A 54,178-nucleotide genomic window follows, 5' to 3' on the forward strand; every position below is an offset into this window, starting at 1 on the left:
CGAACAGTGCCGTGGACAGGATGTGCAGCATGTAAAACCAGCCGCGGGTCTGCCCGATGTACTCCACGATGAAGTCCGCCGGGTTGTGGGTGTTGAACCACGCCTCGTTCTCGAACGGGTAGTGCACCTGGCCGTAGGGCATGGAGCCGGAGTCGAACCAGACGTCCAGGACGTCCTCAACGCGGCGCATCACCGACTGGCCCTCTTCGGGGGTGCGGGGATCGTCCGGGTTGGGCCTGGTGAGCTCGTCGATGAACGGCCGGTGCAGGTCCACCTCGCCGTCCTTGTTCAGCGGCAGCCGGCCGAAGTCGGCTTCGATCTCCGCCAGGGAGCCGTAGACGTCGGTGCGCGGGTACTCCGGATCGCTGGACTGCCAGACGGGGATGGGGCTGCCCCAGAAACGGTTCCGGCTGATGGACCAGTCCCGGGCGTTTTCCAGCCACTTGCCAAACTGGCCGTCCTTGACGTTGCCGGGGATCCAGTTGATCTCCTGGTTCAGTTCGGACATCCGGTCCTTGAACTTGGTGACCTCCACGTACCAGGAAGACACCGCGCGATAGATCAGCGGGTTGCGGCAGCGCCAGCAGTGCGGGTAGCTGTGCTCGTAGCTGGCCTGGCGGACCAGCCGCCCCTGGGCGCGGAGCACCTGGGTGATGGGCTTGTTGGCGTCGAAGACCTGGAGGCCCACGATGTCGTGGAGGGCGCCGTGCTTGAACAGCGGCAGGAACTTTGCGCCCTCGTCCACGGAGAGCACCACGGGGATGCCGGCTTCCTCGCACACCTTCTGGTCGTCTTCACCGTAGGCGGGCGCCTGGTGCACGATGCCCGTACCGTCCGTGGTGGTCACGTAGTCGGCCACCACGAAGCGCCAGGCGTTTTCCATGCCGTACTTTTCGTTGTCGGCAAAGTCGTCCCAGAGCCGCTGGTACTCCAGGCCTTCAAGCTCCGCGCCGGTGTGGGTGGACATGACGGCGGCTTCCGCGTCCTCGAAGCTGTCGTAGCCCAGGTCCTTGGCGTAGCTGCCCAGCAAATCCGCTGCGAGCAGGAAGCTGCCCGTGACCGGGGCGTCAGCGGAGGCTGCCTTGATGCCGTTGGGTCCGGCGGGCAGCACAACGTAAGTGATGGAAGGCCCGACGGCGAGCGCGGCGTTGGTGGGCAGGGTCCAGGGGGTGGTGGTCCAGGCCAGGGCCTGCACTCCGGCGAGTTCCTTTGACAGCTCCGACGCGCCCGCGCGGATGGGGAACGTGACGGTGACGGTCTGGTCCTGGCGGTTCTTGTACACATCGTCGTCCATGCGCAGCTCATGGTTGGACAGCGGCGTTTCGTCCTTCCAGCAGTAGGGCAGGACGCGATAGCCGTTGTACGTCAGGCCTTTGTCGTGCAGCTGCTTGAAGGCCCAGAGGACCGACTCCATGTACTCGACATTGAGCGTCTTGTAGTCGTTGTCGAAGTCCACCCAGCGCGCCTGGCGGGTGACATAGCTACGCCATTCATCGGCGTACTTCATGACCGATGCCCGGCAGGCGTCGTTGAACTTGTCGATGCCCATGGCTTCGATCTGGGTCTTGTCCGTCATGCCCAGCTGCTTCATGGCTTCAAGCTCGGCAGGCAGGCCGTGGGTGTCCCAGCCAAAGCGGCGTTCCACGCGCTTGCCGCGCTGAGTCTGGTAGCGGCCCACCAGGTCCTTGGCGTAGCCCGTAAGGAGGTGGCCGTAGTGCGGCAGGCCGTTGGCGAAGGGCGGGCCGTCGTAGAACACGAATTCGTTGCTGCCCGGCTCGCCGCCGGGAACGTCGGCACTGCGCTGGTCGATGCTGGCCTGGAAGGTGCCGTCCTGGTCCCAGTACTTCAGGATGTGCTCTTCGATCTCCGGAAACTTCACGGAGGCGGAAACGCCGCGCGTGCCACTGGCGGAGGCTGAGGCCTTGGGGTAAAAAGTCATTCTCGACATCCCGGGTTGAGCTTGGCGAACTGCGGGCTTGCGCCTTTCGTTCCGATCAGGATGCGAGGACGGCTGCCGTGCTGTCCCAAAACTGCACGCCCACCGCGGTACCACCTCACTTACCGGCGCTGCCGGTTCCCTTGGGGAACCGCCCTGCACCGGCCACTCATTTACTGCTGTAACGGGCTTACCCGTCCGGTTCTACTGGCGCCGCGCGCCCTTGTACGGGGCGCCCGTGCGTTCTTCCGGAAGCTCACCGGTGATTGCCGGGTCATAGCCACACCAGAGTCTACTATCGCCGCAGCGCCAGTGCCATTCAGGGGACGGTTGCTGGGGGCTGACGCTTCCCGCGCTCAATGCCTAGACTCAGCTCATGACAGCTCCCGGGCGTTCGGCGGCAGCCAGGCGCCTGGCTGCCGTGGGCAGATGGCTGTTCTTCCCCGTTGTACTGCCGGTGGCAGTGGTCTCAGCCCTGCGCGGGCTGCCCGCCGACCTGCCCGTACTGGGGGTCCAGCTCGTGGCGTTCACACCCTGGCTCGCAGTGCCCGCCGCCGCGGCACTGCTGCTTTCCTTCCTGGGACGGCGCCGCTGGCAGCAGGTGCTGGCCGCCGCCCTGGCCGCGTGCCAGGCGTTCTGGCTCTTCCCACTGGACGTCCGGGAGCCCGCTGCCGAAGCTGCCGGCAAACAGATCACGCTTGTCGCCATGAGCATCAATGCGGAGTTGGGCGGCGCAGACGCCGAGGGCATCGTGCGACTGGTCCGCGACCGGCATGTGGACCTGCTGGCGGTCGAGGAGTACACGCCGGAACTGTCCCGACGGCTCGCGGCCGCCGGGCTTGACGGCCTCCTACCCCACCGTGACGCCCATCCCAGGGCCGGCGCAGGCGGGACGGCCATCTACACGTCGTTCAGCATGAAGGAGACCGGAGTGCTCCCCGGTACGCAGTTCACCATGCCAGTGGTCCGCCTGGACCTCGGCGACGGAAGCGGCACCGGCCTTCGCGTTGTGGCCGTCCATACCCTGGCCCCCGTGGGGGACGGCCTCGGCCAATGGCGGCGTGACCTGGCCACGGTGGCCAGGTCGGACAACGGTTCAGGCCCCCTGCTGCTGGCGGGTGACTTCAACGCGACGTACGACCACCGGGAGTTCCGGGCGCTGCTGGCCGGAACCGGCGGCAACCGCGCCCTGGTGGACGTGGCCGCCTCGCTGGGCGACCGGCTGGTGCCCACGTGGCCCATGCGCGATTACCGACTGCCGGGGATTGCGCTTGACCATCTGGTGGCCAGTCCCGACATCAAGGGCTCCGAATACACCGTCCAAAGGGTGGATGGGACGGACCACGCCGCAGTTATAGCAACGCTCCATGTCCAGGTGCCCTAGCTTTTCCTGATCAGCTTGTGGGTGCCGGCCTGCGCCACTGGCCGGATGACGATCTGGTCCAGGTTGACGTGGTGCGGGAGTGTGACGGCGTAACGGACCACGTCGGCCACATCCTCCGCAGTCAGTGGCTTCTCAACGCCCTGGTACACCTTGCCGGCCGCCTGTGCGTCCCCCAGGCGGTTGAGCGCGAACTCCTCCGTCTGCACCAGTCCCGGCGCCACCTCGATGACGCGGACGTTGTGATCGGCTTCCTCAAGCCGGAGGGCGTTGGTCAGGGCGTGCTGGCCGAACTTGGCTGCGTTGTAGCCTCCGCCGCCTTCGTACGCTTCCAGGCCCGCCGTTGAGGTCAGGTTCAGCACGGTGCCCTCGCCGGTGGCGCGCAGCATGGGCAGGAAGGCGCGGGTGAGCTTCATGGTGCCCAGGACGTTGACGCGGTACATCCATTCCCAGTCCTCCGTGGTGGCGTCCCCCACTTTGTCAGCTCCCCGGGCGCCGCCGGCGATGTTGATCAGGGTATCGATGCCGCCAGCACCGGTGACCTGCGCGAGAAGCCGGGACACGTCGTCGTCCTCCGCAATGTCTGCAGGAATGGCGACGGCGCCCGTGTCCCTTTCCAGGGCCGCGAGCCGTTCGGCCCGTCGCGCCACGGCGAAGACCGTCCACCCGTCGGCGCGGAGCGCACGCACTGCAGCCTCGCCGATTCCGCTGCTCGCGCCGGTTACCAATGCTGCCTTTTTCTGCAATTCCTCAGTCATGGCACCACCCTAGCCGGATCAGTCGGCGGCCAGTCCCACGAGGTAATCAAGAAGGACGCGTGCATTGTTGGCATCGGTATCGCGGGCGGCGTAGAGGAGGGTGACCCGGGGATGGCCGGCCGACAGCTCCAGGAGCGTCTCTACGGCAGGATTGGTGCCCAGTTCCGCCCGGTAGCGGTCGCTGAAGTCGGCAAACCGCTCCGGGCGGTGGTTGAACTCCTTGCGCAGCTCCGTGGACGGTGCCACGTCCTTGAGCCAGAGGTCGACGGCGGCGCCCTCCTTGGGCATCCCCCGCGGCCAGAGCCGGTCCACCAGCACCCGGAAGCCGTCGTCGTCCGCCGGCGGGTCATAAATGCGCTTTATGCGAATGGTTCCGTGAATGCCGCTCATAAGGCGCATGCTACCGGTGCACGCGTCCCGCCGGACCCCGCGGGTTGGGTGGGATGGAAGCGGGCATGAAAGAATTGCCCAATGGCTGAAGACACGCAGGGTACAGACACGCCCACCACCGCCCGCATCAACGTTCCGGACAAGCCGGCCCTCGAGGGCCTCGAAGCCGCGCTCACCCAGCGCTGGCTGTCCGAAGGAACCTACAAGTTCAACCCCGACACCACCCGGGAGCAGGTCTATTCGATCGACACTCCCCCGCCCACCGCGTCGGGATCCCTGCATGTGGGGCACATGTTCTCCTTCACCCAGACGGACGTCCAGGCCCGCTACATGCGCATGACCGGCAGGAACGTCTTCTACCCCATGGGCTGGGACGACAACGGCCTGCCCACCGAGCGCCGGGTCCAGAATTACTACGGTGTCCGCTGCGATCCCGCCATCCCGTACAACGCCGACTACCGGCCACCGGCGCAGCCGGCCAAGAACCAGCGCGATTTCGATGTGGTGTCGCGCCAGAACTTCATCGAACTGTGCGAGGAACTGGCCGTCGAGGACGAAAAGGTCTTCGAGAACCTGTTCCAGACCCTGGGCCTGTCCGTGGACTGGGACCTCACCTACCGCACCATCGACGACACCTCCCGTGCCGTGTCCCAGCGCGCCTTCCTGGCCAACCTGGCTGCCGGGGATGCCTACATGGCCGAGGCACCCACGCTGTGGGATGTTACTTTCCGCACCGCAGTGGCCCAGGCAGAGCTCGAGGACCGGGAAGTTCCCGGCGCTTACTACCGCTATCCCTTCTTCACGGAAGACGGGGAGAAGGTCTTCATCGAGACCACCCGTCCGGAGTTGCTGGCGGCGTGCGCGGCGCTGGTGGCAAACCCCGACGACGAGCGGTACCAGCCGCTGTTCGGCAAGACCGTGAAGTCCCCGCTGTTCGACGTCGAGCTGGAGGTCAAGGCCCACCCGCTGGCAAAGGCGGACAAGGGTTCCGGCATCGCCATGGTCTGCACCTTCGGCGACCTCACCGACGTCACCTGGTGGCGCGAACTGCAGCTTCCCACGCGCGCCATCATGGGCCGCGACGGGCGCATTATTGCTGAGACCCCCGAGTGGATCACCAGCGACGCCGGCAAGGCAGCCTACGCCGCAATCGCCGGCAAGACTGCCTTCTCCGCCAAGGAAGCCGTGGTGGAGCTGCTCAAGGAAGCGGACCTGCTGGACGGTGAACCGAAAAAGATCAGCCACCCGGTGAACTTCTTCGAAAAGGGCGACAAGCCCCTGGAAGTGGTCACCTCCCGCCAGTGGTACATCCGCAACGGCGGCCGCGACGAGGACCGCCGCGAACGCCTGATCGGCCGGGGCAAGGAAATCGACTTCCACCCGTCCTTCATGCGCTCCCGCTACGAGAACTGGATCGCGGGCCTCAACGGCGACTGGCTGGTCTCACGCCAGCGCTTCTTTGGCGTGCCCATCCCCGTCTGGTACCCGCTCGATGCCCAGGGCAACCCGGACTATGACAACCCCATCCTGCCCTCCGACGACCTGCTCCCAGTGGACCCGGCAGCCGACGCCGCACCGGGATTCGACGAGGCCCAGCGTGATCAGCCCAACGGCTTCACGGGAGACGCGGACGTGCTGGACACGTGGGCCACGTCGTCCCTGACCCCGCAGATCGTGGGCGGCTGGAGCAGGGATGAGGAGCTGTTCGGCAAAGTCTTCCCGTTCGACCTCCGCCCGCAGGGCCACGACATCATCCGGACCTGGCTGTTCTCCTCGGTGGTCCGTGCCGATGCGCTGCAGAAGTGCGCTCCCTGGAAGCACGCGGCCATCTCCGGCTGGATCCTGGACCCGGACCGCAAGAAGATGTCCAAGTCCAAGGGCAACGTGGTGGTCCCGACGGATGTGCTGAACGAATACGGTTCGGACGCCGTCCGCTACTGGGCGGCTTCCGCCCGGCTGGGCGCGGACACCGCTTACGAGATCGCCCAGATGAAGATCGGGCGGCGACTGGCCATCAAGCTGCTGAACGCCTCCAAGTTCGTGCTGAACCTGGGTGCCACCGAGAACTCTGTGCTCTCCGGTGACCTGTCGGTCCTGACGAACCCCTTGGACCGTGCGCTGCTGGCACAGTTGGCCGACGTCGTCGCGCAGTCCACCAGGGCGTTCGACAACTACGACTATGCCCGCGCCCTTCAGCTCACGGAGTCGTTCTTCTGGCAGTTCACGGACGACTATGTTGAGCTGATCAAGGACCGCGCATACGGTGCAGCGGGAGAAGCGGAGCAGGCGTCCGTGCTTGCTGCGCTGGCTACTGCCCTGGACACCCTGCTGCGGCTCTTCGCTCCGTTCCTGCCCTTCGCCACGGAGGAAGTATGGAGCTGGTGGCGCAACGGCTCCGTGCACCGGGCGGCGTGGCCCGCCGCGCTGGAGATTCCCGGTGGGGACACCACCATGCTGGCGACCGTTGGCGTGGCGCTCAGCGGTGTCCGCAAGGCCAAGTCGGAGGCGAAGGTCAAGCAGCGCACCGAGGTGTTGTCCGCGACCATCACGGCCCCGGAAGCGCTGACCGCGCAACTGCAGGCGGGACTGGCCGACCTCAAGGCCGCGTCCAACGCCCGGGACATCACTTTGGTGGTGGGTGAAGGCGACCTCACGGTGAGCGACGTTGCCCTGGCGCCCAGTGACGAGCCCGCCAAGGCCTGAAAGGCGCCCATAGCCGGCCCGGCCCTGTTTCCGGGCAAAGGGGAAGCCCCATCAGCGTTTTGCCGTTGGTGGGGCTTCGACTGTTTCGGCCATCCGGTGACGTGCTCTGATGGTCTGGCAGGATCCGCTGATCTTCAGGTCTTACTGCCCCGTCACTGACAGCTTGCATTCAACTTTGCCGATGGCTGCGTCAAAATACATATCACTGAATCTTTGGTTCCTGCGTCCCGCTTCTTTCGAAGTGGGTAAGGTCAATTGTTCTCCTGCTCCATGCCATGCACAAGGGCCCCGGGATAACTACACGCTGGTAGTTATCCCGGGGCCCCTGGAGCATCGCGACCCCGCCGGCGGTCCGGGCTCAGTCGAATTCCGGGCTCTCGGTGCGGCTGCGCTTCAACTCGAAGAAGTGCGGGAAGGCGGCGATGGTTGTGGTGGCATCCCAGATCCTGCCGGCTTCCTCTCCACGGGGAATCCTGGTGAGGACCGGACCAAAGAAGGCGGTTCCGTTGAACGCGACCACAGGTGTGCCCACGTCCTGGCCCACGAGGGAGATGCCTTCGTCATGGCTGGCCCGGAGCTGCCGGTCATAGGCGTCGCTGGTGGCGGCGTCAGCCAGGGAAGCAGGGAGCCCGCACTCGGCCAGGGCCTTGGTGATCACCTGCGTGCGGTCCTTCTCACCCTGGTTGTGGATCAGCGTTCCCATGGCGTCGTACAGGGGCTTGATGAACTGCGGCCCGTGCTCCTCCCGGGCGGCGATGATGACGCGCACCATCCCCCAGGCGTTGTCCATGGATTCGCGGTAGCCGGGGTCCAGGTCGCGTCCCTCGTTCAGCACCGCGAGGCTCATGACGTGCCACTCCGTCTCGATGTCGCGGACGGCTTCCACCTCACCGATCCAGCGGGATGTGACCCACGCGAACGGGCACAGGGGGTCGAACCAGAAATCGGCTTTGTTCTTGGCAGGTGCAGACACGAAGGTCCTCTCGGTCAGGCAGACTTACGGCGCTTGGCGACGTGCGGAATCATGGTGGGTTCGGCTCCGCGCAAGACCACGTCCTCGGTGATCACCACGCTGGCAACATCCTCGCGGCTTGGAAGATCGAACATGACGGGAAGCAGGACTTCCTCCAGGATGGCGCGGAGCCCGCGGGCACCTGTGCCCCGTTCCAGGGCCTGCTCGGCAATGGCCTCAAGGGCGGTGTCGTCAAACACCAGCTCCACGCCGTCGATCTGGAACATCTTCTGGTACTGCTTCACCAGTGCGTTCTTGGGAGTGGAGAGAATCTGGATCAGGGCGTCCCGGTCAAGGTTGGACACGGTGGTGATGACGGGGAGCCGGCCGATGAATTCGGGGATGAGGCCGAACTTCAGCAGGTCCTCCGGCATGACCTCGCCGTAGGAGTCAACCTTCTTGCTGGCCTCGTTGAGCGGCGCGCCGAAGCCGATACCCTTGCGGCCGGAACGGGACCCAATGATCTCCTCCAGGCCCGCGAAGGCGCCTGCCACGATGAACAGGACGTTCGTGGTGTCGATCTGGATGAATTCCTGGTGCGGGTGCTTCCGTCCGCCCTGCGGCGGGACGGAGGCAACAGTGCCCTCCAGGATCTTCAGGAGTGCCTGCTGCACGCCCTCGCCGGACACGTCCCGGGTGATGGAGGGGTTTTCGCTCTTGCGGGAGATCTTGTCGATCTCGTCGATGTAGATGATGCCCTGTTCGGCCTTCTTGACGTCATAGTCCGCGGCCTGGATGAGCTTGAGGAGGATGTTCTCCACGTCCTCGCCCACGTAGCCGGCCTCGGTCAAAGCGGTGGCGTCCGCGACGGCGAAGGGGACGTTCAGGCGCCGGGCAAGGGTCTGGGCCAGGTAGGTCTTGCCGCATCCTGTGGGTCCGATGAGGAGGATGTTCGACTTGGCGATTTCGACGTCGTCGTGATGGCCGCCGTCCCCGAGGCTTCCGGACTTGGGTGCGTGGCCGGCCTGGATGCGCTTGTAGTGGTTGTAGACCGCGACGGCGAGAGAGCGTTTCGCAGGCTCCTGGCCGATGACGTATTCCTGCAGGAAGTCGAAGATCTCACGCGGCTTGGGCAGTTCGAAGCTGCCGAGGTCGGCAACCTCCGCCAGTTCCTCTTCGATGATTTCGTTGCACAACTCGATGCATTCATCGCAGATGTAGACACCGGGCCCGGCAATGAGCTTGCGCACCTGCTTCTGGCTCTTTCCGCAGAAAGAGCACTTCAGCAGATCCGTGCTCTCGCCAATCCGAGCCATATGTGAACCCCTTAGTATCCTGCTGCCAGGCAGCCCTGCACCATTGCTGAAATCTACCCGGCCAGCGCAGACCGGTTTATGACAACATCCACTCTAGGTCACATTCGCTCCCCAAGGTGGAAAGAAAAGGCCGGTGCGGCCAAATGAATTGGCCGCACCGGCTCTACGCACTGCTACCTCGTGATTGCCTGGGGCTTGATCTTGCGTGAATCCAGTACCTGGTCGATGAGGCCATATGCCTGGGCCTCGTCGGCGGTGAGGATCTTGTCACGCTCGATGTCGTTGTTGACCTGCTCGGACGTGCGTCCGGAGTGCTGGGCCAACGTGTCCTCAAGCCAGGACCGCATGCGCATGACCTCTGCCGCCTGGATTTCCAGGTCTGAGGCCTGTCCACCCTGGCCGCCGGACAGCGCCGGCTGGTGGATCAGGACGCGGGCATTGGGCAGGGCCAGCCGCTTGCCGGGGGTGCCGGCGGCCAGCAGGACGGCGGCGGCACTGGCGGCCTGGCCCAGGCACACGGTCTGGATCTCCGGGCGGATGTACTGCATGGTGTCGTAGATCGCCGTCATGGCCGTGAACGAGCCGCCGGGAGAATTGATGTAAAGGGTGATGTCGCGGTCCGGGTCCGTGGATTCCAGAACCAGCAGCTGGGCCATGATGTCATCGGCGGAAGCGTCATCAACCTGCACCCCGAGGAAGATGATGCGGTCCTCGAAGAGCTTGGTGTAGGGGTCCTGGCGCTTGAAGCCGTACGGGGTGCGTTCCTCGAACTGTGGCAGGACGTAGCGGCTGGACGGAAGATTGCCGGCTGACCACCCGAAGTTGTAGTTCATTGTGTTTGCTCCTGATCGAAGGGGTTCTTGATGCCGGTTAGTTCTGGGAGGCTGATTCGCCGGAGGAACCATTGGACGTTCCGCCGCCGCCTGACACGGAGCCGGCGTGAGCGGCGATCTTGTCGAAGAAGCCGTATTCGAGGGCCTCAGCGGCAGTGAACCACTTGTCGCGGTCGTTGTCCTTGAGGATGGTTTCCACGGTCTGGCCGGTCTGCTCCGCAGTCAGCTCAGCCATGACCTTCTTCATGTGCAGGATAAGTTCGGCCTGGATCTTGATGTCGGACGCGGTACCGCCGATACCGCCGGAGGGCTGGTGCATCAGCACGCGTGCATTGGGGGTGGCGTACCGCTTGCCCTTGGTGCCCGAGGAGAGCAGGAACTGGCCCATGGAAGCTGCCAGGCCGGTGGCGACGGTCACGACGTCGTTGGGGATGAACTGCATGGTGTCGTAGATGGCCATGCCTGCCGTGACGGAACCGCCCGGCGAGTTGATGTAGAGGTAGATGTCCTTCTCCGGGTTCTCGGCCGAGAGCAGGAGCAGCTGTGAGCAGATCGCGTTGGCGTTGTCGTCACGCACCTCCGAGCCCAGCCAGATGATCCGCTCCTTGAGAAGGCGGTTGTAAATGTAGTTGTCCTGGGCTGCAGGATCGACGGTCGCCATCCGGGGGGCCTCTGAGTGCTGTGACATGTTTACTTACCTCTCACTGGTGACGGTGACATCACTGAAAATCACTACTTGGACACTAACCGGTTTCCCGGGCGTTTTGTTCGCGCACCGAGGGCTGTTCGCTGACGGCGCACGATCGTCGAATCGGCGGTGCATCCTTCGTGTCCAATGCGAACGGCCCCCGGATCGAAGCGATCCAGGGGCCGTTTCAGGCGGGCCGGTAAGGGCTATGCCTTGGCGTCTGCCGTGGTGTCCTCGGCTTCGACAACCTCAGCCTCGGAAACCTCGGTCTCAGCCGCCCCGGTGGCGTCCGTGTCAGCAGCCTCGGCGGCAGGGGCTTCCTCACCGGCGGGGCGCACGAAGTCGCTCAGGTCAACAGCGTTGCCCTCGGTGTCGGTGACCGTAGCCTGGCCCAGGACCACTGCCAGGGCCTTGCGGCGGCGGACCTCGGAAACCATCATGGGGACCTGGCCGCTCTGATCGATGATCTGCGCGAACTGGTTCGGGTCCATGCCGTACTGGCTTGCGGTGGTGACGATGTAGTCGATCAGCTCGTTCTGGCTGACGTTGACTTCTTCCTTCTCAGCGATGGCGTCGAGGATGATCTCGTTCTGGAAGGCACGGGCGGTGTTTGCGCGCACTTCTTCACGGTGCTCTTCAGTGTCGTGCTCGCCGTCGCCGTGGCCGTTGCCTTCCTGGAAGTGGGCTTCCAGCTGCTCTTCGACCACTGAGTCCGGAACGGGAACCTCAACCAGTTCAACCAGCTTGTCCAGGACCTTGTCGCGGGCTTCCACGCCCTGCTCGACGATCTTGGAGTCTGCAGCCTGCTTGGCCAGGTCTTCGCGGAGTTCGGCGAGGGTGTCGAACTCGGACGCGAGCTGGGCGAAGTCATCGTTCGCTTCGGGCAGTTCGCGTTCCTTGACGGCCTTTACGACGACCTTGACCTGGGCGGCTTCGCCGGCGTGGTCGCCGCCAACGAGGGTGGTGTCGAAGATGGCGTCTTCGTCTGCGCTGAGGCCGGTCACGGCCTCGTCCATGCCCTCAAGCATGGTGCCGGCGCCAACCTGGTAGGACAGGCCGGCAGCGGAGTCGACCTCTTCGCCGTCGATCGTGGCCGTGATGTCGATGGTGAGGAAGTCACCGTCGGCAGCGGGACGGTCGACGGACTTGAGCGTGCCGAAGCGGCCGCGCAGTTCGTCCAGGGCCTTGTCCACATCGGCTTCGGAGGATTCCGCAGCACCGACCTGGACCTCAATGCCGGAGTAGTCCGGGAGTTCGATTTCGGGACGGACGTCAACCTCTGCGGCGAACTTCAGTCCGCCGTCGGTTGCGGAGGGATCGGGCACCTCGGTGATTTCCACCTCGGGACGGCTCAGGGGGCGGATGCCGGATTCCTGCACGGCAGCCTGGTACCAGCCGTTGAGGCCATCGTTGATGGCGGTCTCCAGGACGTAGCCGCGGCCGACGCGCTGGTCGATGATCCTCGCGGGAACCTTGCCCTTGCGGAACCCGGGAACCTGGATCTGCGAAGCAACAGTCTTGTAGGCCGAGTCGATGCTGGGCTTCAGTTCCTCAAAGGGGACCTCAACATTGAGCTTGACCCGCGTGGGGGTGAGGTTCTCGACAGCGCTCTTCACGGTCTAAGTACTCCTGGGTTGTGGGATGGGTTTCTGCAACGCGTGTGTGTCCAGGCCGACTGGTCCTGGCCGCAGAGTCGGGGTGACAGGATTTGAACCTGCGACTTCCTGCTCCCAAAGCAGGCGCTCTAGCCAAGCTGAGCTACACCCCGTAAGTGCACAGGCAAGTCTACGGTGATACGCGCCGCGAATGCACATTTGACACGTAGGCCATGGATTAGGTTTAGTTGTATCCGGCTTGGACAGCCAGCCCGGAGTTTCCGCGAAAAACGGATCTTCCTTCGGGGACGTAGCTTAATGGTAAAGCCTCAGTCTTCCAAACTGATTACGCGGGTTCGATTCCCGTCGTCCCCTCCATGGAAAAGGACCCCTCAGCAGAGGGGTCCTTTTGGTTTAAGCCGGGCCGGCAGGCTGTCATGGGGCACTTTGCGGGCGTCGGCGCCCCATTCGGGCGCGGCCGACGGCGTGTCCGCGCCAAAGTGCCCGTTTCCGCACCGGAGCAAAGAAGCGGCTAGTCCTGTGTCTGCTGGCAGTACGGGCACCAGTAGAGGTTGCGTCCGGCGAGCTCGGCGGTCAGCACGAGCGTGCGGCACACTCGGCAGGGCAGCCCTTGCCGCTTGTAGACGAAGTGGACATCCTCGCGGTGGGGAAAGTGCGCGCTCTTCGCCGGGACCGGCTGTCCCGCCGCGGCAGCCTTGGCAGCGCTGGTGCCGTCGAGGCGCCAGTATTTCGGCGGGGTGGTGATGATCCGGCCATCCGCGACGCCGTCGCCCATGACGGCCACGATGTCGCGCCAGAGCTTGCGGGCATCGTTGTCCGGGAGGGCGCTTCCGGGAAGCCACGGGTCCAGCCGGCGCCGGAAGAGGACTTCCGCACGGTAGACATTCCCGACGCCGGCAATCACCTTTTGGTCCATGAGCAGCGCCGCCAAGGGCGTCTTCCGGGACCGGAGGGTGGCCGCGAACCGGCCGGCGTCACCGCGGAGATTGCGCAGCGGGTCAGGGCCGAGACGCGCCAGGACAGACTCTACCTCCGCGGCAGTGATGGTCTCGCAGGTGGTGGCGCCGCGCAGGTCCGCCCAGCCGTGGCTCCCGGCCAGCCGGACGCGCACTGCCCCGACGGGAGCCGGCGGTCCCGCGTACGGCGCGGACCCGTCGTCGTCCCCGGCACCGAAGGCTTCCCGCTCCCCTACCCGCCGCGGGGCACCAATGCTGGACGCACCGGCGAACGTGCTGTCGCCGCCGAAGCTCCAGGCACCGTACAGGCCAAGGTGGACGTGCAGCACCAGGGAGTTGTCGAAGTGGAGGAACAGATGCTTGCCGTGCGCCTCCGCCGCCTCCAGCGTGTGGCCGTCCAGCAGCGCCGCTCCACCGCTGAACCTTCCCTGCGGGCTGGACACGGCGAGCTTCCCACCGGCGAAGACGTCCCCGAACTGCCGGGCAAGCCGGCGGACGGAGTGGCCTTCAGGCACTACTCGACAACCTCGCCGGTGGCTTCGAAGACAGCAATTTTTTCTATCCTGCGGACGTGGCGCTCATCGTTGCTGAACGGCTCGGCAAGGAAGGCTTCAACCAGTGCGGTGGCTTCTTCAACCGTGTGCTGGCGCCCGCCCAGGGCAACCACGTTGGCGTCATTGTGCTCGCGGGCCAGGGTGGCGGTGGAAAGGTTCCAGGCGAGGGCCGCGCGGATGCCCTTGACCTTGTTGGCGGCGATCTGCTCTCCGTTGCCCGAACCACCCAGCACGATGCCCAGGGCGTGGACGCCGGCGTCCTGGTCTGCCACGACGGCAAGGGCAGCGTTGATGCAGAAGGACGGGTAATCGTCCTGGGGGTCGTAGACCTTGGGGCCATGGTCCACCACCTCGTACCCCTTGCCGGTCAGGTGGGTGACCAGGTGGGCGCTGAGCTCCATGCCTGCGTGGTCGGTGGCGATATGGACCCGCGGGAAGGCAGGGGAAGTTGTCACGTGCAATTTCCATTCGGTTGTGGGGAGCCGGGCCATCCGGGTGGAGGCCGAACGACACCGATAAGGATACTAGGACTCTCCGCCATGGACGGGCGGGGTTCCGCCCCGCCGGGCCCTGGCGGCCACACGCGTGAGTACTTCGGCCAGCTGCGCGGCGGAGGCCTGGCTGCCGCCGCTGACGGCCAGCCGCTGTCCATCAGTCTTGCTCACGACGACGGCGGGTCCGCTGCTGACGAGCATGGCGGCGGTTCCGCGGTGGTGCCGGTAGCCCCACCCGCCATAGTCGGCGGCTTTCACCTCCGCTGCGCTGGCGTCCGAGATGGCGCCTGCGGGTACATCCATGACCGGCACCACCCCGGCCAGCAGGACTTTCAGCCCCCGCCGGTCCGCCCTGATGCGCGCGAAAAGGAACGCGGCGCCGATAAAGGCCAGGACCACCAGCAGGATACCCAGCCACGGCACCAGGAGGGCGATGAGGGCAGCCGGGAACAGTGAGGCGATGGCGATCATGACGAACACCGAGCTCCTTGCGTGCACCCACAGCCTGATGCTGTCGCGGGCCAGGTCGGGGTCCAGCTCCTTTGCGATGGCAGTCTGCAGCGCCCGGTCGTCATCTGGGGACCATTGCCGGTCAGCTTTGTACACCATGCCCATGGCAACGCCAAGGGATACTGCCGCGCCGCTTCCGAGGGCAAGGACGGTCATGTCCACGTGCGACTGCCGGGCGTCCGCCAGGCCGGTCTGGCCGACGAGGCCCGCGGCAAGGGCAGAGGTGACGAACAGGCTCACGAAGAGGCCGGCGCCCATCATGATCCGCCGCATCATCACCGGCCGGCCCAGGGGCACTGCCTGGAGCAGGACCAGCCACCCCGAAACCACGATCCCCGCGGCGCCGACCCCCACGTAGGCGCCGAAAGGCGCAAAGGAGGCGCCGCCGTCGTCCGTCCACTGGACGGCGAGTGGCTCCGGCAGGTCGGAGCGAAGCAGCAACGCGCAGAAGACAAAGCCGGCGGCAAGGACAACCGGGAACCCTGCAGCGAAACGCAAGGCCTTTGTGTCCACCGAATCCAGCAGCTTTCCCATGCAGTTAACGCTACCCCTGCAGGCGTTCAGCCAATCGCCAGGGCCTGCTGTGAGCTCCGCAACTTGCCAAGGAGTCAGGGGATGGAAGAATGCATCACAGTGCCGGAACCGGGACCACCGGCCGGCAGCCGAATCTTCTCTGGAGGGTCTCCTTTGCCAGGCATGAACCTGACGCGCGCCGAAGCCCGTGAGCGCGCCGAACTGATCACCGTCGAGTCCTACGAAGTCAGCCTGGACCTGACGCGCGGCGGAGAGGTCTTCGGCAGCACCACCACCGTGAAATTCACTGCATCTGCGGGCGCATCCACCTTTATTGATGCCATCACCCGGACTGTTCACAGCGTGACCCTGAACGGCCGCAGCCTCGACCCCGCAGCCGTCTCGGACGGGATACGTATCCAGCTGCCCGACCTGGCCGGGCACAATGAACTGACGGTCGTGGCAGAGATGCCCTACATGAACACCGGTGAAGGCCTGCACCGGTTCGTTGACCCGGTGGACAACGAGGTCTACCTGTACACGCAGTTCGAGGTTCCCGACTCCCGCCGGATGTTCGCGGTCTTCGAGCAGCCGGACCTGAAGGCAACCTTCGCTTTCACTGTCACGGCGCCGTCACACTGGGACGTGGTTTCCAGCTCCCCCACCCCCGAGCCGGTGGACGCCGGGGACGGCACGGCCCGGTCCACGTGGACGTTCGCGCCGACACCCCGGCTGTCCTCCTACGTCACAGCCCTGATCGCCGGCCCGTACCAGTCCGTCCGCAGTGAGGTCACGAGTTCGGACGGCCGGGTCATCCCGCTTGGGGTTTTCGCCAGGAAGTCGCTGATGCAGTACCTGGATGCGGAGAACATCTTCGAACTCACCCGGCAGGGTTTCGGATTCTTCGAGGCACAGTTCGGCTGCCCCTACCCGTTTGAAAAGTACGACCAGCTCTTCGTGCCGGAGTTCAACGCCGGAGCCATGGAAAACGCCGGTGCGGTCACCATCCTGGAAGGCTACGTCTTCCGCAGCAAGGTCACCGGCGCCCAGATCGAGCGCCGCGCCATTACCGTGCTGCACGAACTGGCCCACATGTGGTTCGGAGACCTGGTGACCATGCGCTGGTGGAACGACCTCTGGCTCAACGAGTCCTTCGCCGAGTACATGTCGCACCTGGCGGCGGTGGAAGCCACGTCCTTCACCAGCGCCTGGACCACGTTCGCCTCCGTGGAGAAGTCCTGGGCCTACCGCCAGGACCAGCTGCCCACCACGCACCCCATCTTCGCCGAGATCAACAACCTGCAGGATGTGGAGGTCAACTTCGACGGCATCACGTACGCCAAGGGCGCCTCGGTACTCCGGCAGCTGGTGGCATGGGTTGGGCCGGAGCAGTTCATGGCCGGTGTCCGGGAGTACTTCGCCAAGCACGCCTGGCGCAACACCGAACTCCGCGACCTCCTGGTGGAACTGGAAAAGGCCAGCGGCCGGGACCTGGACGACTGGGGCCGGCAATGGCTGGAGACCGCCGGCGTGAACACCCTCGCTCCCGAACTGGAGGTGGACGGGGACGGGAAGCTGCGCTCCTTTGCAATCGTGCAGTCTGCTGTTCCGGAGTGGCCCACCATCCGGCCGCACCGCCTGGCCGTGGGTTTCTACAACCTGAACGGTGCCGGGAAGCTTGAGCGGGTGCACCGCGAGGAGTTGGATGTCGACGGCGAACGCACCGAGGTGCCGGAGCTCGCGGGCATGGCACAGCCGGACCTGGTCCTCGTCAACGACGACGACCTTGCGTACGCGAAGGTGCGCCTGGACCCGAAGTCCCTGGCCACCGCCACTGCCCACCTGAAGGATTTCGCCCAGAGCCTGCCCAGGACCCTCGTGTGGAACTCCGCCTGGGACGCCGCCCGGGACGGCGAGGCTCCGGCCCGCAAGTATGTGGAGCTGATCCTGTCCAACGTCGCCGCCGAGACGGATTCGTCCGTGATCCTGGTGCAGCTCCGCCAACTGGCCACCACCCTGAACTTCTATGTGGCCGAGGACCACAGGGAAGCAACCGCGGTCACCGCCGTGGACCGGCTGTGGGACCTGGCCTCCGGCGTTCCGGGCGGTTCCGACGCGCAGCTGCAGTTCATCAAGTCCTTCGCGCTCCTGGCCCGCAGCGCGTCGCAGCTTGACCGGGTGGCCGGACTGCTGGAGGGCTCCGCTGCCCTGGAGGGGCTGAGCGTTGACCAGGACCTCCGCTGGGAACTGGTGGCCTCCCTGGTTGCCGGCGGCCGGATGGGGCAGGAGGGCATCGACGCGGAACTGGAACGGGATAACACGTCCAGCGGCCAGAACGCGGCGGCCCTGGCCAAAGCCGCCATCCCCACGCCCGAAGCGAAAGCTGCCGCCTGGGACTCGATCGTGGTGAAGGGCGAACTGTCCAACGCGCTGCAGGGTTCGGCAGTCACCGGCTTCATGCGGGTGCTGGACCGCAGCCTGCTGGAACCGTACGCGGAAAAGTACTTCGCCGCCGTACCGGGGATCGTGGCAACCCGCACCCACGCCCTGGCCCAGCAGATCGTCGTCGGCCTCTACCCGGCGCTGCTGACCACACAGGAAACCATCGACCGGACGGACAGCTTCCTCGCCTCGCTGCCGGCCGAAAGTGCAGCGCTGCGGCGGATGATGCTGGAAAACCGCGACGGGGTTGCACGGGCCCTGCGCGCCCGTGCCGCCGACGTCGTTGAGGAAGGCAGTCCGCAGTGAGCCTTGGTGAACACCACTACGCGCTGACCGTGCAGTGGACCGGGAACCGGGGTGACGGCACCTCGTCCTACCGGAGCTACTCCCGCGACCACGACGTGATCGTTCCCGGCCTGCCGGTGCTGAAGGGTTCTGCCGACCCCACGTTCCACGGGGACCGGGAACGCTACAACCCGGAGCAGCTCCTCCTGGCCGCGCTGGCACAGTGCCACATGCTGTCCTACCTGCACGTGGCGGTGAAGCACGGGGTGGTGGTGACGGGCTACCGGGATGAGGCGTCCGGGCTTATGCGGCTCAACCGCGACGGCAGCGGCCAGTTCGAGCGGGTGGTCCTGCACCCGCTCGTAACGGTGGCCGATGCCGGCCACGCCGAACTGGCGGACTCGCTGCATCACGAGGCCAACCAGGTCTGCTTCATCGCCCGGAGCGTGAACTTCCCGGTGGAGCATGAGCCTGTCACGGTGGTGGGTTAGCCCGGTCTTCCCTGGGGGCAGCTCTACACGCCCGGCATTGCCCCAGGTTGCGGCGCTAGGGTTGAGGGACCACCATGCAATATCCCGAGGAGTTCCTTCCACCCATGATCACCACGTTGTCCCTACTCCCTCCTGCCCCCAGCCAGCCGAGTGGCGTGAGCATTCCTGGCATCGTGATCAGCCTGGGCATCGGCGTCGCCGTCTGGCTCGTGGCCACGTTCGTCATTTCCCGCATCACCAAGCGGGTGGCGTCTGGCAGCAACTTCTTCAAGAAGCCCACGTTCAAGTGGGTGGCGCCGGCACTTCGCGCCCTTGACCACGAACGCCGAGTCCAGCGCGCCGAGACCATCGGTTCGCTCCTCAACAGTGTGGTGGGCGTCCTGGTGGTGATCATCACCGGCATGTACGTGCTGCAGAACCTTGACATCAATATCGCACCGCTGCTGACCAGCGTGGGCATCCTGGGTGTGGCCATTGGTTTTGGCGCCCAGCAGCTCATCCGGGACTTCCTGGCGGGTATTTTCATTACCATTGAAGACCAGTACGGAATCGGCGACGTGATCGAAACCAGCGAGGTGGTGGGAGTGGTGGAGTCCATGGGGCTGCGGATCACCCGCGTCCGCTCCGACGACGGCGCCATCTGGTACCTGCGCAATGGCGAAATCCTGAGGGTGGGCAACCGGTCCCAGGGGCGGTACGTTCCACTGCACGAATCCGACGACGGAACGACCGACCAGGGCTCGGCGCACGTTGAGACCAAGAAGACTGACCAGAAAGCCGGGGACTAGCATGTCGCTTCCCATCGAGCCGCGCCCCGGGCAGCGGCCACAGTTGATGCAGAACGACCCTTTCAGCAAGCCGGACTACACGGACAGCTTCTACGACGCCGTGGGCGGTCACGAAACCTTCGTGAAGCTCATCGACGTCTTCTACGATGGCGTGGCCACCGACCCGGTGCTGCGCCCGATGTACCCCGAAGAGGACCTGGCGCCGGCAAAGCGCAGGTTCCTGATGTTCCTGGAGCAGTACTGGGGCGGGCCCACCACCTACGGCGAGGAGCGCGGCCACCCCCGCCTGCGCATGCGGCACATGCCCTTCAAGGTCACTCCCGAGGCAAAGGACCGGTGGCTGTTCCACATGCGCACCGCGGTGGACGCCCTGGAATTGCCGCCGCTGTACGAGGGAACACTCTGGGATTACATGGAGCGGGCCGCCCTGTCCATGGTGAACAGTCCCTCCGGTTCCTGATCCCGGTTCCGGCCTTCTCTGGCGCAGCGGCCTGCGGCTACAACAGGCCGCTGCCGGTCCGTGCCAGGACGTGGCCACGGGAACCGGACAGGCGGAACCAGCGGCCCGCGCGGTAAAGCTTTTGGTCGCCGTCCGCGAGGAACCCCAGCGCGAAGGCGGCGAACGCTGCACCGGCGGGCAGGCCGGCGTCGTCAAGCTCCCGCCCCCAGACGGCTGCCCGGGCGTTGTTCACGATGAGGGCTCCGGGCTTGTCCGGCACGATTCCTGCCACCTCGGCAATGCCTGCCTCAGCCGCCGCCCGCAAGTGGGCGTCGCTTACGGCCCCCAGCAGCTCCCATCCGCTCCGCGGGGCCCCAACCCCTGTCCATGACTCGGTGACGGTGGTGGGCGGAACGGGCAATTCGACGTCGTTCTCCCCTATGCGGGCCAGCCGGTCCAGGACGGATGACAAGGCAACGGTGACGTCCGTGGCGGACGGTTCCGCCAGTGCCATGGTGCGCAGGCCCAGGATGGTGGGGGTTGATTCGCCCAGGAGCCTGGGCCGCAGGACGCAGACGTAGGCGGCCAGGACGGGGCCGGCCGCCTGCAGCCTCATGGCACCGCCGTCGTCGATGGCCTTGGCCCGGGTGGCGAACGTTTTCAGGTCCGCCAGATCCCGGGGATCGGCGAAACGGAAGGACGAGGTGAGAAGTTCAGACACACCTATGACACTACCGGCTCCGTTCCGGTTGAGTGGTTCCCGGGGCGCCGTCTAGAGTCGGACCATGACTGAAGCCGAAGCCGGACTGCTGGCGCCGCCAAGCGGGGACCCAACCTCATCACTGATCGAATTGCTGGACCTTGGTGAGCTTGAGGGCGCCCGCACGGATGAGGATATTTTCCTGGGTCCGTCGCAGCGGCAGCCGCACCACAGGGTGTTCGGCGGGCAGGTGCTGGCGCAGTCGCTGGTAGCCGCCACCAGGACCGTGGACCCGGAGCGCTTTGTCCACTCAATGCACGGATATTTCCTGCGCCCCGGTGACGCCAACAAGCCCATCACCTTCGGAGTTCAGCGGCTGCGCGACGGCCGTTCGTTCTCCGCGCGGCGGGTGCACGCGTACCAGGAGGGCGTGCCCATCCTGTCAATGATCGCTTCTTTCCAGGGCGAGGACGAAGGAGTGGACCACTCCTCCGTCATGCCTGCCGGGATTCCGGACCCTGAGTCGCTGCCCAGCACGGCGGACCTGCTGGGTAAATTCGACCACCCGGTAGCCCGCCACTGGGCCTATGAACGGCCCTTCGACATCCGGCACGTCGACCCCCCGCTGTACGTATCCGCAGCGGGACCCCGGGAGGCGCGCAATGCCGTCTGGATGAAGACCTTCGGACCAATGCCGGACGACTCCAACCTGCACCGCGCTGCCCTTGCCTACGCCAGTGACTACACGCTGCTCGAGTCCATTCTCCGAAGGCACGGCCTCAGCTGGACCACCCCCGGGATGAACGTCGCCAGCCTGGACCACGCCATGTGGTGGCACCGGCCGGCGCGGGTGGATGAGTGGCTCCTCTACGTCCAGGAGTCCCCCAGTGCCCACGGCGCCCGCGGCCTGGCAACCGGCAGGATCTTCAACCGTGAGGGCCAGCACGTGGCGTCCGTGGCTCAGGAGGGCATGGTGCGTATTCCCCCCACCCCGGACGGGCCGTAGCGTCGGAGGCACGCAGAAGGCCGGCACCCCGATCTTGTCAGGGGTGCCGGCCTTCTGCATTCTGTCAGGCTGCGGGGTCCGCGCTTTTAGTCGCGGGTCAGGCGCCGGTGCGTGACACGGTGCGGCTTGGCAGCGTCGGGGCCCAGCCGCTGGACCTTGTTCTCCTCGTAGGATTCGAAGTTACCCTCGAACCAGTACCACTTGGAGGGGTTCTCGTCGTCGCCTTCGTAGGCCAGGATGTGGGTGGCCACCCGGTCAAGGAACCAGCGGTCGTGCGAAACCACTACGGCGCAGCCGGGGAACTCAAGCAGCGCGTTTTCCAGGCTGCTGAGGGTTTCGACGTCGAGGTCGTTGGTGGGCTCGTCGAGGAGCAGCAGGTTTCCGCCCTGCTTGAGGGTCAGGGCAAGGTTCAGGCGGTTGCGCTCACCGCCGGAGAGGACACCGGCCTTCTTCTGCTGGTCCGGGCCCTTGAAGCCGAAAGCGGCAACATAGGCGCGGGACGGCATCTCAACGTTGCCCACCTGGATGAAGTCGAGCCCGTCTGAGACGACTTCCCACAGGGTCTTGTTGGGGTCGATGCCGCCACGGCTCTGGTCCGCGTAGGAGATCTTGACGGAATCGCCGATCTTCAGGTCGCCGCCGTCGAGCGGCTCGAGGCCGACGATCGTCTTGAACAGGGTGGTCTTGCCCACGCCGTTGGGCCCGATGACGCCCACGATGCCGTTGCGGGGCAAAGTGAAGGACAGTCCGTCGATCAGGACCCGGTCCTCGAAACCCTTCTGGAGGTTCTTGGCCTCCAGCACCAGGCCGCCCAGGCGGGGTCCCGGCGGGATCTGGATCTCTTCGAAGTCCAGCTTCCTGGTGCGGTCTGCCTCTGCGGCCATTTCCTCGTAGCGGGCCAGGCGGGCCTTCGACTTGGTCTGGCGGCCCTTGGCGTTGGAGCGGACCCACTCGAGTTCCTCGGCGAGGCGCTTGGCCTGCTTGGCGTCCTTCTTGCCCTGGATCTCGAGACGGGCGCGCTTCTTTTCCAGGTAGGTGGAGTAGTTGCCCTCATAGGGGTAGAGGTGGCCGCGGTCCACTTCGGCGATCCATTCCGCCACGTGGTCCAGGAAGTAGCGGTCGTGGGTCACGGCCAGTACGGCGCCGGGGTAGCTGGAGAGGTGCTGTTCCAGCCAGAGCACGCTTTCGGCGTCCAGGTGGTTGGTGGGCTCGTCCAGGAGCAGCAGGTCCGGCTTCTGCAGCAGGAGCTTGCACAGGGCCACGCGGCGGCGCTCACCACCGGAGAGGTTGGTGACGTCAGCATCCGCCGGGGGGCAACGGAGGGCGTCCATGGCCTGCTCGAGCTGGGAGTCGAGGTCCCAGGCATCGGCGGCGTCGATGGCCTCCTGCAGCTTGCCCATCTCTTCGAGGAGGGTGTCGTAGTCAGCGTCAGGGCTGGCCATTTCCTCGGAGATCTCGTTGAAGCGCTGGATCTTGCCGTAGATCTCGCCAACGCCTTCCTGGACGTTGCCCAGGACGGTCTTTTCCTCGTTCAGCGGGGGTTCCTGCATCAGGATGCCCACGCTGTAGCCGGGGCTGAGCCTGGCCTCGCCATTGGAGGGAGTGTCCAGCCCCGCCATGATCTTGAGGATGGTGGACTTACCGGCACCGTTTGGGCCCACAACACCAATCTTGGCGCCCGGGAAGAAGGACATGCTTACGTCATCAAGAATGAGTTTTTCGCCAACGGCCTTGCGGGCCTTGGTCATTGTGTAGATAAATTCCGCCATGGTCTCAAATCTAGTGGGTTGGCGGGCAGAACTCACATTTTCGGCCGGCGGGACAGAGGGGTCAGGACCCCACGAAGCATTTGCCGCTGGCCAGCACGGGAAGGACTGTGACGGTCACTGCCCCTTCGCGCACCTGGCCGATGACGCAGTCCCGGCCCTGAAGCACCGCTGCTTCGATGGCGTCCGCCTCCAGCCCGGTTGGTGTTCGGCTCTGCGATACCTGAAGCTGCGACGCTGCAATACCGGCACCTGTGAGGGCGTCGCTGACCTGGGCCGTGGCCGGTTTTGGCGCTCCGGCAGCCAGCCTGGTCAGGGCGTCAGTGACGGTGACTTTTGCCTTTTCGGTGGCGGCGGCTGCGGCGGCAGACGCACCTCCGGAGGTGTCTGCCAGGGGTTGCGCGGAGGCACCGGCGCTTGGCGGTGCGGGATCCGCAGCGTGGCCAGGCCGTGCCGGTGCCGTGGTGCCGGCGGCCGGGGACGCTGATGACTGCTGGCTGCCGGTTGTTTCTTTCCCGGCCGGGCCGGCGACACAACCTGACAGGACAGCGGCCAGGACCGCCCCTGCCAATGCTGCACCGGCACAGGCTGTGTACCGGCGGGAAGGGGTCAGACGCATGCTGTCATTCTGCCACGGGTGCCGGGAGGCTCCTGACCCGCAGGGCCCGGAGTCACGCGGTCCGCATTGGCGGACGGACGGAAGGCGGTTCGGGGGTGCCGCCATTCCGTCTGCCCGGGACTGGATGGAACCGTTGGTACCTGATGGTGCTTCCTTAGACTTCGGCCAGCTCCCCCGTTTCCAGGTCCAGCGAGGCAAGTCCACCGTCATTGTCCTCAATGACGACGGCCGGGTGGCCGTCATCCTCAGGATGTTCGTCCTGGCGGTCCTCCGGTTCGTCCTGGACCTCGTCCATCCCGGGCACATCGGAAGCCGGCGGCTGTTCCACGAGGGACAGGGCCGGCCTGGAAGCCGTCCGGATGAAGTTGGCGGATCCAAAGGTGAGGTCGTGGCCCACGGTGTCCGCGTCAATGACGGTGGAGTGGTACACCCGGCCGTCCTTTTCCCAGGTGCGGATCTTCAGCTTGCCCACGACGATGACCGGCTGCCCCTTCCTGATGCTGCAGCCCAGGGTTCCCGCGAGGGCACGGTAGCCCTGGACGGTGAACCAGTTGGTGTGCCCGTCACCCCAGGTTTTGGTCTCCCGGTCAAAGCGCCGGCTGGTGGAACCGAGGCGGAAGGAAGCTGTTGCCACTCCTCCCGGCGTGGTGGAACTCGTAATTCCGGTGGCCACGAAGCCCCGGATAGTGATCGTTTCGCTCATGTCTATGTCCTGTCTGGATGGTGGCGCCCTTAGCAGGCACGACCAGCATGGCGCGGGATGGCCGCCTGACAGGAGGGGCCGATCCCCGTATGTGGACAACGGCCCGTCTGCATGCAGATGTGGAGGAGGAGTGGTTGGATGACACCGCCAGCATCCCGGGCAAGGTAAACTTTTCGAGGCACCGGCTGCAGGCCGGAAACCGATGCCTCAGTAGCTCAGGGGATAGAGCAGCGGCCTTCTAATCCGCCGGTCGGGGGTTCGATTCCCTCCTGGGGCACCTTTATGCAGGACGCCCCGGTCTTCGGACCGGGGCGTCCTGCATTTCGGCTATGCGTGCAGCCTGTGTGGCGCCTCCATGAGGGAGCGGATGACGCTGCCGGCCGAACCCAGCAGGGCTCCCGCTTCACCTACCGCGGACACTGTGACTTGCTCCGGCGCATACTTGCCCGGCGCATACTTGCCCAGGCTTTCCAGCAACGGGGCGCGCAGCCATGGTTCAAGGAGCGCAAAGTGGCCACCGAGGACCACCGATTGGATATCCACCACGCGCGCCGCGGACGCCAGCGCTATGCCGAGACTGCGGCCGGCGCGTTCGACGGCAGTCACCGGCCCGGGCTCGGCGGCCTTCAGCGCCTGCAGGAGCGCGGACATGCTCGCAGAGCGCGAACCGGTGTCCGGGACCAGCCCGGCGGCCGTGAAGATGGCATCCTGGCCGGCGACAGTTTCCAGGCAGCCCGTTCCCCCGCACGAACAATGTCCGCCATCCGGGTCCACCACGATGTGCCCAACCTCGCCGGCGTGGCCCTCAGGGCCGGTAAACAGCTCCGAGCCTATGACGATGCCTCCACCCACACCCACTTCGCCCGAGACAAACAGGAAGTCGGAAGCACCGTCCGGCCGGTCCCGAAGTTCCGCCAGCGCCGCTGCGTTCGCCTCGTTGAACAGCGCAACCCCCAGGGGTGCTTCGGGAAGCAGGGCATCCAGATCAAGGTCCACGTCCACCCAGCCCAAGTTGGGAGCGGTCAGCACACGGGCCCTGGCAGGATCCACGAGTCCAGGCACCGCCAGCCCTCCGCCCAGGACCTCCACCCCCCGCTCCCCTGCGGAACTCCGCACCCGCACGGCCAGGGCTGCGAGCGCTGCCAGCACCGGGGCGTGGGCACTGTTACGGTTATCGCGCTCCTTGACCTCCCGGATGAGGACCTTGCCGGTCAGGTCAACCACCGCCGCCGAGATGTAGTCGACGTTAATCTCCATGCCCATGACGGCGCGGCTGGGGTTAAGTTCCAGCCCAACCCCGGGGCGGCCGCGCCCCTGCGGGTTCAAGCCAACTTCGCGGATGAGCCCTGCGTCCAGGAGGTCCAGCACCAGGCTGGACACGGAAGCTTTGGTCAGTCCGGTAGCGGCGGCTACCTGGGCGCGGCTTGGGCAGGTACCTGGCGGAAACTCTGCGATGGAGCCCAGGACCAAAGCAAGGTTGCTGCGCCGCACATCACCCACGGTTCCGGGGGCTGCCCCTCCGGTCCCTGACACTGCAGGCGCCGGCATCACCATCACAAACCTCCCTGGTTGGGTACCCGCCGGATTTCCCGGCTCTTTCCCAGCTGAACTCTTGACCCCACCCTACGTCCGCTCATATAGTTCAAGCAATGAACTAAAGCTTCGCACTTCCGCGGAACACCCGATCGCAAGGACGCATCATGACTCTTTCCCCCACCCCCGCCGACAAGTTCACCTTTGGCCTGTGGACCGTCGGATGGACCGGCGCCGACCCGTTCGGTGTGGCCACCCGCAAAGCCCTCGACCCCATTGAGGCAGTCCACAAGCTCAGCGAACTCGGCGCGTACGGCATCACCTTCCACGACAACGACCTCGTTCCGTTCGACGCCTCCGCCTCGGAGCGGGAGCTCATCTTGAAGAACTTCCGCTCAGCCCTGGCCGAGACCGGGCTGAAGGTTCCCATGGTGACCACCAACCTGTTCAGCCACCCCGTGTTCAAGGACGGCGGCTTCACGTCCAACGACCGCTCAATCCGCCGCTTTGCCCTGTCCAAGGTCCTGCGGAACATCGACCTCGCCGCAGAGCTTGGTGCCGAAACGTTCGTCATGTGGGGCGGCCGGGAGGGCAGCGAATACGACGGTTCCAAGGACCTGGCGGCCGCCCTTGACCGGATGAAGGAAGGCGTCGACACCGCCGCCGGCTACATCAAGGAGAAGGGCTACAACCTCCGCATCGCATTGGAGCCCAAGCCCAATGAGCCCCGCGGGGATATCTTCCTGCCCACCGTCGGCCATGGACTGGCCTTCATTGCCCAGCTGGAACACGGCGACATCGTGGGCCTGAACCCGGAAACGGGCCACGAGCAGATGGCCGGACTAAACTTCACCCACGGCATCGCCCAGGCACTGTGGGCCGGCAAGCTCTTCCACATCGACCTCAACGGCCAGCGCGGCATCAAGTACGACCAGGACCTGGTCTTCGGCCACGGCGACCTCACCAGTGCGTTCTTCACCGTGGACCTGCTCGAGAACGGTTTCCCTGGCGGCGGCCCGAAGTACGACGGCCCCCGCCACTTCGATTACAAGCCGTCCCGCACCGACGGTTATGACGGCGTCTGGGAATCCGCCAAGTCGAACATGGCCATGTACCTGCTGCTGAAGGAACGCGCCCTCGCCTTCCGCGCGGATCCGCAGGTGCAGGAAGCCCTCAAGGCCTCCGGCGTCTTCGAACTCGGCGAACCCACGCTCAAGGCCGGTGAAAGCACGGCAGACCTGCTCGCCGACGCCGCCGCGTTCGAGAACTTCGACGCCGACAAAGCCGCCGAGCGCTCCTTCGCGTTCGTCCGGCTCAACCAGCTCGCCATCGAACACCTCCTGGGCGCCCGCTAAGCCATGGTGCTCGTCGCAGGAATCGACAGCTCCACCCAGTCCTGCAAAGTGGTCATCCGTGACGCGGACACCGGGACCCTGGTCCGCCAGGGTCGCGCACTTCACCCGGAGGGCACCGAGGTACACCCGGACCACTGGTGGACGGCGCTGCAAAAAGCTGTGGCCGACGCAGGCGGGCTGGATGACGTCGGCGCCGTCTCCGTCGGTGGCCAGCAGCACGGCATGGTGTGCCTGGACAGCGAGGGCGCGGTGATCCGCCCGGCGCTGCTGTGGAACGATACCCGGAGCGCCGGCGCAGCCGCGGAACTCATCACAAGTGCCGGCGGCGGAGATCCCGCCGCCGGCGCAGAGTACTGGGCCCGCACCACCGGCACCGTCCCAGTGGCCTCGCTGACGGTGACAAAACTGCGCTGGCTGGCGGAAAACGAACCGGAGAACGCGGCCAAAGTAGCCGCCGTATGCCTCCCGCACGACTGGCTGACCTGGCGGCTCGCAGGCTACGGGCCCGGCAGCGGCGCTGAGGGCCTGGCCGCGCTGCGGACAGACCGCTCGGACGCGTCAGGCACCGGGTACTACTCGACGGCGGAGGGCACCTACCTGCCCGATGTCCTGGTTGCGGCACTCGGCCACGTGCCGGCCCTGCCCAAGGTCCTCGCACCGTTGGAGTCTGCGGGGATGACGCAGTCAGGTGCCATCCTGGCTGCAGGTGCCGGTGACAATGCGGCCGCCGCCCTCGGTGCGGGCGCGGGCCTGGGCGACGTAGTGATGTCGCTGGGCACCTCCGGCACGGTGTTCGCCATCTCGGACACAGCTGCGGCAGACGCTTCCGGACTCGTAGCGGGGTTTGCCGACGCGGCGGGACATTACCTGCCGCTGGTGTGCACCCTGAATGCCACCCGCATCTTCGATGCCACGGCCGCTTTGCTGGGCGTGGACCTGCCAGAGTTCAACCGGCTTGCCTTGTCCGCCGGGCCCGGCGCCGGAGGCCTGACCCTGGTCCCCTACTTCGATGGGGAGCGGACGCCCAACCTTCCGGATGCCACCGGTTCGCTGCATGGCATCACGAGGGCGAATTACACGGCCGCCAACCTGGCGCGCGCCGCCGTCGAAGGGGTGGTCTGCTCCCTGGCGGACGGCCTGGCGGCACTGCGGGACCAGGGGGTGTCAGCCCGGCGGATCCTCCTGGTGGGCGGGGGCGCCCAGTCTGCGGCCGTGCAGGAAGTGGCGGCAAGGCTGCTGGGAACAGCCATTTCTGTCCCCCGGCCGGGCGAATACGTCGCCGACGGCGCGGCCCGGCAGGCTGTGGCGGCACTCACCGGACGATTCCCTGCCTGGGCGGCAGACGCCGTCGACTTTCCCCCGGGGAAGGACGACGCCGGTGTGCTGGCGAGGTACCGCCGGTTCGCTTCGTTGTACGTGTAAGGCAGGATAAGCAGCGGACAGGAGAAGGACCCGGACCATTGGGGGCATCCCCCGATGGTCCGGGTCCTGTCATGTGGGGCGCAGGCTCCTGCCGTGACGTAGCAGGAGCCCGCGGTCTGCATCAGGTCAGGCATACGGCAGGACGAGGTCCGCGTACCTCTCCTTGACCGTGGCCAGGACGGCGGCACCGTCCGTGTCCCAGATCTCCTGATTGAAAATTTCCACTTCGATGTCGCCCGTGTACCCGGCGTCGCGCACCCAGGTGCCGATCGTGGCGAAGTCCACCACGCCGTCTCCCATGTATCCACGGGAGAGCAGCGGATCGGCGGCAATGGGCATGTTGAAGTCGCACACCTGGTATGAGGCGATGCGGTTCTCCCGGCCGGCCCGTTCGATCTGCGCCTTAAGTTCCGGATCCCACCAGACGTGAAAGGTGTCGACGGCGACCCCCACCGCTGCCGCGTCGAAAGGCGCCGCGAGGTCCAGGGCCTGCCCCAGGGTGGAGATCAGTGCGCGGTCCGCGGCGTACATCGGGTGCAGCGGTTCCAGCACCAGGCGGACGCCGTTTTCCTGTGCGAACGGGACCAGGTCCGCGAGCCGGTCAGCCACACGCTGCCGGGCGCCCACGATGTCCTTTTCCCCCGGGGCGAGGCCGCCAACCACCAGGAACAGTTCCGTGGTGTCCAGGGCCACGGCTTCAAGGATCGCTGCCCGGTTGTCGGCCAGGGCGGCAGCCTGGCCGGCGGCGTCGGCGGCCGTGAGGAAGCCGCCGCGGCACAGGGAGGAGACGCGCAGTCCGGCGTCCTTGATCAGGCGCGCCGCCTTGTCCAGGCCCGCTTCCGCCACCCGGTCCCGCCAGGGGCCGATGGCCGGAATGCCGGCGTTCACGCAGCCCTCCACCACCTGGGCGAGGGTCCACTTCTTGGTGGTGGCGCTGTTGATGGAGAGGCGGGAGAAATCGCTCATGCTCCCACCCCGTTGATGCGCAGGTAGTCGGACATCCGGAAGGCGGCCAGCGCCGGATCCCTGAGGAGCCCGGCCTGGTCCGCCAGTTCGAAGGTCCTGGCGAGGTGGCACACGGAGCGGCCCGAGTGCAGGCCGCCCACCATCTGGAAGCCGGGCTGCTTGCCGTTGAGCCAGGACATGAAGGCGATGCCGGTCTTGTAGTAGAACGTGGGGGCGCTGAAGATGTGCTTGCCCAGTTCGCGGGTGGAGTCCAGGATCTCGCGTGCCCTGGCGGCGTTGCCGGCGTCGTAGTTCTGCAGTGCCACCGACGCAGCGGGGTAGATGGCCGCGAAGATGCCCAGCAGGGCGTCGGAGTGGTGGGTGCCGTCGCCGTCGATGAGCTCCGGGTAGTTGAAGTCGTCCCCGGTGTAGAGACGGACGCCGTCAGGCAGGGCTGCCCGCAGGGCGACCTCGTGGCCGGCGTCGAGCAGCGAAACCTTGACGCCGTCCACCTTGTCAGCGTTGTCCCTGATCAGGCCCAGGAAGGTTTCGGTGGCGGCCGGAACGTCCTCGGACCCCCAGTAGCCGGCGAGGGCGGGATCGAACATGGTGCCGAGCCAGTGCAGGATGACGGGCTGGTCCACTTCCTGCAGGAGGGTGGAGTAGACCGTGAGGTAGTCCTCGGGCCCGCGCGCTGCCTTGGCGAGGGCGCGGGAGGCCATGAGGATGACCTTGGGTCCGGCCTCGCTGACGACGGCGATTTGCTCGCGGTAGGCCTCCAGGACGGCCTTGATGCCGGCGTCGCCGGACGGCAGGGCGTCGATGTCGAGCTGGTCGGTGCCGGCACCGCAGGAGACGAGGTCACGGACGGTCTTGCCCGCGGTTGCCGCATTGCCGGCGGCGACCACCGAGGCCGCTTCGACGCCTGTGCGCTTGATGAGCTGCTGGGTGGCGGCCCAGTCGAGTCCCATGCCGCGCTGGGCGGTATCCATGGCATCGGCAACGCCCAGGCCGTAGGACCACAGTTCGTGGCGGTAGGCCATGGTGGCGTCCCAGTCCAGTCGGGCCGGGGCACCCGGGGTATTGTCTGCCAGGACGTCGGGGATGACGTGGGCTGCCGCGTAGGCCCGTCGTGCGGTCAGGGGTGCTGCGGGGCGGGCCCATGTGGCACCGCCCCGCAGCCGGTACTCCCTGGTGCCGCCGTCTTCGGAGGGAAGGATGAGGGACGTCATTAGAGGGTGATCTCCGGGATGTCGAGGGTGCGGCGTTCCTCGCTGGAGCGAAGGCCGAGTTCGGCGAGCTGGACGCCGCGGGCGGCGGACAGCAGGCCGAAGCGGTGTTCGCGGCCGGCGACCACGTCGCGGAGGAACTCCTCCCACTGCAGCTTGAAGCCGTTGTCCAGGTCCGCGTTGGCGGGTACTTCCTGCCACTGATCGCGGAAGGACTCGGTGACTGGCAGGTCAGGGTTCCACACGGGCTTGGGTGTATGGGCGCGCTGCTGGGCGACGCACTTGTTCAGGCCGGCAACAGCCGAGCCATGGGTGCCGTCCACCTGGAATTCCACCAGTTCGTCCCGGTAGACGCGGACGGCCCAGGAGGAGTTGATCTGGCCGATGACGTCGTCCCCGCCCGGGGTCTCCAGCTCGAAGATGCCGTAGGAGGCGTCGTCCGCGGTTGCCTTGTATTCCTTGCCCGCTTCGTCCCAGCGGGTGGGGATGTGGGTGGCGGTTGTGGCATTGACGCTCTTGACCTTGCCGATGATGCCCTCAAGGACATAGTTCCAGTGGCAGAACATATCGGTGGTCATGCCGCCACCGTCTTCCTTGCGGTAATTCCAGGACGGCCGCTGGGCGGCCTGGATGTCGCCTTCAAAGACCCAGTATCCGAACTCCCCGCGGATGGACAGGATGCGGCCGAAGAAGCCTTCATCCACCAGGCGGCGGAGTTTGACCAGGCCCGGGAGGTACAGCTTGTCGTGAACAACCCCCGCGGTGACGCCGGCCTCCTTGCCGATGCGCGCCAGTTCGATGGCCTCTTCCAGCGTTTCGGCCGTGGGCTTCTCCGTGAAGATGTGCTTCCCGGCCAGCATGGCCTTCTTCAGCGTCGCGGCGCGCAGGCTGGTCATGGACGCATCGAAGACGACGTCGACAGTGGGGTCGTTGATCACGGCGTCCAGGTCGGTGGTCCACTCCGAGACCTTGTGCTTCTCCGCCAGCTCGCGGATTTTGGCCTCGTTGCGGCCCACCAGGATGGGTTCCACCTGGACCCGGGTGCCGTCTTCCAGCGTGAAGCCGCCGGCATCGCGGATGGGCAGGATGGACCGCAGCAGGTGCTGCCGGTAGCCCATCCGGCCGGTGATGCCGTTCATGGCAATACGGATCGTTTTGGTTTCGAAGCCCATGTGTCCTCCACGGTGAGTAGGCGATGTTCTGACGCTCATTGGGAAAGCGCGTTCCCATTGGTTCAATGATGCACCCCGCGCTAATGGTTGGCAAGCGCTTTCCGGAAGAGGGGTGACCTGCCATAATGTGCTTAGCGTTTGAGCCCCCGACAGACAATCAGGAGATGCAGTGGCTGCAAGTACCCTTACCGAGGTGGCGCGCCTTGCCGGCGTCTCGCCCGCCACGGCCTCCCGCGTGCTCAACGGTTCTGCCCGCAAGCCGGGCAAGGACATCACCGAGCGGGTCCGGCAGGCGGCTGAATCGCTCGGCTACATCCCCAATGCGCAGGCCCAGGGGCTGGCGAAGTCCAGTTCCGGCCTGATCGGCCTGATCGTTCATGACATCGCCGACCCCTACTTCGCCGCCATTGCCAGGGGTGTCCAGGAAGCGGCAAGGGAACAGCACAAGATGGTGCTGCTGGCCACCACCGGCGGCGGACCGACGGAAGAAAGGGAAGCGGTGGCCGCGTTCGCCGCCCGCCGCGCTGATTCGATCGTCATCGCAGGGTCCCGTTCCTGCCGGACGGAGGACCAGGACGGCAACGCCGAACTCGCGGCAGAACTTGACCGGTACTGCCGGAACGGCGGGCAGGTGGCCGTTGTGGGACATCCCGTGGTGGGCGCCACTGTCCAGGAGGGCTACCACGTGGTGAGAGTCCCCAACCAGGAGCTCGCCCGCCGGCTGGCCGCGGAACTTGCGGCAGGCTGGGACGGCGACTTTGTCATCGTGGGCGGACCAGAGGGCCTGCTCACATCGGATGACCGCGTGCGCGGCTTCCAGGAAGGACTGGAGCGGGCCGGGCGGCCTCAGGCGGAAGTCCTCAGGACCGCGTTCAACCGGTCCGGCGGATATGACGCCGGGCTTCAACTGGCTGGACGGATCAAAGCGCCCGGGTCGGGAGAGGCTGCGCCGAAGCTCTGCATTTTCGCCGTCAACGACGTGATGGCCATCGGAACGGCAGCGGCGCTCCGGGCAGAGGGGCTCCGTATCCCCCGCGACGCCGCGATCGCCGGCTTCGACGACATCGAAACCCTGCGGGACTTCCGGCCTGCCCTCTCAACCGTCCGCCTGCCCCTGGAAGATATCGGGCGGCTTGCCACCCGGGCCACACGCGGCCGGCCGGACGGCGAAGAGGGCGAAGAGGCCGCTCCGGGCGCCGTCACCGGCGAGGTCACGCTGCGGCGCAGCACCGAAGCGGCGTGACAACTCCCCGTGGGCTCTCCGCCATCCCCGCATGTCCGGAAGCCGGCGGACCCCGGCCCGCGATCCTGGTACTGCCCGGAGGCGGCTATGCCCGCCAGGCGGACCATGAGGCGGAGCCCGTGGCGGACTGGCTGGCCGGCCTGGGCATCCATGCGTTCGTATTGCGGTACCGGGTGGCCCCGGACCGGCATCCGGCCCCGCTGGAGGATGCCAAGGAAGCCATGCTTTACATCCGCAGCGGGCAGCACGGGCTGGCTGTTGACAGTGGGCGCGCAGGCGTCCTTGGTTTCTCGGCCGGCGGGCACCTGGCCGCCACCCTCTCCACGGCAGCCGCCACGGGGAATCCGAGCCTGGACGTGCCTGCCGCCGTTCCGGATCTTTCGGTACTTTGCTACCCCGTGGCTTCCATGACCTCCCAAGCGCATCAGGGATCTGTGCAGAACCTCCTGGGCGACGCGCCGCCGTCGGATCTTCTGACGGCCCTGTCAGCGGAACTGAACGTCACGCCCCTCACGCCCCCGGCGTTCCTCTGGCACACTGCCGACGACGCGGCCGTGCCTGTGAGCAACAGCCTGAACTACGCCAGGGCTCTCTTTGCCGCAGGCGTTCCCGCGGAACTCCACGTCTTTCCGCACGGACGGCACGGCCTGGGACTTGCCACAGGCGAGCCCGGGCCGCAGCAGTGGACGTCGCTATGCGCCGCATGGCTGCAGCGCGCCGGGTGGACGCATACCGCTGCAGCAAGCGCAGCTAGCCCAGTGCGCGGATAATCCAGCTGGCAGAATGGGATCCGCCGGGCTGCAGGTGCACCAGGTCCGTCCCGGAATGCAGGGCGTCAGGCGGGCACGTCATGGGTTCCACCGCCAGGCCAAGACGGTCGGGCCCCGCGGGTTTGTCCCCGGTGTGCACCTGGACCCAGGGCCACTCCGGCCCCCACTCCAGTTCAACACCTGTCCCCGACGGATCCGTCACCCGGACCCGGGCCAAACCGGCAGCGTCCCGGCCAAGGGTCGTAAAAGCGTGGTCGATCTTCACCTGCGCCAGGCGCCGCGGGGAGCGGAAGTCGAAGCGGCCCTGGTCAACCTGCCGCATTCCCACGGGGAGCAGCCGGTCCGGCGTGACCTCCAGGTAGGTATCGGCGGGAAGTTCCAGCGACCAGTCATCCAAGGGCGAAGGACCGGCCACGAGATAGGGATGCGGGCACACTCCGTACGGTACTGAAACAGAACCGGCGTTGACCGCCTGCACCGTTCCCTGGAGGCCGTCGTCCGAAAGGGAGTACGTGACCGTTAGTTCCAGGTCGGCGGGGTAATCGGGGCCTGACGGAATGCGGCAGCGCAAGACTGCCTGGGGCGCCGTAGCCTCAACAAGTTCCCATGCCCGGTGGATCGCAAGGCCATGGAGGGCGGAGCCCCGTTCGGGTTCGTTGACAGCGGCGGCGTAAGACCTGCCGGCATAGGTGTACGTGCCGTCCGCGAGCCGGTTGGGCCAGGGGGCACAGATGACTCCGCGGTAGTCGGGCACGGCGCCCTCCGGGCCAAAGCCCACCACCAGGTTCCTGCCGTTGTGGCGCAGTTCGCGCAGCGCCCCGCCCCGGAGGGTTACGACGGCGGAGTAGGGTCCGTGGGCGAGGTGGACTTCGGTTTCGGGCATGAATTCCCTTTGGGTCGCTGGGTGTTAGCGCTCATCAGCGTACCTCACCCGGTCCCCCGCAATGGCTAAGGTTGCTGCATGGAATCCGCCGCTGACCAGGATCTCGTCGCAGCCGTCAAGGCGGCGCTTCGCGCGATGGCCGACCCGGAGCGGGCTGCCGGCGCGCAGGCCTACATGAAGTCCCGGATTCCTTCGCTGGGCGTCAGGGTACCCGAGGTTCGGCGGGTCACTGCCCAGGCCGTCCGGGACTTTCCGCCCGCGTCCGCGGCGCAGCTGCGCGCCACCGTCCTGGAACTGTGGCGGAGCTCAACCTTCCGGGAGGAGCGGTACGCCGCCATCGACCTGACGGCACACCGCCTGCTGGGCGGCTGGATGGACATGCTTCCCGTGTACGAGGAGATCATCAGGACGGGCGCGTGGTGGGATTTTGCCGATGGCGTGTCCGGCCGGATCTGCGGCCTGCTGCTGGCGCACGGCGAAACCATGTCCGCCGTCCTCAGGCAGTGGAGCCGCGATCCGGACGTGTGGATCCGCAGGGCTTCCATTACCTCCCAGCTTCGCGCCGGAAAGGCCACCGACCCCCAACTGCTCGCGGACGTCATCGAACAGAACATCGGAGACCCCGAGTTCTTCATCCGGAAGGCGATCGGCTGGGCGCTGCGGCAATATGCCAGGACTGCACCTGAATGGGTGGAGGCGTTCGTCAGCCGTCACCCGGGCGCTTTGAGCCCACTGTCGCAGAGGGAGGCCCTGCGGCGCCTGGGGGGCGCGGCAGCAACCGGGAAGTGATGGCCGGGCGTTAAATCACGGGCCGTTCGACGACGGGTTCGTGCGTTTTGCGGAACAGCCGACGGGTCCCGGGATCCCAAAAGATCAGGTACAGGGCAAACAGGAGCGCCGTCAGCGCTGCGGCCACCCTGGCCAGGGCCAGGGCAAAGCCCAGGTCCTGGGTCTGAAGATACGGGAACACGTCCAGCTGGTCCGAGATGGCATAGATCATGAAGAAGGACACCACGAAATACAGCGCCTTCACCTGCCAGTCGTTGCGGATGCCGGTCACGGCGAACAGCGGTATCAGCCAGACGACGTACCAGGCCTGGATGATGGGGGCCAGCAGCACCACCGCTGCCAGGGAGAGCGTAAGGCGGCGCATGAGGCGGTCGTAGTCCCCCTTGAAAACCTGCCAGGCGATGATGCCCACCGCAAGCAGCTTCCCGGCGTCGAACACCCAGCCGGCGGGAACTGATCCGTCGAAACCCAAAGCCGTGGCCAGGGATGCAACCACCATGCCGATCAGGCCCACGGGGGCATACCAGATGGAGATGCTGCCGGGAGCTGAGAGGCCGTTGATCCAGCCAAAGCCAAATCCGTTAACCATGCTCATCGCGGTCAGGAGCCCCAGGCTCAGTCCGGCCGTCAACGTCCAGAAGGCCATCTTTCGGAGCCATCCTGCCTTCCTGCCGGCCCACAACAGGCCGATGAACGGCAGGAAGACAATGGTGATGGGTTTCACCGCGATGGACAGCGTGACCAGAATGATGGCGCGGATCTGCCGGTGGGTTGCGGCATAGTACAACCCGGCCAGGGCCAGCCCGATCATCAGTGAGTCGTTATGCACACTGGCGATGAAGTTGGTCAGGAAGAGCGGATTGGCCACGGTGAGCCAGAGTGCCCTGTGGGGGTTGACGCCGTGCAGTTCGGCGAGGCGGGGCACGTAAATGACGCACAGCGCTACCCCGGCCAGGGAGGCCAGGCGGAACAGCATGATGCAGGTCTCGGGCTGGACGCCGGTGACCCATACGATGAACTGTTCAAGCCATAGGAACAGCTGTCCGTAGGGAACCGGCGCCTCGGTCCACATCTTGTCGGCGCCGAGCTGGAAGTAGTTGGACAGGGCGGAGATGCCGTGTTCGTAGGGGTTGAATCCCTCCACCATCAGGCGCCCCTGGCCGATGTACGCGTATACATCGCGGCTGAACAGAGGCACGCTGAACGCCATGGGAAGTCCCCAGGCCACCACGGCGGTCAGGGTTGCCCTCCGCGCCTGGTCACCCCACACGCGGACTTTCTGCCCAAGCCGGAGCCACGCGCGCACCAGCAGCATGCCCCCTCCGGCCACCAGGACAATGGACAGGGCCACGCCCGGGGCCTCGGTGCGCATCCAAATGAAGAGGGGCATGCGGCGCAGCTCGGAAACGGGGGCCAGCCAGCCAACACCGATCGATCCGATCAGCATGAACATGGAACCCAGGAAACCGGCAAGCAGGGGCGAGCGGGGATTGTCCACCTCGGCACTGCCTTCCCCGGCAATGCCGGCCGCCGCCATCTCCCCCATCGCGGGCACGGGCGCCGTCATTTCAGGATCGTCCAATCTTCGTGCGTTTCCGCTGTTCACCCGGCGGCCCACGCGGGCTGGCCGGGACAAGGTTTAAAGGGCGGAAGGGCGACCCGCCGTGTACCCGAAATCCTAGCATCGGCCGGGCGTCAGGGAGTGTAACGGTAGGCTGGTCCGGTGCCTATATCTAACGAACGAATCGTCTGGATCGACTGCGAAATGACCGGTCTGGACATCAAGAACGACGCCCTGATCGAGGTGGCAGCCCTGGTCACTGATTCGGAACTGAACATTCTCGGGGACGGCGTTGACGTCGTCATCAAACCCGACGACGCCGCCGTAGCGCAGATGTCCGATTTCGTCCGCGACATGCACACCAAGTCAGGGCTGTTGGCGGAACTGCCGAACGGCAAGACGATGGAAGAGGCGGAAGCCGCCGTCATGGAGTACATCTCAAAGTGGGTCCCGGACCCGCGGAAGGCACCGCTCGGCGGCAACTCGGTGGGGACCGACCGCGTCTTCCTCTCCCGGGACATGCCCGCCGTGGTGGAGCACCTCCACTACCGTGTCATTGATGTCAGCACCATCAAGGAGCTCTCCCGCCGCTGGTACGCCAGGGCCTATTTCCAGTCACCGGCCAAGAAGGGCGGCCACCGCGCGCTGGGAGACATCAAGGACTCGATTGATGAACTCCGCTACTACCGGGAGGCAGTCTTCGTTCCCGCCCCCGGACCCGACAGCGCCACGGCGCAGAAGATCGCCCGGGCCATCACCAATGGGGGTGCCGGAGTGGAGGCGGCAGAGTAATCTGCGCCACGTTCGGATGAAATTTTGCTGAAAACGGCAAAAGTGGACAAAGCACCCCTTCCGAGCAGGTAAGCTATTTGAGTTGCGTTTCCAGGGAGCCGCTGAGGCGAGAATCCCTTGAGGCACATGGTGGGCGTAGCTCAGTTGGCAGAGCGCCTGGTTGTGGTCCAGGAGGTCGCGGGTTCAACCCCCGTCGCTCACCCTCACGGGGCGGCATATGCAGCCGTCAATAAGGGAGGTCGCACCGGATATCCGGTGCGGCCTCTTTTGTTGTGGCCCGCCGGGGTACGTGCATTGCAGCCCGGGGACACCGCGAAGCCAAAGGACTACTGACATGACCGTTCTGCCGATCACCATCTGGGGCGAGCCCGTCCTGCACCGCCGCGCTGCCGAGGTGGAGGTATTCGACGACGAACTGCGGACCTTGATCGCCGACATGTTCGAAACCAACGATGCCGCAAACGGTGTTGGCCTTGCCGCCCCGCAGATCGGCGTCGGCAAGCGCATCTTCGTCTACAAGTACGCCAATGACGACGGCGCTCCCCCAACCGGCGTCGTGGTCAATCCTGTCCTCACTCTCTCCAAGGTTTCCGGGGCGGCACCGGACCCGGACGAGGAGGAAGAGGGCTGCCTGTCCTTCCCGGGTGAGCAGTACCCGCTTAAACGCGCCGAATGGGCCCGTGTTGAGGGCTTCGACGGGGATGGAAATCCCGTCAGGTTTGAGGCCACGGGCTGGTTCGCCAGGGTGATCCAGCACGAGTACGACCACCTGGACGGCAAGCTGTACGTCAACCGCCTGATTGACCGCTACTCCCGGAAGGCCATGAAGCAGGCCAAGAAGAACGGCTGGGGCGTTCCGGGGCTGACCTGGATGCCCGGCGTCGATCCGGATCCGTTCGGCCACTGAAGCCTTTGGACGCGCTCAGCGGACGGTGATGGTCTGCTGCTTCGGGCATGAACCGAGGACCTGCTTCATGGCGTCCTTTTCCGCCGGAGTCACCCACAGTCCGTACGCCGCTTTCACTGAGATCTGGCGGGCCACATAGTGGCAGCGGATGGCCGTGTTTTTGGGCAGCCAGGTGGCGGCGTCCCCGGCGCTCTTCTGCTGGTTGGCTGCACCATCCGCGGCGATGAGGTTCAGTGGATCGTTGGCCAGGTTCTGGCGTTCCTTGGCTCCCAGGCCCTGCGCGCCCTTTTGCCAGGCATCGCCAAGTGCCACCACGTGATCAATCTGGACGGCACGGCTGCTCTCGGAGCCGCGGCGGAAGTCAACGTCCCTGCCCGTATAGGGTTCGAGGAGGTGCCCGGCAGTGACGCTGCACGTGGAGCCCTCGGAAAACACCACGCCGGACAGGTCCCTGCGAAGGATGTCGTTGCGGGTATCACACCCGTTCCGGTCGACGTCCAGCCATGCCTGGCCGAAGGCCTCCCGGCTGTAGTTGGTGCCCGGCGCCCGGCCCTTCACGGGCAGGCCGTCCAGCGCCGACAGCGCGGTACCGGGCGGTACCGGATTGGGCTCCTGCACCGGCTTCATCCAGCCGGCGTCGAACACGGGGGCCTCGGACGGTCCCCGCTGTGTTGGCCCAGCGGCGAATTGGCCGGCTGCGAAGAACCAGGCCAGTGCGACGACGATACCCACCGCGGCTGCGGCCAAAATGGCCCAGGCCTGCCGGGACCGGCGGCGTGCGCGGCGGTACGCTGACCAGCTTGCGGTCACGGCGTCAACGGCGAAAAGGGAAAGTCAGGCACCCCAAGAGCCTAGGTCAAAGCACCAGGCCGGCCAGTGATATCCACACTGTTGAGGACGAGTGACGGGTCACACGTTCCCCAGCCCCCGGCCCCTACTGCTCCTTCGTGACCCTGCGAAGATCCTCCTCGGCGATTGACAGCAGGCCCTCGAGCTGGCGTACCCGCTCATCGCTGACATCGCCCGTCTTCTGCTCTGCACGCGCGCGCTCAAGCAGGCGCACAGCTTCCTTATGGTTGGCTTTTGCCACGTCCAGGGCGTGCTCAAGGGTGGTTTCGTGCTGAAGCGTCGATTCGTTGTCCATGCCACCAGTCTGGTCCGGATTCCCGGCTGATTCCAGTGAACCAGCCGGGAATTGGCAGGACGTGTCGCTATTGGTCAGACGGCGATCGCGGCCAGGGCGGCCGCGCTTTCCTTGGCGGGGAACGACGGCGGGTTTACGCCAGCCATTTCCTCCATGACCCGGACCACCTGGCAGCTGTAGCCGAATTCGTTGTCGTACCAGACGTACAGGACCAGGTTCTTGTCCGTGGAAACCGTGGCCAGGCCGTCAACGATGCCTGCACGGCGGGAGCCCACGAAGTCGGTGGAGACAACCTCGGGCGAGTCGATGTAGTCGATCTGCTTGCGCAGGTCCGAGTGCAGGGACATCTCGCGCAGGTAGTTGTTCACCTCATCCTTGGTGGTGCCGTTTTCAAGGGTGAGGTTCAGGATAGCCAGGGAGACGTCCGGGGTGGGCACGCGGATGGAGCTTCCGGTGAGCTTGCCCAGGAGTTCGGGCAGCGCCTTGGCTACAGCCTTGGCGGCACCGGTTTCGGTGATGACCATGTTCAGCGCGGCGGAACGTCCGCGGCGGTCGCCCTTGTGGAAGTTGTCGATCAGGTTCTGGTCGTTGGTGAAGGAGTGCACGGTTTCCACGTGACCGTGGATCACGCCGAACTTGTCGTTGATGGCCTTCAGCACCGGAGTGATGGCGTTGGTGGTGCAGGACGCCGCCGAGACGATCCTGTCCGAATCTGTGATGTCGCGGTGATTGATGCCGTGGACAATGTTCTTCAGCTCGCCCTTGCCCGGAGCCGTCAGCAGGACGCGGGCCACGCCCTCGCTCTGCAGGTGCTGGGACAGCCCTTCGGCGTCCCGCCAGCGGCCGGTGTTGTCCACCACCAGGGCATCCTTGATTCCGTACGCGGTGTAATCGATAGTGGCGGGGTCGTTCGAGTAGATCACCTGGATGCGGACGCCGTTGGCCGTGATGGTGTTGGCTTCTTCATCGATCCGGATGGTGCCCTCGAAGGAACCATGCACGGAGTCCCGGCGGAGCAGGCTGGCCCGCTTGGAAAGGTCGTTGTCGGACCCGCGGCGGACCACGATGGCGCGCAGCCGCAGTCCGTGGCCGCCACCGGCCTTTTCGATCAGCAGGCGTGCCAGGAGCCGCCCGATGCGGCCGAAGCCGTAGAGCACCACGTCGGTGCTGGTGCGCTCGTCGGCACCACGCTTGCCAACGATCTCGGCGAGTTCGGCCCGAAGGAACTCTTCAAGGGTGGCTCCGTCGCCTTCTTCCTTGAATTTCTGGTTCAGGCGGGCGATATCGATCGCGGCAGCGCCCAGATCCAGGCCGGCCAACGTGTTGAGCAGGGGTGCGGTGTCCTCCAGGAGCAGTTCGTCCTTGCTCATCCGGCGCGCAAAACGGTGTGCCTTGAGGATGTTCATGGTGGACTTGTTGATCAGGCTCCGGCCGTGGATGCTGGTCACCACGTTGTTTTCGCGGTACAGCCTGCCGATGACCGGGATCATGGCCTCAGCCAGGGCCTCCCGGCCCATCCACGTATCAAGACAAGAATCAGACGTCTGGCTCACAGAAATACCTTCCTCGGTTCAGCCGTGTACGTCCTCGTACACGGATGTAGGCCACCTGATGATGTCCAGGGGCACCGGCACCTGCAGGGATGGCCCCCAGGCACCTGGATCGCGTGCAAAGAAAAACCGCCGGCTGCGAACGCAACTTTCGGCGGTAGAACTCCTGCGTCCGGTATCCATTCTAATTTGGCGCCCCACACGGAACACGCTTGCGCTGCGTGAAATCACTCACACGGTATGCGGCGGTGGCCTCTCAGTTATGCATGGCGGCATACAGGTTCAGGCTGGCGGAGAAGACAAGCCAGTAGAAATACGGCAGCACCAGGACCCCGGCGGCGGCGTCGACAGGTCCGAACCGCAGGATGAGGAACGCAAGGGTGCCTGTAAGTGCGCAGATAATCAGGAATGCCGCCCAGAGGGCCGGCGCTCCAAGCATTGGATACAGCCCGAAGAATGCCACCGGCCAGGCAGTGTTGAGCAGCAGTTGGAGTACATAGCCGGTACGGGTTCCGCCGGTCAGGCCGCCCCTGCGCCACACCAGCCATGCCGCTGCGGCCACCCCGGCGTACAGCCCCATCCACGTGGTCCGGAACATCCACGACGGCGGCATCCAGGGAGCCTTCACCGAACCGGCGTACCAGCCATTGGCATTCAGGATGATGGGGGCCGAGGCGAGCACCCAGGCCAGGGCGGAGAGGGCAAGGAATCCGGCCAGTGCAGCGACCTGTGACCGGGCACCGGCAACAGGCACCCGGGCGTCGGGGCGGGGGTCAGGAATTACGGGCACGGTCCAGCATCCCCGACACATTGCCCGTGGTCAAACGCGATATGTGGATGGGACAGCCGGTACGCCGGGTTCTGTTCTCCCCCGCCGTTACCGGCAAGGGAGCGACGGCCATCCATCTACGAGTACCGTTGCCGGCACCCTCCAGCGGCCTACCCGGACACTCGGGCGGGCAGCCCTCGAACGTGTCCTGTCTGGCCTTGCTCCGGGTGGGGTTTACCTAGCCTTCCCGGTCACCCGGGAAGCTGGTGGTCTCTTACACCACCGTTTCACCCTTACCTGCTGTTCCCGGCATGGCCGGGAACGCGGGCGGTCTGTTTTCTGTGGCACTGGCCTGCGGGTTACCCCGAGTGGGTGTTACCCACCACCCTGCCCTGCGGAGCCCGGACGTTCCTCGAGCCACTTGCGTAGCGCGCGGCCGTCTGGCTGTCCCATCCGCGTCCATCCTACCGGCGCCCGGCGGCTGCTGCTGCCGCCGGTAGGATCGGACGGTGCTGATTCTGCTTCCCCCTTCCGAAGGCAAGACACCCGCGCCCAGTGGTCCCGCCGTCGACTGGTCCTCCCTGGGCTTTCCGGATCTGAACCCCTGCCGCGCCAAGGTCCTCGATGCGCTGGGTACGGTCAGCGCGCATGAGGACGCCCTTGCGCTGCTGGGCGTTGGAGCATCGCTGCGGGACGACGTCGAACGCAACACACGCCTGCACGGCGAGCCCGCGGCACCGGCACACAGTATCTACTCCGGCGTACTGTATGACGCCCTGGGCTACCGTACGCTGACACCTGCCCAGCGCCGGAAGGCGGATGAGGCGGTCGTGGTAATTTCGGCGCTCTGGGGTGCGCTCCGCTTCAGCGACAGCGTCCCGGCCTACCGCTTGTCCATGGGCGCCGCACTGCCCGATGTCGGCCGGCTGGCTCCGTTCTGGAAGGCGCATCTTGCCGGCGCGCTTGGCGCCGCAGCACAGGGACACCTGCTGGTGGATTGCCGCTCCAGCACCTACGCTGCCGCGTGGGCTCCGCCGCCGGAACAGACCGTTGCCGTGAACGTCTTCACGGAGACCGGCGGCGTCCGCAAGGTGGTGAGCCACTTCGCCAAGCACACCCGGGGCGAACTGGCGCGGCACCTGCTGGTGAGGCGGGGCAAAGCCCCGGTGTCGCCGTCGGACCTCCTGAAGGCCGCGCGCGAAAAGTGGGACACCGAACTGGTGGCCGGTACCGCCCGCAAGCCGCACGCCCTGAACATCATCCTGCCCGGCTGATTTACCCCGCGGGCCATTGCCGGCTGTTCAGGACCAATCGTCGGAGCGGACCAGGATAGCGCCCGAGTCCGGGCAGAAAACAATGTCGTCGGCGGCAGCGGCCCTGATCTCGGCAAGGTCGCCGGGGCTGAGCTTCATGCCCGAGGCCTCGGAGGTGCCGTGGAAGAGGCGAGCTGCGCCGACTCCCCGCTTTGCCAGGGTCTTTTCGTAAACCGCCAGCATTCCGGCATCCAGGCCGGCGGCGAATGCGGCGCGCTGGGCACCAATCCCCGCCGCCTCCGTTTCCACCTCCGCCAGGGCGGCATCAAGCTCGGCCCTGATGGTTCCGAAAGATCCCTGGATGTCATCGACGATCTGCTGCTGGGCTGCCTGCCGTTCCCGCAGCGATTCCAGCCGCTCCATGACTTCCAGTTCCGCGTCTTCAAGATCCGACCGCCGCTTGTTCAGCGAAGCGATGTCCTTCTGCAGGGCCACCAGATCCTTGGACAGCCCGGTGCCGCTGTTGAGCCGGGCCTCGTCGCGTTCGATCCGCGACGCCACCTGCTCGACGTCGGCCTCGGCCCTTTTCAGCTCGGCCTCGGCGTCGTGGACGGCCACCTTCGCTGCGCCGAGTTCACCGTTCGCCACGGACAGTGCGGCCTCAAGGTCCTTGATACGGGGATCATTTTCCAAGGTGCGGCGGCGGTTGGCGAGTCCCTTGAGCCTGGCGTCTAGCCCCTGCAGTTCGAGCAACTTCAACTGTTCCGCCGGTGCTGCCTTGGCCACTGTTACCTCCGCTGGATCCCTTCCGGCCGCAGCCGGGCACCGTACCGGCGCTTCCTAGACTCTAGCGCGTGGCCCGCTCCCCTGCCTGACCCGGCGCCGAATGCTAGCCAGGGGTCAGGATGAAATCCCACGGATCACTGTTGGTGGTGCTGACCCGGATCTCCACCTCATGGCCCTGGTCCGCCAGGACGTTGCCCAGGGCTGCCGCCGCCGCAGGCAGCCAAAGCCACTCGCTGGCAAAGTGGGACACATCCACCAGGTAGGGCCGCCCGTTGAGGGCAGCCTCACGCGCCTCCGACGCTGGATGGTGGCGCAGGTCTGCCGTTACGTAGACATCGGCGTTGCTGGCCCGCACCTCATTGAACAGGGAGTCGCCGGCGCCGCCGCATACCGCGATCCGCCGCACCAGCCCGTCCTTGTCACCGGAAACCCGCACTCCCCCTGCCACGGACGGAAGGATGCCGAAAACCCGGGCTGCAAAGTCGCCCAGGTTCATGGCGTCCGCCAGGTCGCCCACCCGCCCGATGCCTTCCTCCGGAAGTCCGTTGGCGGCAACGGTGAGTGGCGCGACGTCCTGGAGCCCCAGCGCGTCGGCAAGGACATCGGAGACACCTCCGACGGCGGAGTCCCCGTTGGTGTGTACCGTCAGCAGCGCCGTTCCCGACTCAATGAGGCGGTGGACAGCCCGGCCCTTTGCCGACGTGGCAGCCACTGACGTGACGCCCTTCAGCAGCAACGGGTGGTGGGTAATAAGCAGTTCGGCTCCCCACTCCACAGCCTCGTCGATGACTTCCAGAGTGGGATCGACCGCGAACATCACCTTGGACACGGACGCCGAAGGGTGCCCTGCCACCAGGCCCACCTCGTCCCAATTCTCCGCAAGGGATTCCGGCCACAGTTCCTCGACGGCCAAGAGCAACTCAGCCAGCGTGGGGTTGTCCGCGGAACCGGTCGGGGCCGGCGTGTCGGAGGAGGTTTCGCCGTCGTGATCTGCCTGGCCGGTAACGTCGGTGTCCACAGGTTCCATAGTCTTAGTTTTACCCCATTGGGTACCGGCCGCCGCAGTTTGCACCGGCCGCGCCGGGCCGCCGGGGAATGATCCTGCGCCGTCAACCATTGAAGAGGTCATGAAAACTTTTGTTCTTGGCGGGGGCTGCTTCTGGTGCCTTGATGCCGTCTACCAGAAGACCAGGGGCGTCACTTCGGTGGTGTCCGGCTACACCGGCGGCCACGATCCGGACCCTGACTACTACTCTGTCTGCAGCGGAACCACGGGCCACGCCGAAGTTGTGGCGGTGACCTTCAATGAGGAAATCATCCCCGCTGAGGTCATCCTGGACATGTTCTTCGCCCTGCATGATCCCACCACGCTGAACCGCCAGGGCTACGACGTGGGCACCCAGTACCGTTCCTCGATGTTCTACGAGACCACCGAGGAGAAGATCCTTTTTGAAGAGGCGATCGAACGCAACCAGGCCCTGTGGCCGCATCCGATCGTCACCGAGGTCAGCCGCCTCCCACGGTTCCATGTGGCGGAGGAATTCCACCAGGATTACTACGCCAAACACCCCGAGCAGGGGTACTGCCAGGTGATCATCAACCCTAAGCTGGCCAAGGCCCGGAAATATTACTCTGCGTGGCTTAACGCTTAGCTACCGTTACCCGGCCTCGTTAGGCTGACCTCAGTATTCACCCCTTAGAGATAGGCGTATGTACATGGCACGGATCTATGACGATGTGACGCAACTGGTCGGCGGGACCCCGCTGGTCCGGTTGAACCGGCTCAGCGAGGGGCTGGATGCCACCGTTGCCGTGAAGCTGGAGTTCTACAACCCGGCCAACAGCGTCAAGGACCGCATCGGTGTTGCCATCATCGACGCCGCGGAGAAGTCCGGCGCCCTGAAGCCCGGCGGCACCATTGTCGAAGGTACCTCGGGCAACACGGGCATCGCCCTTGCCATGGTGGGCGCCGCCCGCGGCTACAAGGTCATCCTCACCATGCCCGAGACCATGTCCACGGAGCGGCGCGTCATGCTCCGCGCCTTTGGTGCCGAGATCGTGCTTACCCCAGGCTCCGAGGGCATGAGGGGTGCCGTGGAAAAGGCCCAGGAGATCGTGGCCAACACGGAAAACTCCATCTGGGCCCAGCAGTTCGCCAACGAAGCCAACCCGGAAATCCACCGCAAGACCACCGCTGAGGAGGTTTGGGCAGACACGGACGGAGCCGTTGACATTTTCGTGGCAGGAATCGGCACCGGCGGCACCATCACCGGTGTGGGCCAGGTCCTGAAGGAACGCAAGCCGGGCGTCCAGATCGTGGCCGTGGAACCCAAGGACTCCGCCATCCTGAACGGCGGTGCCCCGGGCCCGCACAAGATCCAGGGCCTGGGCGCCAACTTCATCCCGGAACTGCTGGACACCAGCGTCTACGACGAAGTGATTGACGCCACCCTTGAGGATTCCGTCCGGGTGGCCCGCGAACTGGGCGTCAAGGAAGGCATCCTGGGCGGCATCTCCTCGGGCGCCATCGTTTGGGCGGCCCTGGAGCTGGCCAAGCGGCCGGAAAATGCCGGCAAGCTGATTGTGGCGGTCGTGTGCGACTTCGGTGAGCGTTACATCTCCACCGTGCTCTATGACGACATCCGCGGCTGATCAGTCCGCTGTCCGCCCGTTTCCTGTAGAAAGAACTTTGTGGGCTTTTTCGCAAGACTGAAGGAAGACCTCGACGCCGCCCGGTCACACGACCCGGCGGCTCGAGGTTCTTTTGAGAACTTTTTCGCCTATTCCGGTCTCCACGCCATATGGATCCACCGGCTGACCCACCGCATGTGGCAGAACCCGTCACTGCGGTTTCCGGCGCGGCTCCTGTCGCAGCTGGGCCGGTCCTGGACCGGTATCGAAATCCATCCGGGCGCGACCATAGGCCGCCGTTTCTTCATCGACCACGGCATGGGCGTGGTCATTGGCGAGACCGCCGAGATCGGCGAGGACGTAATGATCTACCACGGTGTGACGCTGGGCGGACGGTCCCTGGCCAGGATCAAGCGCCACCCCACCATCGGTGACCGCGTGACCATTGGTGCCGGCGCGAAGATCCTGGGACCGATCACCATCGGCCGGGACAGCGCCGTTGGCGCCAATGCCGTAGTGGTCAAGGACGCGCCACCGGAATCCATCGTTACCGGCGTTCCCGCCAAATGGCGGCACCGCGACGCGCAACGGGAAACCAAGCCGGCCGTGGACCCGGCAGAATACGACATCGAATACCGGATCTGATTCATTAGCAGCCATAGACAAAGGCGGGCAGTTCCACCGGGTGACCGGGGAACTGCCCGCCTTTGTTATGCGGCAGCGGGGATACTAATGGGTGTCCACCGCTTCAATTTCGGACTTGTCCTCGCCCCACAGGGTGTGGAAGGTTCCTTCGGTGTCAACGCGGCCGTAAGTGTGTGCACCGAACAGGTCGCGCTGGCCCTGGATCAGGGCGGCGGCCACGCGCTTGCGGCGCAGGCCGTCGTAGTACGCGAGCGATGAGGAGAACACCGGTACCGGGATGCCCAGCTGGACGGCCGTTGCAACCACGCGGCGCCACGCCGGCAGGGCATCTGCAATCGCCTTGGTGAAGGCCGGGGCGAACAGCAGGTTGGCCGGCTTCTCATCGGCGGCGTAGGCCTTGGTGATGTCCTTCAGCAGTTCGGCGCGGATGATGCAGCCCGCCCGCCACAGGGAAGCGATCTCGTCCAGCTTCAGGTCCCAGCCGTATTCCTTGGCAGCGGAGGTCAGCATGTCCAGGCCCTGGGCGTAGGAGACCAGCTTGGAGGCGTAGAGGGCCTGGCGGACGTCCTCGACGAACGTCTCCGGAATTTCCACCTTAACCTCGTTGCCGGCCAGGAGTTCCTGGCCCAGCTTGCGCTGGGCAGCCTGGGAGGAGAGGGCGCGGGCAAAGACGGACTCGGCGATCCCGGACACCGGGGAGCCGAGTTCCAGGGCTGAGATAACGGTCCAGCGGCCCGTGCCCTTCTGTCCGGCGGCGTCAACCACGACGTCGACGAACGGCTTTCCGGTCCTGGCGTCCACATGGCCCAGGACTTCCGCGGAGATTTCGATCAGGAAGGAGGACAGCTCGCCCTTGTTCCATTCGGTGAAAATCTTTGCCTGTTCGGCAGGCTCGATACCGGCGCCGGAGCGCAGGAGGTCGAAGGCCTCGCCGATGACCTGCATGTCGGCGTACTCGATGCCGTTGTGGACCATCTTGACGAAGTGTCCCGCACCGTCGGTGCCGATCCACGCGCAGCAGGGCTCGCCGTCGACCTTTGCGGAGATCTTCTCCAGCAGGGGGCCGAGGGCCTTATAGGACTCCTTGGAGCCGCCGGGCATGATGGAGGGACCGTTCAGTGCGCCTTCCTCACCGCCGGACACGCCGACGCCCACGAAGTGAAGGTCCTTCTTGGCCAGCGCGGCTTCCCGGCGGCGGGTGTCCTCATAGTGGGAGTTGCCGGCATCGATGATGATGTCGCCCGGCTCCAGCAGCGGCTCGAGCTGCTCGATGACCGAGTCCACCGGCTTGCCGGCCTTGACCATGATCAGCACTCGGCGCGGCTTTTCCAGGGAATCAACCAGTTCCTGCAGGGTTTCGGTCCGGATGAAGTCCCCTTCCGAGCCGTGCTTCTCCAGCAGGGCGTCAGTCTTCTCCACTGACCTGTTGTGGAGGGCAACCGTGAACCCGTTCCGGGCCAGGTTGCGGGCCAGGTTGGCGCCCATGACGGCGAGGCCGGTGACACCGATGTGTGCAGACATCAATAACTCCAATTCATTGTTCGCCTCGGCTGCCGGCTTCCGCAGGAGGGAAGGCGCCGGGGCAGATCAGGGGGTCGGAATAAAGCATATATATTCTGGCGGTGACGCGAAAGTAACGTCCGCGTCATGGAACCGATTGTGTCGGTGCCAGTCTAGGGCTGCCGCGCCGCGGTGTCCCGGGCGAGCGGGGGCCGGCCTGAAGTCCGGACGCCTGCCAACAACTAGGCTTAGCTTCATGACCAGCAGCCTCCACCACCGTGCCATCGACAACCTGGGCACGCGGATCATCTCGGGGGATCTTCCTGCCGGCCATGTCATGCTGGCCGAGCAGCTCGAGGTTGAATTGAAGGTTTCCCGGTCAGTCATCCGCGAAGCGGTGCGGGTGCTGCAGTCTCTGGGCCTGGTGGAAACCACCAAGCGCGTGGGCATCCGGGTCTTGCCGTCAAGCCGTTGGAATCCCTTTGATCCGCAGGTCATCAGGTGGCGCCTGGCCAGCGACGCCCGCGGGGCCCAGCTGCGCTCCCTCGCCGAGCTGCGCGCAGCAGTGGAACCGGCCGCTGCCGAGCTGGCGGCACAGAACGCCCCGGCACCCCTGCGGATGGAACTCGTCGACGTTGCCCGCGCCATGCGCGAGGCCGGCAACAACGGCGAAGTTGCGCGCTTCCTGGAGCTGGATATCCGCTTCCACTCACTGCTGCTCTCGGGGTCCGGCAACGAGATGTTCGCGAACCTCATGGGGCAGGTTGCCGAAACCCTGACCGGCCGCACCGTCCACGGCCTGATGCCCGACCACCCGCACCAGGCCGCCCTGCAGTGGCATGAGGATGTGGCGGAGGCAATCGCCAGGGGCGACGCCACCTCGGCCCGCGAAGCCTCAGACCGGATCATGCGGCGGACCATGTCCCAAATGGCCGATACGTGGACGGAGCAGCCCCGCGTGTTCATCCCCCTTCGGCAGTAGCAGCCTGCTGCCGTCGGCCGAAACGCCGGCGTGTGCGACACAGAACGGAACATGACTTTTTGTTTCCGGCAGTTCACGGTATATTCATTGCAAGCCCTCCCCCGCGGCATCCCCCAATAGTCGCGGTGGAGGGTTTTCCAATGCCCGGAAACAGCCGGAAGGCACCCGGTACCTAAGCCGCTCCCGCCACAGTTTCCCGGAGGTGCCAGCCGCCGCCGAGCCCATCCCGCTGGAGGTACAGCGTGGTCAAGTCGGACCTGCTGTTGTTTCCCAGCCTGACCTGCAGCTGCAGGACCTCAACGTCAACGCCACTGTTGCCCTTTGGCATGCGCCGGCTGGTCTCCCACCAGTTGATGCGCTCAAACCACCTGACAGGCTCGGCACCCACAGCCCATTCCCTGCCCCGGCTCAGCACCGCCGTCGGAATTCCGTTGCCGTTTGTTTGCACGATGACCTTTTCCATTCCAGCAACGTAAGGCAGGGGTCTGACAATGGCAGTCCGCATCCAGGTATGAAAAAACCCCGCTGCCTGCCACGAATGGCAGGGCAACGGGGTTTTCCTGGTGGGTCCTACCGGGATCGAACCGATGACATCCACGGTGTAAACGTGGCGCTCTACCAGCTGAGCTAAAGACCCAAAACGCGCTGATCCCGGCCATTCCGCCGTAACCAACGAACATAGACTCTACCGGACTGTGGGCCCGAAACGCGAATCCGGGCGCCGCCTTCTCCGCTACAGGGAAGGAAGTTCAACCGCGAGGTAGCCCAGTGCCTGGCTTACCCCCGCTTCGAGCTTGATGGTCGCCTTCTCATCACCGCGGGTGGCACCCCTGTTGATGATGACCACCGGCTTGTTCTCCTTGGCGGCGTGCCGCACAAACCGTAGGCCGCTCATGACCGTCAGGGAGGATCCCGCCACCACCAGCGCCGCCGCCTCATCCACCATGGCATACGAGCGTTCCACCCGGTCCTTGGGCACGTTCTCGCCAAAGTAGACGAAATCAGGCTTCAGCGTACCGCCGCAGGCAGGACAAACCGCCACCACGAAGCTGCGGATCAGTGCCAGGTCCTCAACCGTTGCGTCCGCATCGGGAGCCATCTCCACAAGGCCGGTGGCTGCTGCCCGCTCCAGGAATCCGGGGTTGAGTTCCTCGAAGACGCCCGCCAGGAGGCGCCGGGAGTAAGTACGTCCGCAGTCAAGGCAGATGACCTGGTCATACCGGCCATGGAGATCGACGACGTTTGAACTGCCCGCGTCCTGGTGGAGGCGGTCCACGTTCTGTGTAACAAGGCCGGTGAGGTACCCACGGCGTTCCAGCTCGGCGGCCGAAAAGTGGCCCCGGTTGGGGTCCGCGTGCCTCATGTGCGACCAGCCGATATGATTCCGGGCCCAATAGCGCTGGCGGTTGGCCGGGTCCCGGACGAACTCCTGGTATGTCATGGGCGACCGCGGCGGCGAATCCGGGCCACGGTAGTCCGGTATTCCCGAGTCGGTGCTGAGGCCGGCACCCGTCAGCAGCGCGAAGCGAGCGCCGGCGAGCAGGTCCCGGATCCGGGCCAGTACTTCCAAATCAGCATCGGAAAGTGGTGCAGGATCCACGGGCGGCATACTGGCGAAACCGGTAAGCCCGGTGCCCCGCCGCTGCCCATCCATGCCGCTCAGGCCAGCTTCAGGTCCGCGAGGGCTTTGCGGTACTCGGCGAAGTCGCGGGCCTGGCCGCGGGGGTTCACCACGCTGTAACGGACCCGCCCTTCGGCGTCGATGATGAAGGTTGCCCGCTTGGCCATGCCGCTGCCGGCATCAAACACGCCATAGGCCCCGGCGACACCGCCGTGCGGCCAGAAATCGGCCAGGAGGTCAAAGGTGTAGCCCTCCTGCGCGGCATAAGCGCGGAGGCTGAACTTACTGTCCACGGACACTGCCAGTACCACGGCGTTCGAATCATCGAACAGGCCCAGGTTGTCCCGAATCTCGCACAGCTCGCCGGTGCAGATGCCGGAGAAAGCGAAAGGATAGAAGACCAGTGCCACATTCTGCCCACGGAACGACGATAGCCTGACCGGCTCACCGTACTGGTTGGCCAACTCGAAATCCGGAGCCAGTGACCCCAGGGCAGGGGCATCGGCGGAAGCGGCCTCAACCGCTGCTGTCATTTGTTCTTCCTGCTGACCAGGCGGGTGGCGCTCCAGTCCTTCGATACCCCGGCAGAAGTAGTGACATGCAGGCCGGCAGTGGGTGCGGCTTCCTGGATGTCAGCGGGCGAAACATAGCCGTCCCTGCCGGACTTGGGGGTGAGGACCCAGACAACGCCGTTTTCGCTCAGCGTGGTGAGCGAATCCACCAGGCTGTCCACCAGGTCACCGTCGCCGTCACGCCACCAGAGGATGACGGCGTCCGCTACCTCGTGATCGTCCTCATCAAGCAATTCGGAACCGGTGAGGTCCTCAATATCGTCACGCAAGTCGAAATCGACATCGTCGTCGTAACCGAACTCCTGAATCAGATCCCCGTTTTTGAAACCCAATTTTTCCGCCACATTTACCGAAGTGGCGGCGTCGGCCTCGCTCACGTGTTCCTCCAATACGTCATATATGCGGTGCGCATAGTGATTTCCATTACTCCCAAGCCAACACCCTTTGTGCCTGCGCTTCAAGCTGCAGCCCCCGGGATTGCGCATATTCTGCGTCACATGCGGTTGCGGCAGCCCCGGTGCAGGGGCTTTTCGTCACACAACCAGTATGACGAACGAAATACAACCGCAGCACCGCGGGCAGCTACGCATCGTCTTCCCGTCAGGGCTAGAGTGGCTGGTGACAACTATGCCTGCGGTACGAGAACCTTGTGACTCCGTGCAGACATAGGAGCGCTAGGAAGCTGCCCGGCACACATGACCGGGCTGTTGTAACCGATACGTCGCACACGGCGTATGTACGCCGGGCAGTCACCCTGCCTGGCCTGAGTGCGCCGATTCACGCGCGCAAAGAGAGGTTGGACGTGGCTGCAGGAGAAGATACCTCCCATATCCTCAGCGGGTTGACTAACCAGCTGCCTGATCGTGATCCGGAAGAGACTGCCGAGTGGGTTGAGTCCCTGGATGCGTTGATCAGGGAACAGGGCACCGAGCGTGCCCAATACATCATGCGGAGCCTGCTGCAGCGCGCGGGCGCGCAGAGCGTGGGTGTGCCGATGGTGACCACGACGGATTACGTGAACACGATCCCGGTGGACCAGGAAGCAGAGTTCCCGGGCAACGAGGAGTACGAGCGCCGTTACCGGGCGTACATGCGGTGGAACGCCGCGGTCATGGTGCACCGGGCGCAGCGGCCCGATATCGGGGTCGGCGGCCACATCTCCACCTACGCCGGGGCGGCGACCCTGTACGAGGTCGGGTTCAACCACTTCTTCCGCGGCAAGGACCACCCCGGCGGCGGGGACCAGGTCTTCTTCCAGGGCCACGCCTCCCCCGGCATGTACGCC

The 54,178-nt window shown here is 65.6% G+C and carries 51 protein-coding genes, 5 tRNA genes, 1 other RNA gene and 1 pseudogene (1 of these 58 only partly in view); 23 read left to right on the forward strand and 35 right to left on the reverse strand.

Annotation, left to right across the window (positions count from 1 at the left end; genetic code table 11):
• Positions 1 to 1,939, reverse strand: partial view of an isoleucine--tRNA ligase gene (ileS, locus tag J2X98_RS07885; protein ID WP_307306334.1) — the 5' portion only. Its footprint begins 1,370 nt before the window's first position; the window shows 1,939 of its 3,309 coding nt (coding positions 1–1,939); its start codon is at positions 1,937 to 1,939; its stop codon lies off the left edge, out of view.
• A gap of 373 nt (positions 1,940 to 2,312) precedes the next feature.
• On the opposite strand from ileS, the gene J2X98_RS07890 reads away from it, so the two are divergent.
• Positions 2,313 to 3,320, forward strand: a complete 1,008-nt coding sequence (locus J2X98_RS07890; RefSeq protein WP_307306338.1) for an endonuclease/exonuclease/phosphatase family protein — start codon at positions 2,313 to 2,315, stop codon at positions 3,318 to 3,320.
• Here the strand turns inward: J2X98_RS07890 and J2X98_RS07895 are convergent.
• Positions 3,317 to 4,075 (reverse strand): SDR family oxidoreductase, encoded by a 759-nt coding sequence (locus tag J2X98_RS07895; protein ID WP_307306341.1) that lies wholly within the window; start codon positions 4,073 to 4,075, stop codon positions 3,317 to 3,319. The two genes, J2X98_RS07890 and J2X98_RS07895, sit on opposite strands and share 4 nt — an antisense overlap.
• Positions 4,076 to 4,093: 18 nt before the next feature.
• Entirely contained in the window at positions 4,094 to 4,465 is a 372-nt protein-coding gene (locus J2X98_RS07900) for a DUF488 domain-containing protein (RefSeq protein ID WP_141941789.1), read from the reverse strand.
• Positions 4,466 to 4,546: 81 nt separating this feature from the next.
• On the opposite strand from J2X98_RS07900, the gene valS reads away from it, so the two are divergent.
• Complete coding sequence (gene valS, locus J2X98_RS07905; RefSeq protein WP_307306346.1) at positions 4,547 to 7,168, forward strand: valine--tRNA ligase; 2,622 nt, start codon at positions 4,547 to 4,549, stop codon at positions 7,166 to 7,168.
• Positions 7,169 to 7,526: 358 nt separating this feature from the next.
• Here the strand turns inward: valS and J2X98_RS07910 are convergent, their stop codons facing one another.
• The 6 genes from J2X98_RS07910 to J2X98_RS07935 all read right to left on the reverse strand — a co-directional run bounded on the left by J2X98_RS07910 (position 7,527) and on the right by J2X98_RS07935 (position 12,725).
• Entirely contained in the window at positions 7,527 to 8,141 is a 615-nt protein-coding gene (locus J2X98_RS07910; protein WP_141941792.1) for a mycothiol-dependent nitroreductase Rv2466c family protein, read from the reverse strand.
• A 14-nt stretch (positions 8,142 to 8,155) separates the two neighbouring features.
• The gene (clpX, locus tag J2X98_RS07915; RefSeq protein ID WP_141941794.1) at positions 8,156 to 9,436 is read right to left on the reverse strand and encodes an ATP-dependent Clp protease ATP-binding subunit ClpX; all 1,281 of its coding nucleotides are present in this window, start codon (positions 9,434 to 9,436) and stop codon (positions 8,156 to 8,158) included.
• Between the two features lie 173 nt (positions 9,437 to 9,609).
• Complete coding sequence (locus tag J2X98_RS07920) at positions 9,610 to 10,269, reverse strand: ATP-dependent Clp protease proteolytic subunit (RefSeq protein ID WP_138606612.1); 660 nt, start codon at positions 10,267 to 10,269, stop codon at positions 9,610 to 9,612.
• A gap of 37 nt (positions 10,270 to 10,306) precedes the next feature.
• Positions 10,307 to 10,930, reverse strand: coding sequence for an ATP-dependent Clp protease proteolytic subunit (locus J2X98_RS07925; protein WP_141946376.1), 624 nt, complete (start codon positions 10,928 to 10,930; stop codon positions 10,307 to 10,309).
• A gap of 233 nt (positions 10,931 to 11,163) precedes the next feature.
• Positions 11,164 to 12,573, reverse strand: coding sequence for a trigger factor (gene tig / locus J2X98_RS07930; protein WP_307306350.1), 1,410 nt, complete (start codon positions 12,571 to 12,573; stop codon positions 11,164 to 11,166).
• 77 nt (positions 12,574 to 12,650) lie between these two features.
• Positions 12,651 to 12,725: transfer RNA gene (locus J2X98_RS07935), tRNA-Pro, on the reverse strand.
• Positions 12,726 to 12,856: 131 nt separating this feature from the next.
• On the opposite strand from J2X98_RS07935, the gene J2X98_RS07940 reads away from it, so the two are divergent.
• A tRNA-Gly gene (locus J2X98_RS07940) sits at positions 12,857 to 12,930 on the forward strand.
• 154 nt (positions 12,931 to 13,084) lie between these two features.
• Here J2X98_RS07940 and J2X98_RS07945 read toward each other — a convergent pair.
• The 3 genes from J2X98_RS07945 to J2X98_RS07955 form a co-directional block, all read right to left on the reverse strand.
• A complete protein-coding gene (locus tag J2X98_RS07945; protein WP_307306354.1) occupies positions 13,085 to 14,044 on the reverse strand; it encodes an Fpg/Nei family DNA glycosylase in 960 nt (319 codons plus the stop codon).
• Complete coding sequence (locus J2X98_RS07950; protein ID WP_307306358.1) at positions 14,044 to 14,538, reverse strand: ribose-5-phosphate isomerase; 495 nt, start codon at positions 14,536 to 14,538, stop codon at positions 14,044 to 14,046. Before J2X98_RS07950 ends, J2X98_RS07945 begins: the two co-directional genes overlap by 1 nt.
• Before the next feature lie 69 nt (positions 14,539 to 14,607).
• Positions 14,608 to 15,621, reverse strand: coding sequence for a hypothetical protein (locus J2X98_RS07955; RefSeq protein WP_307306363.1), 1,014 nt, complete (start codon positions 15,619 to 15,621; stop codon positions 14,608 to 14,610).
• Positions 15,622 to 15,783: 162 nt separating this feature from the next.
• Between J2X98_RS07955 and pepN the strand changes: the two genes are divergently transcribed.
• From pepN to J2X98_RS07975, 4 genes are all read left to right on the forward strand, one after another.
• On the forward strand, positions 15,784 to 18,348 hold the full coding sequence (gene pepN, locus J2X98_RS07960) for an aminopeptidase N (protein WP_307306366.1): 2,565 nt from the start codon (positions 15,784 to 15,786) through the stop codon (positions 18,346 to 18,348).
• Positions 18,345 to 18,818 carry an OsmC family protein gene (locus J2X98_RS07965; protein ID WP_141941806.1) on the forward strand — a complete coding sequence of 158 codons (474 nt, stop codon included), beginning with the start codon at positions 18,345 to 18,347 and terminating at the stop codon, positions 18,816 to 18,818. Before pepN ends, J2X98_RS07965 begins: the two co-directional genes overlap by 4 nt.
• 104 nt (positions 18,819 to 18,922) lie before the next feature.
• Complete coding sequence (locus J2X98_RS07970; protein ID WP_141946378.1) at positions 18,923 to 19,606, forward strand: mechanosensitive ion channel family protein; 684 nt, start codon at positions 18,923 to 18,925, stop codon at positions 19,604 to 19,606.
• Between the two features lies 1 nt (position 19,607).
• Entirely contained in the window at positions 19,608 to 20,066 is a 459-nt protein-coding gene (locus J2X98_RS07975) for a globin (RefSeq protein WP_307306373.1), read from the forward strand.
• A 37-nt stretch (positions 20,067 to 20,103) separates the two neighbouring features.
• Here the strand turns inward: J2X98_RS07975 and J2X98_RS07980 are convergent, their stop codons facing one another.
• Complete coding sequence (locus tag J2X98_RS07980) at positions 20,104 to 20,766, reverse strand: hypothetical protein (RefSeq protein ID WP_307306376.1); 663 nt, start codon at positions 20,764 to 20,766, stop codon at positions 20,104 to 20,106.
• Positions 20,767 to 20,830: 64 nt separating this feature from the next.
• On the opposite strand from J2X98_RS07980, the gene J2X98_RS07985 reads away from it, so the two are divergent.
• Positions 20,831 to 21,751 (forward strand): acyl-CoA thioesterase, encoded by a 921-nt coding sequence (locus J2X98_RS07985; RefSeq protein WP_141941811.1) that lies wholly within the window; start codon positions 20,831 to 20,833, stop codon positions 21,749 to 21,751.
• A gap of 86 nt (positions 21,752 to 21,837) precedes the next feature.
• On the opposite strand, the gene ettA is transcribed toward J2X98_RS07985, so the two are convergent.
• The 3 genes from ettA to J2X98_RS08000 form a co-directional block, all read right to left on the reverse strand.
• Positions 21,838 to 23,520, reverse strand: a complete 1,683-nt coding sequence (gene ettA / locus J2X98_RS07990) for an energy-dependent translational throttle protein EttA (RefSeq protein ID WP_141941813.1) — start codon at positions 23,518 to 23,520, stop codon at positions 21,838 to 21,840.
• A gap of 61 nt (positions 23,521 to 23,581) precedes the next feature.
• Entirely contained in the window at positions 23,582 to 24,136 is a 555-nt protein-coding gene (locus J2X98_RS07995) for a DUF6993 domain-containing protein (RefSeq protein WP_307306384.1), read from the reverse strand.
• 154 nt (positions 24,137 to 24,290) lie between these two features.
• A complete protein-coding gene (locus J2X98_RS08000; protein WP_141941817.1) occupies positions 24,291 to 24,839 on the reverse strand; it encodes a single-stranded DNA-binding protein in 549 nt (182 codons plus the stop codon).
• Between the two features lie 204 nt (positions 24,840 to 25,043).
• Here J2X98_RS08000 and J2X98_RS08005 point away from each other — a divergent pair.
• A tRNA-Arg gene (locus J2X98_RS08005) sits at positions 25,044 to 25,116 on the forward strand.
• 50 nt (positions 25,117 to 25,166) lie between these two features.
• Here the strand turns inward: J2X98_RS08005 and J2X98_RS08010 are convergent.
• Positions 25,167 to 26,393 carry an ROK family transcriptional regulator gene (locus tag J2X98_RS08010; RefSeq protein WP_307306387.1) on the reverse strand — a complete coding sequence of 409 codons (1,227 nt, stop codon included), beginning with the start codon at positions 26,391 to 26,393 and terminating at the stop codon, positions 25,167 to 25,169.
• A 146-nt stretch (positions 26,394 to 26,539) separates the two neighbouring features.
• Here J2X98_RS08010 and xylA point away from each other — a divergent pair, with 146 nt between their 5' ends.
• Both xylA and xylB read left to right on the forward strand, forming a co-directional pair.
• Positions 26,540 to 27,727 (forward strand): xylose isomerase, encoded by a 1,188-nt coding sequence (gene xylA / locus J2X98_RS08015; RefSeq protein WP_141941820.1) that lies wholly within the window; start codon positions 26,540 to 26,542, stop codon positions 27,725 to 27,727.
• Between the two features lie 3 nt (positions 27,728 to 27,730).
• Positions 27,731 to 29,149, forward strand: coding sequence for a xylulokinase (gene xylB, locus J2X98_RS08020; protein WP_307306391.1), 1,419 nt, complete (start codon positions 27,731 to 27,733; stop codon positions 29,147 to 29,149).
• Between the two features lie 126 nt (positions 29,150 to 29,275).
• Here the strand turns inward: xylB and J2X98_RS08025 are convergent, their stop codons facing one another.
• The 3 genes from J2X98_RS08025 to J2X98_RS08035 are packed head-to-tail and all read right to left on the reverse strand — an operon-like array spanning position 29,276 to position 32,495.
• Positions 29,276 to 30,115: a sugar phosphate isomerase/epimerase family protein gene (locus J2X98_RS08025; protein WP_307306393.1), complete on the reverse strand. Its 840-nt coding sequence runs from the start codon at positions 30,113 to 30,115 to the stop codon at positions 29,276 to 29,278.
• Complete coding sequence (locus J2X98_RS08030) at positions 30,112 to 31,326, reverse strand: dihydrodipicolinate synthase family protein (protein WP_307306397.1); 1,215 nt, start codon at positions 31,324 to 31,326, stop codon at positions 30,112 to 30,114. The genes J2X98_RS08025 and J2X98_RS08030 overlap by 4 nt, the downstream gene beginning before the upstream one ends.
• Complete coding sequence (locus J2X98_RS08035; protein ID WP_307306399.1) at positions 31,326 to 32,495, reverse strand: Gfo/Idh/MocA family protein; 1,170 nt, start codon at positions 32,493 to 32,495, stop codon at positions 31,326 to 31,328. The genes J2X98_RS08030 and J2X98_RS08035 overlap by 1 nt, the downstream gene beginning before the upstream one ends.
• Before the next feature lie 169 nt (positions 32,496 to 32,664).
• On the opposite strand from J2X98_RS08035, the gene J2X98_RS08040 reads away from it, so the two are divergent.
• Positions 32,665 to 33,738 carry a LacI family DNA-binding transcriptional regulator gene (locus tag J2X98_RS08040; protein ID WP_307306402.1) on the forward strand — a complete coding sequence of 358 codons (1,074 nt, stop codon included), beginning with the start codon at positions 32,665 to 32,667 and terminating at the stop codon, positions 33,736 to 33,738.
• The gene (locus J2X98_RS08045; protein WP_307306406.1) at positions 33,735 to 34,508 is read left to right on the forward strand and encodes an alpha/beta hydrolase; all 774 of its coding nucleotides are present in this window, start codon (positions 33,735 to 33,737) and stop codon (positions 34,506 to 34,508) included. Before J2X98_RS08040 ends, J2X98_RS08045 begins: the two co-directional genes overlap by 4 nt.
• Here the strand turns inward: J2X98_RS08045 and J2X98_RS08050 are convergent.
• The gene (locus J2X98_RS08050; RefSeq protein WP_307306409.1) at positions 34,489 to 35,391 is read right to left on the reverse strand and encodes an aldose 1-epimerase family protein; all 903 of its coding nucleotides are present in this window, start codon (positions 35,389 to 35,391) and stop codon (positions 34,489 to 34,491) included. The two genes, J2X98_RS08045 and J2X98_RS08050, sit on opposite strands and share 20 nt — an antisense overlap.
• 78 nt (positions 35,392 to 35,469) lie before the next feature.
• On the opposite strand from J2X98_RS08050, the gene J2X98_RS08055 reads away from it, so the two are divergent.
• A complete protein-coding gene (locus J2X98_RS08055) occupies positions 35,470 to 36,180 on the forward strand; it encodes a DNA alkylation repair protein (RefSeq protein WP_307306412.1) in 711 nt (236 codons plus the stop codon).
• 10 nt (positions 36,181 to 36,190) lie between these two features.
• Here the strand turns inward: J2X98_RS08055 and mptB are convergent, their stop codons facing one another.
• Positions 36,191 to 37,747: a polyprenol phosphomannose-dependent alpha 1,6 mannosyltransferase MptB gene (gene mptB, locus J2X98_RS08060; RefSeq protein WP_307306416.1), complete on the reverse strand. Its 1,557-nt coding sequence runs from the start codon at positions 37,745 to 37,747 to the stop codon at positions 36,191 to 36,193.
• Positions 37,748 to 37,903: 156 nt separating this feature from the next.
• On the opposite strand from mptB, the gene orn reads away from it, so the two are divergent.
• The 3 genes from orn to def all read left to right on the forward strand — a co-directional run bounded on the left by orn (position 37,904) and on the right by def (position 39,440).
• The gene (gene orn / locus J2X98_RS08065; protein WP_141941838.1) at positions 37,904 to 38,533 is read left to right on the forward strand and encodes an oligoribonuclease; all 630 of its coding nucleotides are present in this window, start codon (positions 37,904 to 37,906) and stop codon (positions 38,531 to 38,533) included.
• Positions 38,534 to 38,662: 129 nt separating this feature from the next.
• Positions 38,663 to 38,735, forward strand: a tRNA-His gene (locus tag J2X98_RS08070).
• Positions 38,736 to 38,867: 132 nt separating this feature from the next.
• The gene (def, locus tag J2X98_RS08075; protein ID WP_307306422.1) at positions 38,868 to 39,440 is read left to right on the forward strand and encodes a peptide deformylase; all 573 of its coding nucleotides are present in this window, start codon (positions 38,868 to 38,870) and stop codon (positions 39,438 to 39,440) included.
• 15 nt (positions 39,441 to 39,455) lie between these two features.
• On the opposite strand, the gene J2X98_RS08080 is transcribed toward def, so the two are convergent.
• The 5 genes from J2X98_RS08080 to rnpB all read right to left on the reverse strand — a co-directional run bounded on the left by J2X98_RS08080 (position 39,456) and on the right by rnpB (position 43,355).
• Positions 39,456 to 40,250: an HNH endonuclease family protein gene (locus tag J2X98_RS08080; RefSeq protein ID WP_141941841.1), complete on the reverse strand. Its 795-nt coding sequence runs from the start codon at positions 40,248 to 40,250 to the stop codon at positions 39,456 to 39,458.
• A gap of 124 nt (positions 40,251 to 40,374) precedes the next feature.
• The gene (locus J2X98_RS08085) at positions 40,375 to 40,584 is read right to left on the reverse strand and encodes a hypothetical protein (protein WP_307306425.1); all 210 of its coding nucleotides are present in this window, start codon (positions 40,582 to 40,584) and stop codon (positions 40,375 to 40,377) included.
• A 74-nt stretch (positions 40,585 to 40,658) separates the two neighbouring features.
• On the reverse strand, positions 40,659 to 42,137 hold the full coding sequence (locus J2X98_RS08090; RefSeq protein WP_307306429.1) for a glyceraldehyde-3-phosphate dehydrogenase: 1,479 nt from the start codon (positions 42,135 to 42,137) through the stop codon (positions 40,659 to 40,661).
• A 253-nt stretch (positions 42,138 to 42,390) separates the two neighbouring features.
• A complete protein-coding gene (locus tag J2X98_RS08095) occupies positions 42,391 to 42,924 on the reverse strand; it encodes a TspO/MBR family protein (RefSeq protein ID WP_307306432.1) in 534 nt (177 codons plus the stop codon).
• Positions 42,925 to 42,968: 44 nt separating this feature from the next.
• Positions 42,969 to 43,355, reverse strand: an RNA gene (rnpB, locus tag J2X98_RS08100) — RNase P RNA component class A.
• Between the two features lie 57 nt (positions 43,356 to 43,412).
• Between rnpB and J2X98_RS08105 the strand changes: the two genes are divergently transcribed.
• Positions 43,413 to 44,177, forward strand: a complete 765-nt coding sequence (locus tag J2X98_RS08105) for a YaaA family protein (protein WP_307306434.1) — start codon at positions 43,413 to 43,415, stop codon at positions 44,175 to 44,177.
• A 27-nt stretch (positions 44,178 to 44,204) separates the two neighbouring features.
• Here the strand turns inward: J2X98_RS08105 and J2X98_RS08110 are convergent, their stop codons facing one another.
• Both J2X98_RS08110 and J2X98_RS08115 read right to left on the reverse strand, forming a co-directional pair.
• Positions 44,205 to 44,942, reverse strand: coding sequence for a zinc ribbon domain-containing protein (locus tag J2X98_RS08110; protein WP_141941852.1), 738 nt, complete (start codon positions 44,940 to 44,942; stop codon positions 44,205 to 44,207).
• Positions 44,943 to 45,045: 103 nt separating this feature from the next.
• Entirely contained in the window at positions 45,046 to 45,969 is a 924-nt protein-coding gene (locus J2X98_RS08115) for a Nif3-like dinuclear metal center hexameric protein (protein WP_307306440.1), read from the reverse strand.
• Positions 45,970 to 46,069: 100 nt separating this feature from the next.
• Here J2X98_RS08115 and msrA point away from each other — a divergent pair, with 100 nt between their 5' ends.
• The 3 genes from msrA (at position 46,070) to epsC (ending at position 48,218) form a co-directional block, all read left to right on the forward strand.
• Positions 46,070 to 46,594: a peptide-methionine (S)-S-oxide reductase MsrA gene (gene msrA / locus J2X98_RS08120; protein ID WP_307306442.1), complete on the forward strand. Its 525-nt coding sequence runs from the start codon at positions 46,070 to 46,072 to the stop codon at positions 46,592 to 46,594.
• A 64-nt stretch (positions 46,595 to 46,658) separates the two neighbouring features.
• On the forward strand, positions 46,659 to 47,594 hold the full coding sequence (gene cysK, locus J2X98_RS08125) for a cysteine synthase A (protein WP_141941856.1): 936 nt from the start codon (positions 46,659 to 46,661) through the stop codon (positions 47,592 to 47,594).
• Positions 47,595 to 47,633: 39 nt separating this feature from the next.
• Positions 47,634 to 48,218 carry a serine O-acetyltransferase EpsC gene (gene epsC / locus J2X98_RS08130; protein WP_018769514.1) on the forward strand — a complete coding sequence of 195 codons (585 nt, stop codon included), beginning with the start codon at positions 47,634 to 47,636 and terminating at the stop codon, positions 48,216 to 48,218.
• Between the two features lie 84 nt (positions 48,219 to 48,302).
• Here epsC and gndA read toward each other — a convergent pair whose 3' ends face one another.
• The gene (gene gndA / locus J2X98_RS08135) at positions 48,303 to 49,739 is read right to left on the reverse strand and encodes an NADP-dependent phosphogluconate dehydrogenase (RefSeq protein WP_307306448.1); all 1,437 of its coding nucleotides are present in this window, start codon (positions 49,737 to 49,739) and stop codon (positions 48,303 to 48,305) included.
• A gap of 235 nt (positions 49,740 to 49,974) precedes the next feature.
• Here gndA and J2X98_RS08140 point away from each other — a divergent pair, with 235 nt between their 5' ends.
• Entirely contained in the window at positions 49,975 to 50,700 is a 726-nt protein-coding gene (locus J2X98_RS08140) for a FadR/GntR family transcriptional regulator (RefSeq protein WP_307306450.1), read from the forward strand.
• A gap of 172 nt (positions 50,701 to 50,872) precedes the next feature.
• Here the strand turns inward: J2X98_RS08140 and J2X98_RS08145 are convergent, their stop codons facing one another.
• The 5 genes from J2X98_RS08145 to J2X98_RS08165 form a co-directional block, all read right to left on the reverse strand.
• On the reverse strand, positions 50,873 to 51,163 hold the full coding sequence (locus J2X98_RS08145) for a hypothetical protein (protein ID WP_307306453.1): 291 nt from the start codon (positions 51,161 to 51,163) through the stop codon (positions 50,873 to 50,875).
• A 98-nt stretch (positions 51,164 to 51,261) separates the two neighbouring features.
• Positions 51,262 to 51,337, reverse strand: a tRNA-Val gene (locus J2X98_RS08150).
• 96 nt (positions 51,338 to 51,433) lie between these two features.
• The gene (locus J2X98_RS08155; RefSeq protein ID WP_307306456.1) at positions 51,434 to 52,354 is read right to left on the reverse strand and encodes an NAD-dependent protein deacetylase; all 921 of its coding nucleotides are present in this window, start codon (positions 52,352 to 52,354) and stop codon (positions 51,434 to 51,436) included.
• A gap of 5 nt (positions 52,355 to 52,359) precedes the next feature.
• Complete coding sequence (locus J2X98_RS08160; RefSeq protein ID WP_307306459.1) at positions 52,360 to 52,854, reverse strand: peroxiredoxin; 495 nt, start codon at positions 52,852 to 52,854, stop codon at positions 52,360 to 52,362.
• Complete coding sequence (locus J2X98_RS08165; protein WP_141941867.1) at positions 52,851 to 53,270, reverse strand: DUF3052 domain-containing protein; 420 nt, start codon at positions 53,268 to 53,270, stop codon at positions 52,851 to 52,853. The genes J2X98_RS08160 and J2X98_RS08165 overlap by 4 nt, the downstream gene beginning before the upstream one ends.
• A gap of 425 nt (positions 53,271 to 53,695) precedes the next feature.
• On the opposite strand from J2X98_RS08165, the pseudogene J2X98_RS08170 reads away from it, so the two are divergent.
• Positions 53,696 to 54,178: pseudogene (locus J2X98_RS08170) on the forward strand (pyruvate dehydrogenase (acetyl-transferring), homodimeric type); the annotation flags it as partial.

This window comes from Pseudarthrobacter enclensis (assembly GCF_030811655.1).
Classification (GTDB): Bacteria; Actinomycetota; Actinomycetes; order Actinomycetales; family Micrococcaceae; genus Arthrobacter; species Arthrobacter enclensis_A.

Coding starts and splice junctions, on each gene's coding strand:
- J2X98_RS08030 (WP_307306397.1), bottom strand. CDS start 31,326: ATGACGTCCCTCATCCTTCCCTCCGAAGACGGCGGCACCAGGGAGTAC.
- J2X98_RS07955 (WP_307306363.1), bottom strand. CDS start 15,621: ATGGGAAAGCTGCTGGATTCGGTGGACACAAAGGCCTTGCGTTTCGCT.
- J2X98_RS08155 (WP_307306456.1), bottom strand. CDS start 52,354: ATGGATGGGCAGCGGCGGGGCACCGGGCTTACCGGTTTCGCCAGTATG.
- J2X98_RS08025 (WP_307306393.1), bottom strand. CDS start 30,115: ATGAGCGATTTCTCCCGCCTCTCCATCAACAGCGCCACCACCAAGAAG.
- J2X98_RS07920 (WP_138606612.1), bottom strand. CDS start 10,269: ATGAACTACAACTTCGGGTGGTCAGCCGGCAATCTTCCGTCCAGCCGC.
- J2X98_RS07895 (WP_307306341.1), bottom strand. CDS start 4,075: ATGACTGAGGAATTGCAGAAAAAGGCAGCATTGGTAACCGGCGCGAGC.
- J2X98_RS07995 (WP_307306384.1), bottom strand. CDS start 24,136: ATGCGTCTGACCCCTTCCCGCCGGTACACAGCCTGTGCCGGTGCAGCA.
- J2X98_RS08115 (WP_307306440.1), bottom strand. CDS start 45,969: ATGGAACCTGTGGACACCGACGTTACCGGCCAGGCAGATCACGACGGC.
- J2X98_RS08145 (WP_307306453.1), bottom strand. CDS start 51,163: ATGGAAAAGGTCATCGTGCAAACAAACGGCAACGGAATTCCGACGGCG.
- xylB (WP_307306391.1), top strand. CDS start 27,731: ATGGTGCTCGTCGCAGGAATCGACAGCTCCACCCAGTCCTGCAAAGTG.
- J2X98_RS08035 (WP_307306399.1), bottom strand. CDS start 32,495: ATGGGCTTCGAAACCAAAACGATCCGTATTGCCATGAACGGCATCACC.
- J2X98_RS07975 (WP_307306373.1), top strand. CDS start 19,608: ATGTCGCTTCCCATCGAGCCGCGCCCCGGGCAGCGGCCACAGTTGATG.
- mptB (WP_307306416.1), bottom strand. CDS start 37,747: ATGACGGCGCCCGTGCCCGCGATGGGGGAGATGGCGGCGGCCGGCATT.
- J2X98_RS07970 (WP_141946378.1), top strand. CDS start 18,923: ATGATCACCACGTTGTCCCTACTCCCTCCTGCCCCCAGCCAGCCGAGT.
- clpX (WP_141941794.1), bottom strand. CDS start 9,436: ATGGCTCGGATTGGCGAGAGCACGGATCTGCTGAAGTGCTCTTTCTGC.
- J2X98_RS08160 (WP_307306459.1), bottom strand. CDS start 52,854: ATGACAGCAGCGGTTGAGGCCGCTTCCGCCGATGCCCCTGCCCTGGGG.
- J2X98_RS08055 (WP_307306412.1), top strand. CDS start 35,470: ATGGAATCCGCCGCTGACCAGGATCTCGTCGCAGCCGTCAAGGCGGCG.
- J2X98_RS07900 (WP_141941789.1), bottom strand. CDS start 4,465: ATGAGCGGCATTCACGGAACCATTCGCATAAAGCGCATTTATGACCCG.
- J2X98_RS08140 (WP_307306450.1), top strand. CDS start 49,975: ATGACCAGCAGCCTCCACCACCGTGCCATCGACAACCTGGGCACGCGG.
- valS (WP_307306346.1), top strand. CDS start 4,547: ATGGCTGAAGACACGCAGGGTACAGACACGCCCACCACCGCCCGCATC.
- xylA (WP_141941820.1), top strand. CDS start 26,540: ATGACTCTTTCCCCCACCCCCGCCGACAAGTTCACCTTTGGCCTGTGG.
- J2X98_RS07985 (WP_141941811.1), top strand. CDS start 20,831: ATGACTGAAGCCGAAGCCGGACTGCTGGCGCCGCCAAGCGGGGACCCA.
- pepN (WP_307306366.1), top strand. CDS start 15,784: ATGAACCTGACGCGCGCCGAAGCCCGTGAGCGCGCCGAACTGATCACC.
- msrA (WP_307306442.1), top strand. CDS start 46,070: ATGAAAACTTTTGTTCTTGGCGGGGGCTGCTTCTGGTGCCTTGATGCC.
- J2X98_RS08050 (WP_307306409.1), bottom strand. CDS start 35,391: ATGCCCGAAACCGAAGTCCACCTCGCCCACGGACCCTACTCCGCCGTC.
- cysK (WP_141941856.1), top strand. CDS start 46,659: ATGGCACGGATCTATGACGATGTGACGCAACTGGTCGGCGGGACCCCG.
- J2X98_RS08010 (WP_307306387.1), bottom strand. CDS start 26,393: ATGGTGATGCCGGCGCCTGCAGTGTCAGGGACCGGAGGGGCAGCCCCC.
- J2X98_RS07925 (WP_141946376.1), bottom strand. CDS start 10,930: ATGGCGACCGTCGATCCTGCAGCCCAGGACAACTACATTTACAACCGC.
- J2X98_RS08000 (WP_141941817.1), bottom strand. CDS start 24,839: ATGAGCGAAACGATCACTATCCGGGGCTTCGTGGCCACCGGAATTACG.
- J2X98_RS07890 (WP_307306338.1), top strand. CDS start 2,313: ATGACAGCTCCCGGGCGTTCGGCGGCAGCCAGGCGCCTGGCTGCCGTG.
- ettA (WP_141941813.1), bottom strand. CDS start 23,520: ATGGCGGAATTTATCTACACAATGACCAAGGCCCGCAAGGCCGTTGGC.
- J2X98_RS08085 (WP_307306425.1), bottom strand. CDS start 40,584: ATGGACAACGAATCGACGCTTCAGCACGAAACCACCCTTGAGCACGCC.
- gndA (WP_307306448.1), bottom strand. CDS start 49,739: ATGTCTGCACACATCGGTGTCACCGGCCTCGCCGTCATGGGCGCCAAC.
- def (WP_307306422.1), top strand. CDS start 38,868: ATGACCGTTCTGCCGATCACCATCTGGGGCGAGCCCGTCCTGCACCGC.